Origin of the sequence: Mesorhizobium sp. Root102 (genome assembly GCF_001425625.1) — a bacterium.
Classification (GTDB): domain Bacteria; phylum Pseudomonadota; class Alphaproteobacteria; order Rhizobiales; family Rhizobiaceae; genus Mesorhizobium.
The window spans coordinates 1-56358 of record NZ_LMCP01000022.1 but is presented as its reverse complement, the minus strand read 5'-3'; the positions used below and the strand labels follow the sequence as shown (position 1 = coordinate 56358).

Annotated in this window: 57 protein-coding genes and 1 pseudogene (1 of these 58 only partly in view); 26 read left to right on the top strand and 32 right to left on the bottom strand. The window is 59.8% G+C overall.

What is annotated here, in order from left to right:
• From ASD12_RS18560 to mnhG, 7 genes are all read left to right on the top strand, one after another.
• Window positions 1–147, top strand: the 3' portion of a protein-coding gene (locus ASD12_RS18560; protein WP_056589099.1) for a hypothetical protein. Its footprint begins 60 nt before the window's first position; only the last 147 of its 207 coding nucleotides appear in the window; its start codon lies off the left edge, out of view; its stop codon occupies window positions 145–147.
• 307 nt (window positions 148–454) lie between these two features.
• On the top strand, window positions 455–3373 hold the full coding sequence (locus tag ASD12_RS18555) for a monovalent cation/H+ antiporter subunit A (protein ID WP_056589096.1): 2919 nt from the start codon (window positions 455–457) through the stop codon (window positions 3371–3373).
• The gene (locus ASD12_RS18550; RefSeq protein ID WP_056589093.1) at window positions 3373–3714 is read left to right on the top strand and encodes a Na+/H+ antiporter subunit C; all 342 of its coding nucleotides are present in this window, start codon (window positions 3373–3375) and stop codon (window positions 3712–3714) included. Before ASD12_RS18555 ends, ASD12_RS18550 begins: the two co-directional genes overlap by 1 nt.
• The gene (locus ASD12_RS18545) at window positions 3714–5357 is read left to right on the top strand and encodes a monovalent cation/H+ antiporter subunit D (RefSeq protein ID WP_056589090.1); all 1644 of its coding nucleotides are present in this window, start codon (window positions 3714–3716) and stop codon (window positions 5355–5357) included. The genes ASD12_RS18550 and ASD12_RS18545 overlap by 1 nt, the downstream gene beginning before the upstream one ends.
• A complete protein-coding gene (locus ASD12_RS18540) occupies window positions 5354–5839 on the top strand; it encodes a Na+/H+ antiporter subunit E (protein ID WP_056589087.1) in 486 nt (161 codons plus the stop codon). The genes ASD12_RS18545 and ASD12_RS18540 overlap by 4 nt, the downstream gene beginning before the upstream one ends.
• Complete coding sequence (locus tag ASD12_RS18535) at window positions 5836–6117, top strand: K+/H+ antiporter subunit F (RefSeq protein ID WP_056589084.1); 282 nt, start codon at window positions 5836–5838, stop codon at window positions 6115–6117. Before ASD12_RS18540 ends, ASD12_RS18535 begins: the two co-directional genes overlap by 4 nt.
• Window positions 6114–6503, top strand: a complete 390-nt coding sequence (gene mnhG / locus ASD12_RS18530) for a monovalent cation/H(+) antiporter subunit G (RefSeq protein WP_056589082.1) — start codon at window positions 6114–6116, stop codon at window positions 6501–6503. The genes ASD12_RS18535 and mnhG overlap by 4 nt, the downstream gene beginning before the upstream one ends.
• A 7-nt stretch (window positions 6504–6510) precedes the next feature.
• On the opposite strand, the gene ASD12_RS18525 is transcribed toward mnhG, so the two are convergent.
• On the bottom strand, window positions 6511–7368 hold the full coding sequence (locus ASD12_RS18525; protein ID WP_056589081.1) for a universal stress protein: 858 nt from the start codon (window positions 7366–7368) through the stop codon (window positions 6511–6513).
• A 494-nt stretch (window positions 7369–7862) separates the two neighbouring features.
• Here ASD12_RS18525 and rnk point away from each other — a divergent pair, with 494 nt between their 5' ends.
• The 3 genes from rnk (at window position 7863) to ASD12_RS35770 (ending at window position 9274) form a co-directional block, all read left to right on the top strand.
• Window positions 7863–8327: a nucleoside diphosphate kinase regulator gene (gene rnk / locus ASD12_RS18520; protein WP_056589080.1), complete on the top strand. Its 465-nt coding sequence runs from the start codon at window positions 7863–7865 to the stop codon at window positions 8325–8327.
• 162 nt (window positions 8328–8489) lie between these two features.
• Window positions 8490–9053 carry a hypothetical protein gene (locus tag ASD12_RS18515; protein ID WP_056589079.1) on the top strand — a complete coding sequence of 188 codons (564 nt, stop codon included), beginning with the start codon at window positions 8490–8492 and terminating at the stop codon, window positions 9051–9053.
• Window positions 9054–9145: 92 nt separating this feature from the next.
• A complete protein-coding gene (locus ASD12_RS35770) occupies window positions 9146–9274 on the top strand; it encodes a hypothetical protein (RefSeq protein ID WP_280139568.1) in 129 nt (42 codons plus the stop codon).
• Between the two features lie 391 nt (window positions 9275–9665).
• Here ASD12_RS35770 and ASD12_RS18510 read toward each other — a convergent pair whose 3' ends face one another.
• A complete protein-coding gene (locus ASD12_RS18510; RefSeq protein WP_056589078.1) occupies window positions 9666–10511 on the bottom strand; it encodes a LysR family transcriptional regulator in 846 nt (281 codons plus the stop codon).
• 129 nt (window positions 10512–10640) lie between these two features.
• On the opposite strand from ASD12_RS18510, the gene ASD12_RS18505 reads away from it, so the two are divergent.
• The 3 genes from ASD12_RS18505 (at window position 10641) to ASD12_RS18495 (ending at window position 13675) form a co-directional block, all read left to right on the top strand.
• Window positions 10641–11303 carry a 5-formyltetrahydrofolate cyclo-ligase gene (locus ASD12_RS18505; RefSeq protein ID WP_082525522.1) on the top strand — a complete coding sequence of 221 codons (663 nt, stop codon included), beginning with the start codon at window positions 10641–10643 and terminating at the stop codon, window positions 11301–11303.
• A 98-nt stretch (window positions 11304–11401) separates the two neighbouring features.
• The gene (gene ctaD, locus ASD12_RS18500) at window positions 11402–12997 is read left to right on the top strand and encodes a cytochrome c oxidase subunit I (RefSeq protein WP_056589073.1); all 1596 of its coding nucleotides are present in this window, start codon (window positions 11402–11404) and stop codon (window positions 12995–12997) included.
• Window positions 12998–13054: 57 nt separating this feature from the next.
• Window positions 13055–13675: a Tim44/TimA family putative adaptor protein gene (locus ASD12_RS18495; RefSeq protein WP_056589070.1), complete on the top strand. Its 621-nt coding sequence runs from the start codon at window positions 13055–13057 to the stop codon at window positions 13673–13675.
• A gap of 128 nt (window positions 13676–13803) precedes the next feature.
• Here the strand turns inward: ASD12_RS18495 and ASD12_RS18490 are convergent, their stop codons facing one another.
• The 8 genes from ASD12_RS18490 to ASD12_RS18450 all read right to left on the bottom strand — a co-directional run bounded on the left by ASD12_RS18490 (window position 13804) and on the right by ASD12_RS18450 (window position 21387).
• Entirely contained in the window at window positions 13804–14625 is an 822-nt protein-coding gene (locus tag ASD12_RS18490; protein ID WP_056589068.1) for a universal stress protein, read from the bottom strand.
• Between the two features lie 181 nt (window positions 14626–14806).
• Window positions 14807–15100, bottom strand: a complete 294-nt coding sequence (locus tag ASD12_RS18485; protein WP_156398615.1) for a hypothetical protein — start codon at window positions 15098–15100, stop codon at window positions 14807–14809.
• A gap of 87 nt (window positions 15101–15187) precedes the next feature.
• Window positions 15188–16723: an FAD-dependent oxidoreductase gene (locus ASD12_RS18480; RefSeq protein ID WP_056589062.1), complete on the bottom strand. Its 1536-nt coding sequence runs from the start codon at window positions 16721–16723 to the stop codon at window positions 15188–15190.
• Window positions 16724–16978: 255 nt separating this feature from the next.
• Window positions 16979–17635, bottom strand: coding sequence for a fructose-6-phosphate aldolase (fsa, locus tag ASD12_RS18475; RefSeq protein ID WP_056589058.1), 657 nt, complete (start codon window positions 17633–17635; stop codon window positions 16979–16981).
• Between the two features lie 136 nt (window positions 17636–17771).
• Entirely contained in the window at window positions 17772–18143 is a 372-nt protein-coding gene (locus tag ASD12_RS18470) for a DUF488 domain-containing protein (protein WP_056589056.1), read from the bottom strand.
• Between the two features lie 240 nt (window positions 18144–18383).
• Window positions 18384–18836 (bottom strand): cytochrome c family protein, encoded by a 453-nt coding sequence (locus tag ASD12_RS35765; RefSeq protein WP_156398614.1) that lies wholly within the window; start codon window positions 18834–18836, stop codon window positions 18384–18386.
• Window positions 18829–20598, bottom strand: a complete 1770-nt coding sequence (locus ASD12_RS18455) for a GMC family oxidoreductase (RefSeq protein ID WP_056589048.1) — start codon at window positions 20596–20598, stop codon at window positions 18829–18831. Before ASD12_RS18455 ends, ASD12_RS35765 begins: the two co-directional genes overlap by 8 nt.
• A gap of 27 nt (window positions 20599–20625) precedes the next feature.
• Window positions 20626–21387 carry a gluconate 2-dehydrogenase subunit 3 family protein gene (locus tag ASD12_RS18450; protein WP_056589045.1) on the bottom strand — a complete coding sequence of 254 codons (762 nt, stop codon included), beginning with the start codon at window positions 21385–21387 and terminating at the stop codon, window positions 20626–20628.
• A 151-nt stretch (window positions 21388–21538) separates the two neighbouring features.
• Here ASD12_RS18450 and ASD12_RS18445 point away from each other — a divergent pair, with 151 nt between their 5' ends.
• On the top strand, window positions 21539–22426 hold the full coding sequence (locus ASD12_RS18445) for a LysR family transcriptional regulator (RefSeq protein WP_244482890.1): 888 nt from the start codon (window positions 21539–21541) through the stop codon (window positions 22424–22426).
• 17 nt (window positions 22427–22443) lie between these two features.
• On the opposite strand, the gene ASD12_RS18440 is transcribed toward ASD12_RS18445, so the two are convergent.
• The 3 genes from ASD12_RS18440 to ASD12_RS18430 all read right to left on the bottom strand — a co-directional run bounded on the left by ASD12_RS18440 (window position 22444) and on the right by ASD12_RS18430 (window position 24311).
• Window positions 22444–23265, bottom strand: a complete 822-nt coding sequence (locus ASD12_RS18440) for an ATP-binding protein (RefSeq protein ID WP_056589043.1) — start codon at window positions 23263–23265, stop codon at window positions 22444–22446.
• Window positions 23266–23376: 111 nt separating this feature from the next.
• Window positions 23377–23901 (bottom strand): plastocyanin/azurin family copper-binding protein, encoded by a 525-nt coding sequence (locus ASD12_RS18435; RefSeq protein ID WP_056589040.1) that lies wholly within the window; start codon window positions 23899–23901, stop codon window positions 23377–23379.
• Window positions 23898–24311, bottom strand: coding sequence for a DUF5602 domain-containing protein (locus ASD12_RS18430; protein WP_056589037.1), 414 nt, complete (start codon window positions 24309–24311; stop codon window positions 23898–23900). Before ASD12_RS18430 ends, ASD12_RS18435 begins: the two co-directional genes overlap by 4 nt.
• Before the next feature lie 620 nt (window positions 24312–24931).
• On the opposite strand from ASD12_RS18430, the gene ASD12_RS18425 reads away from it, so the two are divergent.
• The 3 genes from ASD12_RS18425 (at window position 24932) to ASD12_RS18415 (ending at window position 26746) form a co-directional block, all read left to right on the top strand.
• Entirely contained in the window at window positions 24932–25447 is a 516-nt protein-coding gene (locus tag ASD12_RS18425; protein ID WP_082525519.1) for a PTS sugar transporter subunit IIA, read from the top strand.
• A 312-nt stretch (window positions 25448–25759) separates the two neighbouring features.
• Entirely contained in the window at window positions 25760–26224 is a 465-nt protein-coding gene (locus ASD12_RS18420; RefSeq protein WP_056568133.1) for a group III truncated hemoglobin, read from the top strand.
• Window positions 26225–26284: 60 nt separating this feature from the next.
• Complete coding sequence (locus ASD12_RS18415; protein WP_056568130.1) at window positions 26285–26746, top strand: Rrf2 family transcriptional regulator; 462 nt, start codon at window positions 26285–26287, stop codon at window positions 26744–26746.
• A 46-nt stretch (window positions 26747–26792) separates the two neighbouring features.
• Here ASD12_RS18415 and ASD12_RS34905 read toward each other — a convergent pair whose 3' ends face one another.
• From ASD12_RS34905 to ASD12_RS18400, 5 genes are all read right to left on the bottom strand, one after another.
• On the bottom strand, window positions 26793–27638 hold the full coding sequence (locus tag ASD12_RS34905) for a cytosine permease (protein WP_244482894.1): 846 nt from the start codon (window positions 27636–27638) through the stop codon (window positions 26793–26795).
• Window positions 27607–27804, bottom strand: coding sequence for a hypothetical protein (locus ASD12_RS34900; RefSeq protein WP_200953705.1), 198 nt, complete (start codon window positions 27802–27804; stop codon window positions 27607–27609). Before ASD12_RS34900 ends, ASD12_RS34905 begins: the two co-directional genes overlap by 32 nt.
• Window positions 27801–28172, bottom strand: coding sequence for a cytosine permease (locus tag ASD12_RS34895; protein ID WP_200953704.1), 372 nt, complete (start codon window positions 28170–28172; stop codon window positions 27801–27803). Before ASD12_RS34895 ends, ASD12_RS34900 begins: the two co-directional genes overlap by 4 nt.
• Window positions 28173–28177: 5 nt before the next feature.
• Window positions 28178–28822: a carbonic anhydrase gene (locus ASD12_RS18405; protein WP_056568232.1), complete on the bottom strand. Its 645-nt coding sequence runs from the start codon at window positions 28820–28822 to the stop codon at window positions 28178–28180.
• A 498-nt stretch (window positions 28823–29320) separates the two neighbouring features.
• A complete protein-coding gene (locus ASD12_RS18400) occupies window positions 29321–30205 on the bottom strand; it encodes a helix-turn-helix transcriptional regulator (RefSeq protein WP_056568126.1) in 885 nt (294 codons plus the stop codon).
• An 85-nt stretch (window positions 30206–30290) separates the two neighbouring features.
• Between ASD12_RS18400 and ASD12_RS18395 the strand changes: the two genes are divergently transcribed.
• The 5 genes from ASD12_RS18395 (at window position 30291) to ASD12_RS18375 (ending at window position 35759) form a co-directional block, all read left to right on the top strand.
• Complete coding sequence (locus tag ASD12_RS18395; RefSeq protein WP_056568123.1) at window positions 30291–30983, top strand: ABC transporter permease; 693 nt, start codon at window positions 30291–30293, stop codon at window positions 30981–30983.
• Window positions 30984–30985: 2 nt separating this feature from the next.
• A complete protein-coding gene (locus tag ASD12_RS18390; RefSeq protein WP_056568120.1) occupies window positions 30986–31708 on the top strand; it encodes an ATP-binding cassette domain-containing protein in 723 nt (240 codons plus the stop codon).
• 20 nt (window positions 31709–31728) lie between these two features.
• Window positions 31729–32565 carry a substrate-binding domain-containing protein gene (locus ASD12_RS18385; protein ID WP_056568116.1) on the top strand — a complete coding sequence of 279 codons (837 nt, stop codon included), beginning with the start codon at window positions 31729–31731 and terminating at the stop codon, window positions 32563–32565.
• A gap of 95 nt (window positions 32566–32660) precedes the next feature.
• Window positions 32661–33785, top strand: a complete 1125-nt coding sequence (locus tag ASD12_RS18380; protein ID WP_056568113.1) for a molybdopterin-binding protein — start codon at window positions 32661–32663, stop codon at window positions 33783–33785.
• Window positions 33786–33800: 15 nt separating this feature from the next.
• Entirely contained in the window at window positions 33801–35759 is a 1959-nt protein-coding gene (locus tag ASD12_RS18375) for a molybdopterin biosynthesis protein (protein WP_056568110.1), read from the top strand.
• A gap of 1 nt (window position 35760) precedes the next feature.
• On the opposite strand, the gene mobA is transcribed toward ASD12_RS18375, so the two are convergent.
• Together mobA and fdhD are read right to left on the bottom strand one after the other, a co-directional pair.
• Entirely contained in the window at window positions 35761–36390 is a 630-nt protein-coding gene (gene mobA / locus ASD12_RS18370) for a molybdenum cofactor guanylyltransferase MobA (RefSeq protein ID WP_056568107.1), read from the bottom strand.
• On the bottom strand, window positions 36380–37273 hold the full coding sequence (gene fdhD / locus ASD12_RS18365) for a formate dehydrogenase accessory sulfurtransferase FdhD (RefSeq protein ID WP_056589034.1): 894 nt from the start codon (window positions 37271–37273) through the stop codon (window positions 36380–36382). The genes mobA and fdhD overlap by 11 nt, the downstream gene beginning before the upstream one ends.
• Before the next feature lie 149 nt (window positions 37274–37422).
• Between fdhD and glp the strand changes: the two genes are divergently transcribed.
• The 4 genes from glp (at window position 37423) to fdhF (ending at window position 43649) form a co-directional block, all read left to right on the top strand.
• Window positions 37423–38679: a gephyrin-like molybdotransferase Glp gene (glp, locus tag ASD12_RS18360; protein ID WP_056589031.1), complete on the top strand. Its 1257-nt coding sequence runs from the start codon at window positions 37423–37425 to the stop codon at window positions 38677–38679.
• Between the two features lie 88 nt (window positions 38680–38767).
• Window positions 38768–39001 carry a sulfurtransferase TusA family protein gene (locus tag ASD12_RS18355; protein WP_056568099.1) on the top strand — a complete coding sequence of 78 codons (234 nt, stop codon included), beginning with the start codon at window positions 38768–38770 and terminating at the stop codon, window positions 38999–39001.
• Window positions 39002–39181: 180 nt separating this feature from the next.
• Entirely contained in the window at window positions 39182–40855 is a 1674-nt protein-coding gene (locus ASD12_RS18350) for an NAD(P)H-dependent oxidoreductase subunit E (RefSeq protein ID WP_056568096.1), read from the top strand.
• Window position 40856: 1 nt separating this feature from the next.
• On the top strand, window positions 40857–43649 hold the full coding sequence (fdhF, locus tag ASD12_RS18345) for a formate dehydrogenase subunit alpha (RefSeq protein ID WP_056568093.1): 2793 nt from the start codon (window positions 40857–40859) through the stop codon (window positions 43647–43649).
• Between the two features lie 666 nt (window positions 43650–44315).
• Here fdhF and ASD12_RS18340 read toward each other — a convergent pair.
• The 12 genes and pseudogenes from ASD12_RS18340 to ASD12_RS18280 all read right to left on the bottom strand — a co-directional run.
• Window positions 44316–45211: pseudogene (locus ASD12_RS18340) on the bottom strand (IS110 family transposase); the annotation flags it as partial.
• Between the two features lie 349 nt (window positions 45212–45560).
• Window positions 45561–46163 carry a HupE/UreJ family protein gene (locus ASD12_RS18335; RefSeq protein WP_056568228.1) on the bottom strand — a complete coding sequence of 201 codons (603 nt, stop codon included), beginning with the start codon at window positions 46161–46163 and terminating at the stop codon, window positions 45561–45563.
• A 1348-nt stretch (window positions 46164–47511) separates the two neighbouring features.
• Window positions 47512–48072, bottom strand: a 561-nt coding sequence (locus tag ASD12_RS35060; protein ID WP_244482889.1) for an ABC transporter substrate-binding protein, incomplete at its 3' end; no start/stop codon positions are given.
• Window positions 48072–48692 (bottom strand): ANTAR domain-containing protein, encoded by a 621-nt coding sequence (locus ASD12_RS18320; protein ID WP_056589022.1) that lies wholly within the window; start codon window positions 48690–48692, stop codon window positions 48072–48074. The genes ASD12_RS35060 and ASD12_RS18320, both read right to left, overlap by 1 nt.
• Window positions 48682–49860, bottom strand: a complete 1179-nt coding sequence (locus tag ASD12_RS18315; RefSeq protein ID WP_056589019.1) for a transporter substrate-binding domain-containing protein — start codon at window positions 49858–49860, stop codon at window positions 48682–48684. The genes ASD12_RS18320 and ASD12_RS18315 overlap by 11 nt, the downstream gene beginning before the upstream one ends.
• A 14-nt stretch (window positions 49861–49874) precedes the next feature.
• Window positions 49875–50582, bottom strand: coding sequence for an urease accessory UreF family protein (locus ASD12_RS18310; protein ID WP_082525516.1), 708 nt, complete (start codon window positions 50580–50582; stop codon window positions 49875–49877).
• Window positions 50575–51069, bottom strand: coding sequence for a hypothetical protein (locus tag ASD12_RS18305; RefSeq protein ID WP_056568219.1), 495 nt, complete (start codon window positions 51067–51069; stop codon window positions 50575–50577). Before ASD12_RS18305 ends, ASD12_RS18310 begins: the two co-directional genes overlap by 8 nt.
• Window positions 51070–51074: 5 nt before the next feature.
• Window positions 51075–51908 carry an urease accessory protein UreD gene (locus ASD12_RS18300; RefSeq protein ID WP_082525515.1) on the bottom strand — a complete coding sequence of 278 codons (834 nt, stop codon included), beginning with the start codon at window positions 51906–51908 and terminating at the stop codon, window positions 51075–51077.
• Entirely contained in the window at window positions 51905–52534 is a 630-nt protein-coding gene (gene ureG, locus ASD12_RS18295) for an urease accessory protein UreG (protein ID WP_056589011.1), read from the bottom strand. Before ureG ends, ASD12_RS18300 begins: the two co-directional genes overlap by 4 nt.
• 9 nt (window positions 52535–52543) lie before the next feature.
• On the bottom strand, window positions 52544–54259 hold the full coding sequence (ureC, locus tag ASD12_RS18290; RefSeq protein WP_056589008.1) for an urease subunit alpha: 1716 nt from the start codon (window positions 54257–54259) through the stop codon (window positions 52544–52546).
• Entirely contained in the window at window positions 54252–54953 is a 702-nt protein-coding gene (gene ureB, locus ASD12_RS18285; RefSeq protein WP_056589003.1) for an urease subunit beta, read from the bottom strand. Before ureB ends, ureC begins: the two co-directional genes overlap by 8 nt.
• Before the next feature lie 511 nt (window positions 54954–55464).
• On the bottom strand, window positions 55465–56358 hold an 894-nt coding region (locus ASD12_RS18280), incomplete at its 5' end, for an ABC transporter substrate-binding protein (RefSeq protein ID WP_244482888.1).

Genomic DNA, 56358 nt, shown 5'->3' with positions numbered 1-56358 from the left:
CGCGGACCTTACCCATCTCTATCGAAAGCCTTGGCCGAACGCCTTGTCTTTCTCGGACTGGCGGAGGAAAGACCGGGCGGGACCGGGATAAACAGGGCTGGAAGAGAACTGGTGATAGCCACCTTGCTTGGCGTCCGCCGCCACTAGGCCTGCGACAAACGGACTGAATGGCAGTTGGCGACAGATGCCGCTGACGGCATGCCGGGAGCAGCCGAACGCCACCTTTCTCGGAGAGTCCCCGGCGGGACTCCCACCACGGTACAGTGCTTGACGCGCGAATCCCTGATCGTTGTCCGCGAGTTCCCCAAGCTGCTCCTGCCTCCAGTTGACTGGCCTCGCGCGGCGCGCGGTTGTTAAGGGAGAACGCACCAATCAATGCCTTGCCCAATGTCATCGGAGAACCATAATGGGCGAGCCAAGCATGGTTGTCTCCAATGACATTGGGCAGCAATAGATGACAGACGACACAGCGCTGATACTGATGATCGTCCTGCCTTTCGCAGGCAGCCTAGCAGCTATCATACTCCCGACAAACGCGCGCAACGCCGCGGCGATTCTCGCCGGCGCAGTGGCGTTTATCTGTCTGGTTCTGGCGGTTATGTTTTATCCGTCCGTCCTCGATCGAGGTGTGGTGCGCAGCGATATCGAATGGCTTCCCACGCTCGGCCTGGATTTCACTTTGCGAATGGACGGATTTGCCTGGCTGTTCGCCATGCTCATAAGCGGCATCGGCTTGCTCGTCGTCATTTATGCGCGCTACTACATGGCGCCGGAAGATCCGGTCCCAAGGTTCTTCGCGTTCTTTCTCGCCTTCATGGGATCGATACTCGGGGTCGTCATTTCCGGAAACTTGATCCTGCTGGTTGTCTTCTGGGAATTGACCAGCATCTTTTCCTTCCTGCTGATCGGCTATTGGCACCACAACGCCAGCGCCCGCGACGGCGCCCGCATGGCGCTGACGATTACCGGCATCGGCGGCCTCGGTCTGTTGGCTGGCTTCCTCTTGATCGGCCATGTCATTGGAAGCTACGACCTCGATCGTGTTTTGGCCTCGGGCGACCTTATCCGCTCTCACGATCTTTATGTGCCTATCCTGGTTCTTGTGCTCCTCGGGGCGCTCACGAAGAGCGCGCAGTTTCCGTTCCATTTCTGGCTGCCCAACGCCATGGCCGCGCCGACCCCAGTCTCGGCCTACCTGCACTCAGCGACCATGGTGAAGGCCGGCGTGTTCCTGTTGGCGCGGCTGTGGCCGGTGCTTGCGGGGACATATGAGTGGTTCTGGATCGTCGGCTTCGCCGGCATGATGTCTTTCGTTTTGGGAGCCTATAATGCAATCTTCCAGCGGGACATAAAGGGATTGCTGGCCTGCTCGACCATCAGCCATCTCGGTCTGATTACACTTCTGCTCAGTCTCGGCAGCCCCCTGGGCGCGGTCGCCGCCATCTTCCACATGATGAACCACGCCACGTTCAAAGCCTCGTTGTTCATGGCCGCCGGCATCATCGACCATGAGACCGGAACGCGCGACATGCAGCGGCTGGGGGGACTTTTCCGTTTCATGCCCTACACCGCGACACTCGCCATGGTCGCAAGCGCGGCCATGGCTGGCATCCCCCTGCTCAACGGATTTCTCTCCAAGGAAATGTTCTTCGCTGAGGCGATCGAAACGCACGCCGATTCCATTCTCGACACCGCCGCGCCATATGCAGCCGTCCTCGGCAGCGCTTTCGCAGTTGCCTACTCCGTACGGTTCATCCACAGCGTGTTTTTCGGATCGCTGCCGGCTGATTTGCCTCGCGAACCCCACGAACCGCCGTTTTTCATGCGGTTTCCGATCCAACTTCTTGTCCTCGCCTGCCTCCTGGTTGGGATCGTTCCCGGCCTGACCATCGGCCCGTTCCTCCACACCGCCGTCACCTCCCTCCTGGGACCCGCGACGCCACAGTACAGCCTGGCGGTCTGGCATGGGTTCACGATTCCACTGTTCATGAGCGTGTTGGCACTCGCCGGTGGCGCAATCCTTTATCTGCTGCTGAAGGATTATCTGGCGCGCTGCGAGGACGGGCCACCCTACTTTCGTCGTCTCAGGAGCCAGCGCGTCTTCGAGCGCGTGGTGGTGGCGGTCTCGTGGAGAGGTGCCCGCTTCATGGAAAGCCGTCTTGGAACGCGTCGGCTCCAGCCGCAACTTCGCTTGCTGGTCGTCGTTGCCTTCATCGCCGCCGCATGGCCACTTTACAGGCTAGGTTTCGATCCCGGTCGGCTGACGGTCCAAGGCGTCGACGTCACCTTCGCCGGCATCTGGGCGATCGGCGTCGTATGTGCCCTCGGCGCCGCATGGCAAGCCAAGTTCCACCGACTGTTCGCCCTTATCCTGCTCGGCGGAGCCGGACTTGTCACCTGCATCACCTTCGACTGGTTTTCAGCGCCAGATCTCGCGCTCACTCAACTGCTCGTGGAGGTGGTGACCACGGTTCTCATCCTTCTCGGCCTGCGCTGGTTACCCAAGCGGTCGGCAGACGTCACCTCCGGCCTGGCCACGACTGGGGCAAGACTTCGCCGCTACCGCGATCTGGCCATGGCTGTGGCGTGCGGAACCGGCATGACGATTATCGCCTATGGGGTGATGACTCGGACCCCGCCCGAAACTATCGCCGACTTCTTCCTGAAAAAGGCCTATTCAGAAGGAGGCGGCAAGAACGTCGTCAACGTCATCCTGGTGGATTTCCGGGGTTTCGACACGTTCGGCGAGATCACGGTTCTCGGCATCGTCGCCTTGACGGTGTTCGCCCTGTTGCGTCGGTTCCGGCCGGCGCCCGACAATGTGGAATCCCCTGAACAGCAACGCGTCCAGGGGGCATTTGACGAAGCCCGGCCCGACCGCGAAGCGGGCGATACGGTGAGCGACTATTTGCTGATCCCCGCGGTGATCATGCAATGGCTGTTCCCGGTGATCATCGTGTTCGCCGCCTATCTGTTCATGCGCGGCCACGACCTCCCCGGCGGCGGCTTCGTCGCCGGCATCGCATTGGCCGCCGCCTTCATTTTGCAATATCTGGCGGCGGGGACACGCTGGGTTGAAGACAGGTTGCGGGTGCTGCCGGTGAACTGGATAGGCTTCGGCCTCCTCCTGGCGGCCCTCGTCGGCGCGGGCTCCTGGCTGTTCGGATACCCTTTCCTGACCTCGTATTCCCGCTATGTCGAACTGCCGCTGATCGGTTCCGTGCCGGCGGCTACCGCGACCCTTTTCGATCTCGGCGTCTTCTCGCTCGTCCTCGGTGCGACCGTCCTGATGCTGGTCGCTCTCGCCCACCAGTCCATCCGCCGACTGCGCGCATCAAGGATCGCCGCGCAGGGCAACGAGGAAATCGCATAGTGGAGCTTGTCCTCGCCATCGGGATCGGCGTGCTGACGGGGTCCGGCGTTTGGCTGTTGCTGCGGCCGCGGACCTTTCAGGTCATCATCGGCCTTTCGCTGATCGGCTATGGCGTCAACCTGTTCATCTTCTCGATGGGCAGACTTAGGGTGAATACGCCGCCCGTTCTCCAATCCGGCGCGCTGGTCAACCCGGCGGACTACGCCGACCCGATACCGCAGGCGCTCGTTTTGACCGCGATCGTGATCGGCTTCGCGACAACGGCCCTGTTCCTCGTGGTGCTGCTCGTATCGCGCGGCCTGACGGGCAGCGACCATGTCGACGGCAGGGAGCCCAATTGATGGAGACGGCAGGTCATCTCATGATCATGCCGATCGTCCTGCCGCTGGCGGCAGGGGCCTTTCTGCTGCTGCTGGACGAGCGTCGCCATGTCATCAAGGCCGTGATCAGTATCGTCTCGGCACTTGCCCTGATGGTCATCGCCATCGCTCTGCTTCGCTCCGCCGACAATGCCACTGCCTCGTTGGGCGCGGCAACCAGCAGCGTTTACCTGCTGGGCAATTGGCCGGCGCCGTTCGGCATCGTGCTCGTGCTCGACAGACTTTCTGCCCTCATGCTGGTCCTGACCGGTGTACTGGCGCTTGCTTCCCTGGCCTTCTCGCTGGCGCGCTGGCACAAGGGAGGTCCGCATTTCCATACGCTTTTCCAGCTTCTTCTGATGGGGCTGAACGGGGCGTTCCTTACCGGCGACCTGTTCAACCTGTTCGTCTTCTTCGAGGTGCTTCTAGCTGCATCCTATGGTCTTGTTCTGCATGGCTCGGGACCGCTTCGCGTCAAGGCGGGCCTGCACTATATCGCAGTCAATCTCGCGGCTTCGTCGCTGTTTCTGATCGGAGTCAGTCTGATCTACGGCGTGACCGGTACGCTGAACATGGCAGATCTGGCGCAGCGAATCCCAGCGGTGCCGGCGCAGGATCGAATGCTGCTCGAAGCAGGCGCCGCCGTCCTCGGTATGGCCTTCCTGGTCAAGGCCGGCATGTGGCCGCTGAGCTTCTGGCTGCCGGGCGCTTATTCAGCGGCAGCGGCCCCGGTCGCCGCGATCTTCGTGATCCTGACCAAGGTCGGCGTCTATGTCCTGCTTCGGCTCTCCCTGCTGCTTTTCGGCGTGGACGCCGGCGCCACAGCGGGCTTTGGCGACTCGTGGCTGCTGTTCGGCGGCATGGCCACCATCGCCTTCGGCGCTATCGGCGTGCTGGCGTCGCAGGCGGTGAGCCGGCTCGCCGGCTTCAGCATCCTGGTCTCATCCGGCACGCTGCTGGCCGCGATCGGCATGGCCGATGCGAGGGTCACTGCCGGAGCCCTCTTCTACATGGTCAGCTCAACCCTGACGATCGGCGCGTTCTTTCTCCTGATCGAACTCGTCGAGCGGGTGCAGGACCCAGCCGCGCATGTTCTATCGGTGACCATGGAAGCCTATGGCGACGAGATGGAGGAGGACGTGGTAGAGCAGGAGGAAGTCGGCGTTGCCATTCCCGGCACGTTGGCCGTCCTTGGCATCTGTTTCGCGGCATGCGGCCTCTTGCTCGCGGGCCTGCCACCGCTTTCGGGATTTGTCGGAAAGTTCGCGCTGCTGACCGCGATGGTGCGCCCCGATCCAGCGGGGGGCGACGTAATCGCGGGCTCGACATGGATCCTGGTCGCGTTGCTGATCCTGTCTGGCCTCAGCGCCCTGATCGCCACGATGCGCGCCGGCATCCAGATTTTCTGGGCGCCGATCGAAGGCACCGTACCCCGGGTGCAGATCCTGGAGATCGCGCCAGTAGCCTTCCTGCTGACGCTTTGCCTGTTGATGACGGTCCAGGGTGGACAGGTGCTGCGCTACATGGAGGCGACCGCCCAGTACCTGCATTCGCCAGCGGACTATTTGCGGGATGTTCTGTCCACCCAGCCGATACCACGCCCCAACGCGCCGAGGGACAAATGAGCGCCCTTCTGCCCTATCCGCTGCTGACAGCGTCGCTGCTCGTCATGTGGATTCTGCTCAATGGGCTGTCCGTCGGCCAAGTGGTTCTGGGCGGGATAGTCGCTCTTGCAGCGTCTTTGGCTATGGCAGCGCTTCAACCCGCCAAACCAAGAATACGAAGCTGGGATATGATACCGCAACTCCTCCTGATCGTTCTGGTAGACATTCTTCGCTCCAACATCGCCGTGGCGGGGATCATCCTGCAAGGTAGGCGGCTTACGCGGACATCCGGCTTCGTGATGATCCCGCTCGAACTGCGCGACCGGACTGGATTGGCCGTACTCGCCTGCATCATCACCAGCACGCCCGGCACCGCCTGGGTCGAATATCATGCCGGCAGCGGCAGGCTTCGGATCCATGTTCTCGACCTGATCGACCAGCAGGCGTGGATCGACCTGATCAAGCAGCGTTATGAACGGCGGTTGATGGAGATTTTCGAATGAGCGGCATCATAATCGTATGGTCCGTCACCATCGCTCAATTGGTTCTGGTCGCCGCCATGGCATGCGCTCTGCTGCGCCTCGTTCGGGGGCCGCGCGCGCAGGACCGGATCCTCAGCTTCGATGCGCTCTATGTCGGCGCCATGCTTCTGTTGCTGACCTTCGGCATGCGTGCCGGCAGCACGGTCTATTTCGAGGCCGCCGTCGTGGTCGCACTTCTCGGCTTTGTCTCAACCGTGGCGCTGGCGAAATTCCTCATGCGGGGCGAGGTAATGGAATGACCCCTCTCGCCGACCTGCCGGTCTGGGCGGCTCTGCTTACGGGGTTCTTCCTGCTCCTGGGTTCGGTGCTGACCCTGCTCGGGTCCATCGGGCTGCTGCGGTTCAGAAGCTTCTACGAACGAATACATGCGCCGACGCTGGGGACCACCTGGGGCACGGGCGGTGTTCTGATCGCCTCGATCATCTTTCATTCAGTGCTTCAGTCGAAACCTGTCCTGCACGAGATACTGATCGCACTGTTCGTGACTGTCACGACACCAGTCTCGCTTATGCTCCTGGCCCGCGCGGCGCTTTACCGGGACCGCAGCGAGGGCAACGATGGCGTCCCACCATTCGAAACGGTCGCGGAACCCCGGGACGAACAACGACGATCATCCAACACGTAGGCCTTGATCAAGTCCGGATCGGCGGCACCGCGAAAACATCCACGTCGACCGATCGCAGAATGCTTTCCGTCACGCTTCCCAGAAGTACCTTGATGAGGCCCGAACGGCCATGCGTTCCGATCACCAGGAGATCGGGCGCAACCTCCTTGATCGCCTCCGTTATCGCTTCGACGGGGCCTCCTTCCTTGATACGCAGCGACCAGTTGTCGACGCCAAAGTCGTTCGCTTCCAGAAATGCGACCAGTTCCCTGCCCACCTGCAAACGCTCTGTCGCCACGTAGCGCGCGATCTCGTCCTTGCCTATTCCAGCATTTGACATTTTTCCCTTGGCGAACGCATCGAAACCATGGACCAGCGAAAGACTGGCGTCGCCTATCAGCCCGGCTTCCCTCGCCGTCCTGATAGCGCGCGCCGACGGATTGGACATGTCCACGGCGGCCATCACCTTTTTGTATGAATGTTCTACTTCTGCATTCACCATGAGCACCGGGCATGGCCCTGTACGGATCACACGTTCGATGGTCGTTCCGACAAAAATATCGCGTAGCAACTGCTTGCGGTGCGCGCCCATGACGATGAGATCGATCGAACGTGCCTCGGCCGCCTTCAGAATGCCGTCGAACGGATCGCCGGCGACAACCACGGAATCACACTGAAGTCCCTGCAGTTCGGGGATCGAGGCCATTTGTTCTTCAATATATCTCTGTGCCTCCCGTCTTTCGAGTTTGAGCATGTCTACGGGTTGGTCATCGTCGACGACATGGACGAGTGTGAGTTCCGCGCTGACGTCGCGAGCCAAAAGACCGGCCCGCCGCAATGCCCGCTGTGAACGGGTGGAAAAATCTGTCGCCGCAAGGATTTTCATTGTCAGCTCCGTGTTCTTTGTTCGCGAGGTTGTTACTCCATCGGCAGATTGTCAGGGCAGTTGGCGATCTGAGTTGACGAGACCGCGCCTATCCTGTGTGCCATCCTAGGCGGCTGCTCCCTCGCGCCGCAAGCGCTGCTGCCCAGTGCTAATATCGCGCCGGAAGTGATCGATCCGCCGGTATCAGGCTTCAGGCTAACGTCGGTCGCCTTGACTTCGCGGATAACGTCACCAACTATAGCCTTATGAGCACCGTCGCCAAAATCCGTCGTGATTTTCTTTTCCGGGTTTGCCCCATAGCGGGATCGTAACCCCCGGCTCGGCTGCCATGCGCGCCCCGGGCCGAGGGGTGAACATGTAAAATCGACATGTGACATTGGCGCAGGGCCGCATCGGTCCCTGCAGATCGGCGCATTCAACTAAATTTCCGTCGCACTGACAATGTCGGCGATCCCTTGGCGGGTCCCGGGCGAGGCAGAAACATGAGTATTCAAATGCAAGCCACCAAGAAAACCCGGCGCAAGCCGAACATCCGAATCTCGCAGTCGGATCACACACGTTTATCGGCCCTCGCGAACACCGTTGCCGCACGAAATCCGGAGGCGTCCGATGAGTTGCTTGCGGAACTTGAGCGCGCGCGCATCGTCGCCGATGGTTGGGTCTCAGCCGGCACCGTCCGGATGGGCTCGACTGTGACGTTCAAGCCCGACACCGGCGATCGGAAAACGGTGACGCTGGTTTTCCCTGGCGATGCCGACATCTCCGAAGGCAAGGTTTCGATCCTTACGCCGATTGGCACGGCCCTGATCGGCCTGGCGGCCGGGCAGTCGATCATGTGGACCGCCCGGGATGGGCGTCGGCACGAATTGTTAGTGCTTGACGTGAGCCAGCCCGCTCCGGACGGCGATACAGCCGATCGGCGCGTGCCACCGTACTCGACAATTGCGGCGGGCGTCTAGACATGGGCGTTTCCATCCGTCTCCTCAATCGCGCGGGCAGCCTCATCGCGGGAGTGTGACCCCTGCGCCGGCCTATCCTGGCCCGGCACAGGGGTAGCTTTCCACACCCGATCAATTTGCTTGACGCCGGATCCCTTGCACAGGGCCGGCCGGAGACGCGCCATGTCCACTATCGATAGCTGCCAACTGACCACCAAGGACTACACGATACTTGAAGTGATGCAGGAGCGCCGCCCTGCCCGCGGCGATGCCCTCTCGGCTATACTTCAACGGAAGATTTCGAGCGCGGTTGTAATGTTTCGGGAAGACATCCCGGCAACCGTCGTGACACTCAGCACCCGCGTGGCTTATCGGGTGAACGACGGCCCTGCCGAAACCCGCATCGTCGCACATGACGAGATGCGCGGTCTGGTTGGCATGCTCTTGCCAATCACCAATCCGCGCGGCCTGGCGCTGCTTGGTCTGGCCGAAGGTCAGTCCATGTCCATTCCGACAGCGGACGGCGGCCTTGAAACGCTGACTGTGCATGAAGTGGTCTATCAGCCAGAAGCCGCAAGGCGCGAGAGACTGAAGCTGGCGGGGGGTGCTGCGCCGGGCTCGTGGCGACCGGACGGACCAGTTCTGCGCGTCGTCCATCGTTCCGATGAGCCGCGAGACAAAGCGGCAAACCAAGTCACGGCGGCTTTCGACACCGGGTTCGACGACCCGGGTCCGTCAGCCGCCTGAAAGCTCGACTATGCCGAAGGCTGCGCGGCGGATAGACAAGCGTTCCGTCAGCCCTTGCCTGTACCAAGTGAGGCCGACAAACGGATCTGATTATGGACGATTATGACAACCAGAAAGGCGCGAAGCCTGAAGATGTTCGAGCCGCGTTGAGAGGCTGGGCATACTTCGCCGTTCTCATGACCGGAATCTTTGGCCTGGCCTACGCTTTTATCGAGATGTAAATGACCGACGATGCCAACAGCTAGACGGCTTGCCTGATCGGCAACGCCGTTGGCGCGGTGGTTGTCATTGCAGTCTTTGCGATGCTGGCTTGGACTGTTCTCCCACAGGAACCAAGCGGCCCATAGGTGCATTCGAGTATGCGGAATCCCCCGGCGCGTCGAAAGGCTTTGTCGTTAGTCGGATAGCCTTAAATCGCGGGTTCGCCCGCGAAGGCCGGAGGGTTCTTGTGTCGACCCCCAAGGCGATTTCTCCAATCCGCAGCAGGCAACGAATTCGGCAATCGACGGGTCGAGTGGCCGACGGTGTGGAACGGATAAGACATGTTCGCTCAATGCATGGCAACCCATCCTTCCGGTCACGCGGACCGTGGCTTCGCTCCTGGAGGGACGATCATTTCGCAACTTGCTTCAACCCGCGTAGCGCCTCCTGCACGTCGGCTCGCGCCTCGCTTGCTTCCGGATATACTGCATAGGCCGGATAGGTGAATTCCGGCGCGCCTTCCACTACCTCGAGCTGCCCCGCCTCGATATGGGGAGCTGCGGCGCCCCTGCGGAAATAACCCATTCCGCCAGCGCGCAGGATGTAGCTCAGCCCAAGCGGACCGAGGCCTACCATTAGACCCGGCTCGCCAAAGGCAGAGGAACTGGAACCATGCTGGGCGGCAAACAGCGGCCCCCAATCGACGTAGACATAGTCCTTGGAGCCGACCGGTTCCCCCTCTCTGTCCGTGGTCCGAACCAGGACGAGCTGCTCCTCGACGAGAAGCTCTACCCTGAAACCCGGCAGCAGCTTCGGCGCATAGAGCACCGCGATGTCCAGAACGCCGGTCCTGAGCTGCTCGAGGAGCTGGTCCGGCACGCCGACTTGGGCTTGGATGGCGATTTCCGGCCTGGCCTTCTTCATCCAGATCAGCCAGTCGAGCAGCAGTGGGTTCCATAGGCTGAGCTCTCCGCCCAGGGCAACGACGCTTGTCCGTCCCGATGGGATGGCGAGCTGGTGGCGTGCCCGCTCCCAGATTTGCACGAATGACTGGGCAAACCGCTCGAACTCCCGGCCCGCCGGCGTCAACTGCGCGCCATTGCGATTGCGGATAAAGAGCTGACGTCCGAGCTCTTCCTCCAGCGTGCGTATCCGAGCGCTTACCGTGGTCTGGGTGACGTGGAGCCGGTCGGCGGCTTTCAGAAAGCTGCCGGAATGAACGATTTCTAAAAACGTGCGAGCGCGGTCGATGTCCATTCCGGTTTCCGGTTAAGTGCAATAATTTTGCATCAATACAGCATTTAATTCCGTTTGCCTTCCGTTTTTTGCAGTGCAACGTTGATAGGAGCGAAATGGTTTCTGCTGCAACGGTCAATGGAGCGCGCAATGTCTGATCAGGAGGATTTTCCCTTGGAAACGCGAGAGTACGCCTCTCCGCCCTGCTTCATGCACGAACTTGTTCCAGGATATGGCGGCGACTCCACTATGCAGGAAGCCTGGCCGGATGTCTGTCGATGGCGCAAGGCGGAACGCAAGCGCCTGATCGACGAGCGTCTCGCTGTCGACGCCGAGGAACGCCTTGCGAGGTCTTTTCGCATCGCTTCCGCTCTCGACCTGGCTGTCGGCCGGGTGAGCGGCCGCATCATCAGCGGTTACTGGCCTTTTCGAGGCGAACCGGACCTTCGCAACTGGGCGATCCGGGTGATCGAGCGCGGCGGGCGCATCGCGCTGCCGGTCGTCATCAAGAAAGGCTGGCCGCTGGAGTTTCGTATCTGGGGGCCGGGAGACCCGCTCGAACGCGGAGTCTGGAATATTCTTGTCCCCTCTCATGGACCTGCCGTCCAACCGGATGTGGTCATCGCGCCCGTTGTCGGTTTCGACCAGGCAAACTATCGCCTGGGTTATGGCGGCGGCTTCTTCGACCGAACGCTGGCCGCCGCGCCGAGGCGGCCTCTCATCGTCGGCGTCGGTTACGCCGGCAGCAGGATCCAGACCATCTATCCGCAGCCACACGACATTCCGATGGATGTGATCGTCACGGATGAATGAATGAGTGCAGGCAAGACCTGGTCCCCTTGCGACGGCGAACCGCAGATCCATCGTTGAGTCTGCCCTGCCTGCTAGCAGCAAAGAGCAGGAAGCACATCATGTCCAATCAAACCACGACCTTGGATGACCACAAGCCCCGGTTTCTCGTCCGGTGGCTGTTCTCGACCAACCACAAGGATATTGGGACGCTTTATCTGCTGTTCTCGATCATGGCGGGGGTCTTCGGCACCGCGCTGTCCGTGTTGATCCGCATGGAGTTGCAGGAACCGGGTTTGCAAATTTTTGGCGATCCGGGTGTCTACAACGTCGTCGTCAGCGCACATGGGTTGGTCATGATCTTTTTCGTCCTGATGCCGGCGCTGATCGGTGGCTTCGGCAATTGGATGGTGCCGATCATGATCGGGGCGCCTGATATGGCATTCCCGCGCCTGAACAATATCTCGTTCTGGCTTCTGGTGATGTCGTTTATCCTGTTCCTCACCTCAATGTTCGTTCCAGGAGCGCCCGGCACGCTCGGTCATGGTGGCGGCTGGACGCTCTATCCGCCCTATTCGACGGACGGCCAGCCGGGTCCCGCCGTGGACCTCGTCATCCTGTCGATCCATCTTTCGGGCGCTTCCTCGATCCTCGGTGCGATCAACTTCATCACCACCATCTTCAACATGCGCGCACCCGGCATGACGATGCACAAGATGCCTCTGTTCGCCTGGTCGATGCTGGTCACCGCGTTCATGCTTCTCATGTCGCTGCCGGTGCTCGCCGGCGCAGTGACCATGCTTTTAACCGATCGCAATTTCGGGACGACGTTCTTTTCGCCATCCGGCGGCGGCGATCCTATTCTTTACCAGCATCTGTTCTGGTTCTTCGGCCATCCCGAAGTTTACATCATGATTCTGCCTGGCTTCGGCATCATCAGCCACGTCATCTCGACGTTCGCCAAGAAGCCGATCTTCGGCTATCTCGGCATGGCCTATGCAATGGTGGCAATCGGCGCGATCGGCTTTGTTGTCTGGGCACATCATATGTATACGACCGGCCTGTCGGTGGACACGCAGCGCTACTTCGCCTTCGCGTCGATGGTCATTGCCGTCCCAACCGGCGTGAAGGTGTTTTCGTGGCTGGCGACCATGTGGGGAGGATCGATAGAGTTCAAGACACCCATGATGTGGGCTCTCGGTTTCGTCCTGCTTTTCACCATTGGTGGCGTCACCGGCATCATGGTTGCGAACCCTGGTATCGACCGCGTGTATCACGACACTTACTTTGTGATCGCCCACTTCCACTATGTGCTGTCATTGGGCGCGGTCTTCGCCATCTTCGCCGGCTTCTACTACTGGTTCCCGAAGATGACCGGCTACATGTACAACGAAACGCTGGGCAAGCTGCATTTCTGGCTGATGTTCATCGGCGTCAACCTCGTCTTCTTCCCCCAGCATTTTCTGGGCATGGCCGGCATGCCGCGACGCTATGCAGACTACCCCGACGCTTTCGCTGGCTGGAATTTCGTGTCGTCCATCGGGTCTTACATTTCAACGGCCGGACTTGTCGTCTTCTTTGTCACGGTTGCTGAAGCTTTCAGCCGCAGACGCCAGGCCGGCGCCAATCCATGGGGCGAAGGGGCGACCACGCTGGAATGGCAGCTGCCGTCGCCGCCGCCCTTCCATCAATGGGAACGCCTGCCGCGCATTGTCTAAAAATTCAGCTCCGGTTCCGAACCGGCGCCTGCTTCGACATTCTGTCGGGAGAACGTCATGAACGAAACCACAGATCCAAACAACCAGATTCTGCTCGTGGCGATCATAGCGTTCTATTGGGCATTGCTGGGCAGTTGGAGCCAAACTCTGCCGCGCTCAGGCAACGACAAGGCCAAGCGGGACGATGCGCCGACAGAGCAACGAACCGGCAGTATCGACGACACATCCTGCGCGGACACGCGCTTGGATGCGATCCGAGAGATCGACCCAAATTTCGACCTTGCCGCGTTTCTGACCGGCGCCAAGATGGCTTATGAAGCTATCCTGCGCGCGTATGCGGACAGCGACATCCCAACGTTGAAGCGCCTCGTCGGGCCGGAAGTGCTCGATATCTTCGAACGAGCGATTGCCGGCCGCCGGGATCGGGAGGAGATGCTGCAACTCACCTTCATCGGCACGAACGAAGCAAAGGTCGTCGACGCTCTTGCGGAGAATAGTACCGCTGAGATTGCCGTTCGCTTCGTTTCCGACGTGGTCAGCGTTACACGCTCGGCCAACGATGTGATCGTCGCCGGCGATCCCCAGCAGATCGTTGAGGTGATCGATACGTGGACGTTCGGCTGTGACACCCCGTCAACAAAGCCCAATTGGATGTTGATCGCCACGGAAGGCGAGTAACGAGTGAATGCTCATCTGATGCCTGCCTGACAGCCTTGTCACTATAGATGGGCGGTCAACCCGGAGCGCTTGAGCCGCGCGGAATTTGCAGGTTTTGACAATGCGCATCCACGACTTGCGTATCACGATCAATTCGACATGACCCGGTTCAGTCGATCATTTTCAAGCAGCGAGCGGGTAGCACCGCCAAAGATCCACTCCCTGAACCTGCTGTGGCCGTAGGCGCCGGATATGATCAGATCCGCATGCATCGCGTGGGCCACATCGGCGATCGTTCCGCCATCGGATTTTTCCGGAAAAACTTCCGCCGTCGCCTTTACGCCGTGAAAGGAAAGCAAGGCAACAACATCGTCCAGACTGTTCCAGGTTTCATCGGTCGCGTCATCTTCGATCGTGATTACACGAACCTCCTGAGCCATTTGCAAAAAGGGCATGGCATCAGTAACCGCACGCCTGGCTTCACGCGTATCCTTCCATCCGACAAGAACCTTGTTGATGCGGAAATCTTCCTGGTTGGTCGCGGCGACCAATACAGGTCGTCCTGACTGAAGGATCAGATTGCCGAGATCGGTGGAACGATGAACGTTGCCAGAAGAGGCGCCCTCGGGCGACGCTGTGACGATAAGATCGGCCAGGCGCGCGGAGTCGATAAGCAAGCGGGTCGGATTGCCCACAGCCCCGCGCCATTCCGTATCAACCGAAGCGCCAGCAAGACTTTCGAATTCCGCGCGGAGGTCCTCAATTCGTCGCTCGATGCTCTCGCGCTGGCGCATCATGCTCTCTCCTTCGAATGCCACCCCTCCTTCCATCACAACGGGCGGCGGAACGTCGGCAGCCGAAAGACCTATCAGGCGCGCGTCGAAGCGCTGGGCCAGATCGACACCGAGCTTGATCACGGGTGCGACCATACCGTCGATGTCGAGATTGAGAACGATAGACTTGTAGCTCATTGGGTTTTCCTTCCATGGGTTGGAATGCCGGGGCGCTAAGGGAAGCGCCAACAAGACCTCCTGCCGCGAGACGCGGCTTCGCAATGCGGCGACCCTCAGGTCTGCCCGCAACGTTTCAAAAATTCGATGACGAACGATCAAGTAGTGAGTGCGTCGGCCGGCGTGATCGTGAGATCCTCGCTTACTCGAACATGATCCGTTCGGTACCTCTTTTTGCGATCAACAGTCTCCGAGCCTCCTGGATCCGCTCAGCCTGTTGTTTGGTGTAGGGACCCATCGGCCGAGTCTTTTCATCGCCGCGACGAACCCGGCAGTACCAGCGGCCGCTATCCGAGAAGATTTCAACTGAGGTCGGAGTATCGTTGGCCACGTCATTGGCGACCTCGCCCGTGAATGTCACGATCTTTGAATGCTGGGCGGGCGCAACCGTGCGCAAACCACTGGTGACGCCAAGTTCCCGCTGCTCGGTGGACATAGTCGAACTCCTTTCGGTCACAACGACATTCCGCTCTGCCATTTCTGATTGCGCTCTTCTCGGATCAGAGCGCTGGAATAGCGCTTCCTAGGTCGCTATTTGGCGCTCCATCTCCACCTCTGATTTTAGACTTTCGATGTCGCGGAAGATCGAAGCGACAGCCAAGGTGCGACCTTCGCGCTTGAAGCGCAGCAGGCAATCCTTGGCGGCGATATCTCCATCGACTGCGATCTCGTCCCATTGCTCGGCATGGCCGACATAGTTGATGGGAACATCGTAATGCTGGCTCCAAAAGAACGGCACGGCGACGAACTTCTCGCGATGGCCGAGCATGTTGAGCGCCGCTGTCTGTCCCTGCCTCTCGGCAACTATCCAATGCTCGACCCGAATGTTGTCGCCACTGTGCGGATCTGGCCAGCGCGCAATGTCGCCGGCCGCGAATATGTCTGGTGCGCTCGTCTCCAGAAAGGCATTTACGACGACACCACGGTCAAGGATGAGCCCCGCCTTTTCGGCAAGCCCGGTCCGCGGGTTCACGCCGATACCGGCGACAACAAGGTCCGCCGGCAATCTTTTGCCGCTGTTGAGTTTCACCGTGCTGCCGTCGATGTTACTCGCGGTATCCTCGAGATGGAAAACGACACCATTCTCCTCATGGAGGGCACGAATGAAGTCGCCCATTTGCGGACCCAGGATCCGCTCCATGGGCCGTTTACCCGGCGCCACGACATGAACCTCGATGTCGCGCGAGCGCAGGGCCGCGGCAACTTCAAGGCCAATGAAACTGGCGCCAAGCACGATGGCGCGGCGTGCAGTCGTGGCTTGTGTGATGATCGCCTTGCAATCTGCGAACGAGCGCAGCGTATGGACGTGTGGCAGATCGGCGCCGGGAATGGTCAGGCGGACCGGTTCGGCTCCGGTCGCAAGCAGCAGCTTGTCGTAGGGAGTCCGCCCCCCATCGGCGAGCACAACTTGGCCAGAGCGTTCATCGATGCTGGCGACATTCGCATTGAGGCGCAGATCGATATCGTTCTTTGAGTAAAAGCTTTCTCCACGAAGTGGAACCCAGTCCTCCGGTGCTTTGCCGGCGAGGTAGTCCTTGGAAAGATTGGGCCGATCAACCGGCGGCGCTGCGTCATTGCTGAACATGACGATGCTGCCTCGATAGTGTTCGCGCCGCAGTCTTTCAGCCGCTCCGAACCCGGCCGCGCCGCCGCCGACAATGACGATCTTCTCGGTAACCTCGCCGGTGTTCCCACCGCGCTGCTTCGGTGCCGTCCGCTTGCGCTTCTCGCCCACGAATATCCTGTTATCGCGCAGTTCCACCGACCAGCAGGCGAGTGGATTGAAGGCAGGGGCGCGCAAGGCCTCGCCTGTGCGCAAATCGAAACATGCGTGATGCCAGGGACACCGAACGGTATCCTCCACCACAAGACCGTCGACGAGCGGGCCGCCATAATGGGTGCAGGTCGCGCCAATGGCGAAGACCTCGGTCCCACGGCGCACCAGCAGCACCTGTTCATCGCCGCAATGGCCTACCAGCTTTCCGCCATCGGGAAGATCGGAGAAGGGGATACCCTGAACCAGATCCGGCCCGCTTGGTTTGGTATGACCTTCAGCCATTTCCTTCTCCTTGGCGAACCTGGGTCAAAAATCACTCTACGGCCGAGACGCGGGAAATCTTCCTGCCTACCAAGGCTCGGAACTGCGCGCCTGGTTGGGATGCCGTCAGGTTCTTGGCACCGGCATAAACATCACTGGACGCTGCTTGAGCAGCTCACACGACAGTCTCCCGCCATCTTCGGTATCATGCAAACGAATTTAATCGGCAATTGCATGCAATTTTTATGATAGCCGCCTGCGACCCCTGTGCGACGATTACAGGATCGCTTGCCCCGTCTTGCCCCAGTCGGCAAGAAAGGACTCTAGGCCCTTGTCGGTGAGTGGATGTTTGGCGAGGTTTCTGAGTACTGCGGGTGGCACGGTAGCGATATGGGCGCCTGCCATCGCCGCCTGTTTGACATGGAGAGGGGTGCGAATTGAAGACGCGAGGATTTCCGTCATGAAGGATTTGTCGTTGTCGTAGATCGCCCGGATTTCTCGGATCACCTCCATGCCATCCAGGCCGAGATCATCGAGTCTGCCAACGAACGGCGAAATGAAGGTCGCGCCTGCCTTGGCGGCAAGTAGAGCTTGGTTGGCTGAAAAGCAGAGCGTGACATTGACCTTCCGTCCGAGCTGATTGAGCTCCCGGCAAGCCCTGAACCCATCCCAGGTGGATGGCACCTTGACGGCCACATTGGCGGCAATGTCGGCCAAACGCTCTCCCTCGGCGATCATGCCGTCAAAGTCGATCGCGGTGACTTCCGCTGAAACCGGACCTTCGATCGTCTGGCAAATCTCCTTGATCACATCCCTGATCGGTCGACCGGTCTTTGAGATAAGGGACGGGTTTGTGGTCACCCCGTCGAGAACGCCAGCAGCAGCAAGCTCGCGAATTTCAGATATATCGGCGGTATCGACAAAGAATTTCATTGCTTTTCTCCTCAATGAACGCGCCCAACGACGATTGGATGAATTTTCTTTGGTTTGGTTTCCGGAGTTGTCGCTGTCGTGATCGCACGCCCTATGTCTTTGAAGGCAATGGCAGTGCAGGAGCGACGTGACGTCTCTATCGATGTCTCAGCAAAATCTCTCTAAGGACGACCGCATCGTTGTGGGCCTCGTCATGAGCCGAGTAGACGAGTGTGACAGCGTACTCCCGTATCAGGTCGCGCAGTCGGTCAAGTTCATCGCGATGCTCATGGATTTCCGCCGCATATCGCCGGCGGAATTCCTCCCAGCGGGCTGGATCGTGTCCGAACCATTTCCGAAGCTCGGTGCTTGGCGCGAGTTCCTTCATCCAATGGTCGATGGCGGCTTCGGTCTTCTTGACCCCGCGCGGCCAAAGCCGGTCAACCAAGACTCGCTTGCCATCGTCGGCAGCCGGGCTCTCATATGCCCGTTTCAACTTTACTCTCTCGGTGAAGATTTTTTCGCTCATCGACGTCGTGTCCTGTCCGTCTTCGTGTCGTTGACAGCATCGAGAAGGCCGGAGGAGTCGTTTCTAAGGATTACCTCGTCGGCTTGATCTGATACGAACACTAATATGTCGCCGCGATATCGCTCGATCCAGTGATGGCCCGCACCATGGCTGCGTAGGTAGTCACCGATCTGATGGACCGTGGAATACCCCAGACCCTGGTGCAGCAGGAGTGCTTTGCACCGGGACAGGTCGCCCGACTCAGGGGTCAACCTTCTGTCCTTGAGCGTTGAACTGTTTCAGATAGGCGATTACGTCGGCGATCTCCTGGTCCTTGTTGAGACCGGCGAATGTCATCTTTGTGCCAGGCACCAGTTTGCGCGGCGCGCGCAGATACGTCGTCAGCGTCGGCTCATCCCAGGTCAAACCCGAATTCTTGTTCGCCGCAGAATAACTGTAATCCGGATATGCACCTGCCGCTCGGCCGACGACGCCATTCAAGACCGGACCTACTCCGTTCATTGCGTCAGGGCCCACCTTGTGGCAGGCCATGCACCTCCTGAAGACGACGGCGCCGGCTTCGGCGTTGCCTCGAGATGTATCCTGCGCATGGGCCGAACCGACTACAGTTAGAATTGCGGTCGTCAATCCAACCGACCAAGTCTGCCGGAGCCGAACTACGTATCCGGCTCCGGCAGACGCGGCATTAGGCATGAACCAGCGGACCGGGATTCTTCAGATACTGATTCTTGATCGCGTCCACCGCCCAGTAGGCAAGAGCGCCTACCGGTCCGGTCGGGTTCTTCCCCGCGTTCTGGGGAAACACACAGGCGCCGGTGACGAATACGTTCGGGACATCCCAAACCTGAAGATATTTGTTCAGAACGCTGGTGCTCGGGTCGGCTCCGAAGACTGCCCCGCCTGTATTGTGCGTGCTCTGATAAGGCACGATCGAATAGGGGACGGGGGGAATGCTCCGATCGACCTTGGTCGCACCCATCTCCTTGGCGATCTTCACACAGATGTCGGCCTGACCGTTCATTTGCTTTACCTCGTTGTCCTGGAAATCGAACGTCATCCTCATCAGCGGACGTCCAAAGACATCGGTGTAGGTCGGATCGAGGCTTAGATAGTTCTGTCGGTAGGCCATGACCGCGCCTTGATTGCCAACGCTTGCCGCGTGGTCATAATTGTCGACCACTGCCTTTTTCCAGTCGGAGCCCCAACGCGGCGTGCCGTGGGGTGTTGGATGCGACTGGATCGGCCGGGCACCCGAGTTGCTGCAGCTGATACCACCGCCGCCGATGTAGCCGGCTTTCGCGAAATCGTAGTTGTCGCCGTTGAAATCATCCATGCAGGTGCCGAGCGCGCCGGCGCCCATGAAACGATTCAGGATGGTTTTCTTGTCGAAGAAGGCGGTAGCTCCGCCACCGCACTGATAGGCATAGTTGCGGCCGACCACGCCCTTCCCTTTTGCCGGGTCATAGGGCACGCCAATCCCCGAATGCAGCAGCAGGTTGACGTTGCCGAGCGCATAAGCCGACAGGATGATGAGGTCGGCAGGCTGTTCGAATTCGCGCCCGCGTGCGTCGAGATAGGTGACGCTGACCGCCTTCTTGCGGGTGGAGTCGAGATTGACCTTCAGCACGATCGAGTTGGTGCGCAGCTCGAAATTCGGGTTCTTCACCGCCAGCGGGATGACGGTAAAATGCGGACTCGCCTTGGCATTCGCCTCGCAGCCGAAACGTTCGCAGAAGCCACAGTAGTGACACTGGCCGAAGGCCACGCCATCCGGATTGATGTAGTCCCGCGACGCGTTTGACGATGGGTTGGGGAAAGGGTGGTAGCCGAGATTGCGGGCCGCCTTCTCGAACATCACCATGCTCTGCGCAGCAATCATCGGCGGATTGGGGTACTCGTCCTTTCGCGATCCCTCGAAAATATTGCCACCATCGATCTTCCGACCGTTAATATTGCCGGCCTTGCCGGAGGTGCCGCAGGTTTTTTCGAACTTGTCGTAATAGGGCTCGAGATCGTCATAGGTGATCGGCCAATCCTGCAGGTGCATATCCGAAGGGACGATCTTTTCGCCGTATTTGTCGATCGTCCGGGTGCGCGCCTGATGATCCCATTCGAGCCAGCGCCAGGTGACACCGTTCCAGTGCACGCCGGCGCCGCCGACGCCCTGGCCGGGCAGGAATGAGCCGAGTTGACGCATCGGCAGCGCCGTTTGCGATTCACTGTTGCGGAATGTGATGGTTTCCCGCCGCACGTTCTGCATGAGGTCGTGGCGAGCGGCGTAGCGCAGTTCGTCATGGATCTGCGGGTCGATAAAGTCCGGATTGGTGTCGCGTGGCCCTCCCCGCTCAAGGGCGACGATTTTCAGCTTGGTCGATGCAAGCTCCTTGGCAATGATGCCGCCTGTCCACCCAAGACCGACAATCAGGACATCGACCGCGTTGAGTTTGGTGGCCATGTTATAGTCTCCTTCTTCTTTCGTCGATTAAATGAGATCCTGTATGCCCTTCGGATCAGCCGTATAGGCCTTGTTCCGAAACGGTTCGATCTTGTCCATGTACATGGCGTCGGCGCCGGGGAACCCGATCATCTTCCAGGCTGCCCTATCCTTGTTTCCGCCATACATCGGGTCGGCGAAATAACCCTCGATCGTGAGCTGCAGCAGAAGCCCGAAGAAGGTTGCGGTCGGCACTGTTGGAAGCTCCACCTTCTTGCCGTCGAGTTCGGTCATGATCGCGGCGCGATCTTTTTCCGATAGGCCGTCGAAGGTGCTGTTGTGGTTCTTCTGCACATAGGCACTGAAGTCGGCGATGCCGGCCCGGATCAATTCCGATGGCGTCGTCGGCAATTGATAGCCTTGTTCTGGCGTGCCCTCGCCGAACGGCCCTTCCAGATACAGCCGGTCGCCCTTGCCGTATCCGCCGGCCATTTGCCGATCGATGTAGATCGCAACGCCGAGTTCCTTGGCGCCGGGGCCGGTTGAATCGCTGGGAATGAGCGTATCGACCGCCGCCTCGACGAAGGCGGATTCGTTGACATTGAAGAATTCGTAGCCCGAGTCCCCGGCATAGGATTTCGTGACGTCGGTTACGTGATGGAGCGGTTTGCCGGCCGTCGCGGCCACCATTTCGTCCGCCGATGCGGATCCTCCAAGCGGCAGTGTACTCGCGGCCGCGCCAGCCGCGCCGAACAGCTTCAGAAAGTCGCGACGCCTCACATCGCCTTGGCTCTTTTCTCTCGTCGACATGATTTCTCCTGTGACGCTGCAGGCAAAACGATGTGTGAGGATGGAGAGAGCTTGCGCCCGCTCCAACCGGCGCTGCGCAGCATCCAGCGCTAGGCTTGGTGGAATTCTGCGAGCCTAGTGCTGGAGCTAAGTATCTAGCAAACGAAATTGATTGACATTTAAACGCAATTTTTATGCTATGTCGGTCATGGACATCGAGCTCGCCCGCACCTTTATCGAGATCGTATCGACCGGGAGTTTCATTCGGGCCTCGGAGCGCCTGAATGTCGCCCAGACGACCGTAAGCGCACGAATCCGCAACCTCGAGCAGCAATTGGGCCGGGCGCTTTTTATTCGCCACAAAGGCGGAGCTTCGCTCACCCCGGCCGGTGAGCAATTTCTGCGCCACGCCCCGATGTTCGTCCAACTATGGCAACGCACCCTTCACCAGGTAGCCGTGCCCCCGGGACGCCGAGCTGTTCTGACGGCCGGCAGCGAAGTCAGCCTTGCGCAACCTCTTCTGCTCGATTGGGTCCGGTGGATGCGCAGCTCGCTTCAGGATATTGCACTTCGAGTACACGTCGATGTGCCGCAGGATTTGATCAATCAGGTCGCGTCGGGAATGGTCGACTTAGCTATCATGTACGCCCCCCCGCACAGACCGGGTTTGAAGATCGATCTGCTTCTGGAGGAAAAACTCGTCCTTGTGACTACCAATTCCGAAGCGCGCCTGCTGGACGAATCGGATTATGTTTATATGGATTGGGGGCCGGATTTTGGACTTCACCACGGGATGAATTTCCCGAGTGCCGCGCCGGATCTTTCTTTCGATCTCGGTCCCCTCGCACTGAGCTATGTTCTTGCGACTGGCGGCTCCGGATATTTCAGGATGAGTTCTGTGCAGCCTCACCTAGAGGCCGGCCGGCTGCACCTTGTGCCTGAAATGCCGCAGTTCTCCTATCCGGTTTATGCGGTGCAATCCGCAAGTGCGGACGAGAGCGTGGTAGGTCCTGCCCTGGCAGGATTGCATTCCGTCGCACGCGGCGAGACCAAATTGTAGGAACTCTTGTTGGACGTTTAAGTGCCCGCTTGGATTGATGGGAATAGAAGGTCGACTGTCGTTCCGACCCCTCGTTCACTCGTAATGCGGATCTGGCCGCCAACCATCTGCGCTAGTGCCTGCACTTGCGACATCCCTATCCCGGTGCCCTTTTCGCCCTTTGTCGTGAAGAAAGGATCGAACACCTTTCGCAAGACTTCCGGAGACATGCCGCAACCGTGGTCTTTGACGCCAACGCACGCGTAGGTTCCCGGCCCGGGCGGGTCAGGTGTCGCCGTCGTTTGCACCAAACGCTCGGTGATGACGCGGATCTCGCCGCCATTTGGCATGGCATCGCGCGCGTTCATGACGAGATTAAGTACAGCAGCATCGAATAGCGCGGGATCGATCAGGCAGTCTGGGATATCGGAGCCAAGTTCGAGCTTGACGCGGACGTCGGGTCCCGCGCCATACCTCAGGAATGGCTCAAAAGACCTGAGGAACTTATTCAAGTCTCCAGCGTGGGCATCGAGTTCCTGGTGCTTTGCAAAGCCGAGCAACAGCGACGTCAATTCGACCCCTCGATCGATCGCTTCCCGCGCTGCGGCAATATAAGCACGCACGCTTTCGGGCTCGTGGGCTCTTCTCTCGGCGAGCCCGAGCCCAGCTTCGATTACTGCCAGGAGATTTTGGGCAAGACCGCCTGTCATCTCGCCCAGCGCAGCAAGCCGGTGCGTTGCACGCTCGCGTTGCTCTGCAGCTGTTCGGACATCGAGAGGCGTGTACGGCACCTGGGTGCGCGCGTCGGGTTCCGCCTGAGATGACGTTTGAGTTTCACACGGAAACACGCAGCCTGTCATGAAAGTCGCCCCCTATAGGTCACGGACGACACCCAAGAAACTCGCGCTCCAATTGGTACCGCCGTATTAGATTCCACTTGTTGCCGAGGCCGTGCCTTTCATGCGCATGATCTAAGCGCGCCGGACGACCCTTTTCGTCATGATGTCTTCGACAGTCGGGAATGCCTTGAGGGCCTCCTCCGGCAGGTCGCCATTTGCTCCGATCATTTCAGCCCAGCCATGTGCCTCTGGTTCGCCGACGATAATACGGCCGACCATTCCGGCATGCTCATGCGGGATACAATAATAATCGTAGACCCCCTGCTCGGTGAAGGTAACCGAAAAGCTCTCGTTGGGCAGGAGATAGTCCGAATCCCAAGATTTTGCCGCCTTGGGCATGCGGAGCGGCCGCTCGAAGTTTGTGGGATTGTACGCCGTCGTCGTGTGCGAATTGCCGGGATTGAGATTACTCCAGCGGATCGTCTGTCCTGGTTTGATCAGAATGCCTATCGGGTCGAACCAAACGTGTGAACCGTCGTCGCGCCCTTGCATCTTGATTTCCACCATCTCGCCGCCCCACACGGCCAGAGAAGGGAGGGAAAGAGCGGCGGCGAGTCCGCCGCCAGCGCCCAGTATCTCACGACGCGTCAGTGTCATTTGGCGACCCGTGCCTCGTCAGCCGCCGAAACATGCCACAGCACGACATGGACATGCGGCTCTTCTACCCCCGGATGGCCGGCATTATAGTAGACGTCGACATGGTCGACATTGCCGCCGGGAGAAGCGAGGTCGTCAAAACGCTTGTCCGGATTGAGGTCCTTAATCGGCAGCATATAAATCGTGCTAACAAGCTTGCCATCGTGGTCATAGGCAAGGAATGGTCCGGCAGGCAATGTCGTCGGATCAACGAAAAGTTGGCCCATGCCCGGCAGGAAGTCCGGCAGCTTCACAAGCTTGCTCACCTGTTCGTAAGGAGCGGCTGGCGGAGCTTTGATGACCTCATCCGCCGCCATGGCGCAAAGCGAACTGCCCATTGTCAGGGCAACTGCGAGGACGAGTTTTTTCATCACGTGTCTCCTTGTTGAACTAAAAAAACGCGATGGCCGAAGATCTGAAGAGGTCAAAAAATCCGATTTTCACTTGCTGGCGCGGCCTGTTCGCGTCCAGCCAGCAAGCAGGAGACTGTTCTGATCGTCAAACGAAATTAACTGGCATTTCAGTGCATTATTTCTGCACGCCTGTGTTTTCTGTTTGGTATTTTTTGGATCCGGTTTGCGATCGATGAATTCTCTTCACGCATTCGATTGCCAAGAATCCGGAATGCGCATTGCCAAGACACCAAGCTCATGTGGATGGCTCGCGAACCAAGGCCGGGGATGCGCTAGTGGTCGAGCCGGCGTTGTCCTTCAGTATGGAAAAATTCTGAAGCGACCGCTGCTTTGGGTGCCGCTTGATTTCGAAAAGCCTTTCACTACATTTGAATTGCTATGAATATTGTCATGCTAACTTCCCGGCGAGAGCCGCAGCGCCTCAAAGCAGGCCTTTAGCCCGGACGCCAACACCACCCTAGCTTTGCGTCCGGGACAGCCAGACCCCAACTCAGTCCAAAGTGAACATTGCCTTGCGCAGGCAATGCGGCAGAACGCTCGTTCGCAATCGCGTTTGGTTCAGCTTAGAGGCGACTGTGATGATCCCCCACATCTTGTCAAAAGAAGACATTTCGCTTGACCTCGCCACAAAGGGAAAGCATTCGGCCTTGTCGAGGATCGCAGTCAGGATTGCACGGCGATCCGGGCTGGGCGAGCAGATGGTTCTCTGTAGTCTTTTGCACCGTGAGTTCCTCGGCTCGACGGGTATCGGCCATGGCGTTGCTATCCCACAAGCTTTGTTCGACACGATCTCTTCGCCTGTCGCGTCTTTCACACGACTGGCTCCGCCTATCGATTGCGACGGACCAGACGACGATCCCGTCGAGATCGTTTACACGTTGCTGTGGCCGTGCTCCGCCGTTTCCGCCTTCCTTCCCGCTCTTTCACAGGTGTGCCGGGTGCTTCGAGCGCCTCGGACCCGAGGGGGACTGCGACAGGCACAGTCAGCCGGTGAGGTGACGGCGATACTCGATGACCCGCGTCCGACCATTTCCACCAATTCGCACACTTGCTTGCTTGGTATGGTCATGCCTAGGCAGTTGAGCAATGCCTAGACCCCGTTGGTCGCGGACGTACGCCGCTGGCATCGTGTGGACAGTGACCTCGGCTGCGGTTCAAGCTTTCCTGCTCATCGCATTGCGGTCTGCCTTCACGGTGGTGCCATCCGGAATGCCCAACCTGACGCTTTGGCTATGAGGCATGCAGAAAGCCTGCCAATACATCGCGTCCCCGCCACGTCGTTCCTAAACATATATTGACAATCTATGTTTTAGTTGGGATGCTTACCCGAGTCCAAGCCAAGCTTGGATTGTCCCTGGCGACGATGCCAAAAGCCTCCGGGACCTTGAGGAGATGGAAGCGCGCACATGAGCGGGAAAGGTCGGAGCAAGAGAACGATCATCGTCGACGGCGTCCCGTTGCCGGATGTGGTTGACGAAACCATGATCCGTGGCGTGGTTCATGGCTTCTATGACGAAATTCGCCGCGATGAGCTTCTTGGACCCATCTTCCACCAGAGGATACAAGCTGACGAGTGGCCGCGTCATCTGGCGAAGATGTGTGACTTCTGGTCCGCGACACTGCTGCGAACGGCCCGATACGAAGGGCGACCCCTGCCGCCACATCTGGCGATAGCCGGCCTTGGCGAGGTGCATTTCCGGCGTTGGTTGAAGTTGTTTCGCGCCACGGTGCGCCGCATCTGCCCGCCCGAGGTGGCGGCGCTCTTCATGAATCGCGCGCTGCGCATCGCTCACAGCTTCCGTCTTGCGATCGCCTTCAATCGTGGCGAGACCACGATTGGCCTCGAACCGATTGCCGAAAAAGATCTGTGATGCCGGGTTGGCTTGTGACTGGTTTCCATGCAACGCGCCGAGCCAAGAGAGGAACCGCCCGTGAGGCTGACCAACTTCTCGGACTATGCTTTGAGGATGCTGATGTACGCGGCCTCCGCTGGCGACCGCCTGATTACGATCGAGGAGACTGCACGCACCTTTAAGGTGTCGAAGACACACCTCAACAAGGTCGCCAACACCCTGACGCGTAGCGGCTACCTGAAAGCAGTCCGGGGCCGTTCCGGCGGTCTTGTTCTGGGGCTCCGGCCCGAGATGATCCGGATCGGCGATGTCATACGGCTGACCGAGCCGGATTTCGCGGTTGTAGAGTGCTTTGCCACCGGAAACCAATGCGTGCTCACCGACACCTGCAAGCTTTCGAGGATGTTTGGCGAAGCGATTGCCTCCTTCCAGAGCACCCTTGACCGCTACACGTTGGCCGACGTCGCACTGATGCCTCAACATTTCCTCGGCAGGCCGTTACCACCCCAAGCTTCCGGCGCGGCGCGAGGCGATGGGTAAGGTCGACGTCTCTTCGATCGGAGCCAAAATGTTTCGCCGCGACGGATCAAGAGCCGCACCATCTCGTCGCCGGACCAATTTGAGGACGAAGCAGACAGCCTTCAGAGTCACCTACGCAGGCGTTACCTCTACCGGATGTTTGCCGATTTTTCTCGCACGGAGACGAGCCATGGCTGAACCCAAGAAGAGCGTTAAGACGATAACAAAGCAGTTTGAGTCTGGCGTCGACCCGGACAACAGTCTGTTGCCGATGCTGATCGGCGGCCTTGTCCTGATCGTAATCGGTGCGATCGTCGTCATGATGTTCGTTTAGTTCGCAATGAGCGCGTGTGGCGCGAGCGCTAGCTGGTATTGACGATTCATCGGTAGAGGTCTTCGCGACCTGCACTGGCAGTGCCAATTCGGAAACGCTCATACGCTGGAATGCGCCCTGGCCGAGATGGACGCAACTCTTGCCGACGGACGTTGCCAGAAACCGATCGGCAAACCCACTTTCGATTTCCTGCTGCGGATTGGTTGGCAAAACCAGCGTTTTCATCAGCACATAATACAGCACCACACCGAGCGGGAAGCCGATGACGAAGGCATAATCCGAATAGTATGCCGCGATACCGCCCGCGACCACCCAGCCGATCATCCCGGCCCAGTTGACGCCACCCGTATACCGAAATTGGCCGGTCATGCTGTAGAGATCGGGCACGTTCAACCGACGCCGCCGGATCAGGTAATAGTCAGCCGTCATAATGCCGCCGATCGCCGACAGGAAGGCGCCGTAGTAGCCGAGGAAGACGAAGAGATTGTTGAGGATCAGCCACGGGAAGCACAGCGTGCCGATGATGCCGGCGAACGCGACGCCGAGCTTATAGTTGATGAAGCGCGGCGAAAGATTCACCAATAGATGGGATCAAGTTCGCTGCAGTATTCGTTGACCATTGTGCCAAGACCACCAGCACCAATAGCATGATCAGGGCGAAGCCTTGGCTCTCGGCCTGGATGACCTCGATGGGATTCCAGTTGCCGGTGGCGATAAACGATATGCCGCCGATGCCGGCGATCATCGCCTGGGTGAGCGGAAGAGCAGCAGTTGCGCTACGAAAATGCTCTTGTTGCGCTTTAGAAAGGTTCTTGCACCAGGTTCGGTCTTCACGAAACGCGTGAGGTTCGGAATGTCTATCGCCATCGTCGACCAGAAGCCGAGATTGGCAACGAAAAGCACGATGAGCGACATATGGCCTTCCGCGTGGAAGTTCCAGATGTTCAGTCCTTTGGTCTGGGCAAGGCCGTCGAGAGTGAAATACATCCATACGGAGATCGCAATGATGCATGGCGCAGCCAGTGCCGCCAGCCTTTCGATCGCCTTGATTCCGTAAGCCGTGTTGACGACCTGGATTATGCCAAACGGCCGATGACAAGCGAGGAGTAGCACGGACCTCACCCCATCTCCGGCCGCTCGAAGTCGCCGGTATCGTTGTTCATGACCCAGAGCTCACCGGCCGAGATGTCGAACCAGCAGCCATGCAGCGCCAGCCGCCCCTTGCCTTCGAGGATCGAGACCCGCGGGAAGGTCCGGAGATTGGCGATCGAATAGCGGATCGAAATCCGCTCCAGCGCGGTCTGGCGTTCGGTCGCGGTCATGAAGGTGCTGGAAGAGACGGTTTCGGCGGCTGGCGCGATCAGGCTCATCCATTTGCCGATGAAGTCGCCCGGCGACAGGGGTGCCGCGGTGGTGTCGAGCGCGGCGCGGATACCGCCGCAGCGGCCATGGCCCATGACGACGATGTTCTTGACCTTGAGGCTTTGAACGGCGAATTCGAGCGCGGCCGAGGTCGAGTCAAACTCGCCCTCGGGATCGTAGGGTGGCAGCAGATTGCCGATATTGCGCAACACAAAGAGTTCGCCGGGGCCGGCGCCGAAGATCGTCTCGGGCGCCGCGCGGGAGTCGCAGCAGGCAACGATCATCGTTTCCGGCGCCTGGCCTTGGCGGGCCAGCGCGCGATAGCGTCCGCTTTCGGCAAGATAGCGTCCGCTCGTGAAATTGCGGTAGCCGGCGAGAAGGTGGTCGGGGAGCTGGGGCATCGGCGTCATGTGCTTTTCCGGGTTGGCGGCGGCAGCTCGGTTCAGTTTCAAATGGCTCTATCTTTAAAAGCGCGACGCGAGCGCCAAATCGCCGGGGTTCCAAACGTACTCGGATCGCAGACTGAGACAAAGGGGCGTGTTGCACCGCTTGACTACCTGCGCTGTGGCACACCTACGGAACCCTATTCGGATCTGCGGAGATTCTGAATTATCGCATCGAGCAGGGCCTTCGCCGCGTCGAGCGCCGTATCTGACCGACGCTCGACCCAAAACTCAGTAGGATCGGCCGCGATCACTCCGCTCGCATCGAAATGGTTCATAACGACAGACGAGGTCCATTTGGCAGACGCGGCAGCGGTGTTACGTATTTCGTCAACTGGTTTATCAACCTGTTCTCGACGCGATGCTTTGCCAGTTTGTCGTAGGCTGTTCACTCCGCACGAGATATTCTATTTTCCGCGACAGCGAATCTGAGCCTAATGCCTGCCGGTGGCCCCGTCAGGTGGACAAGCGGATGGTCCCTGCCAGCGTCACGTCATAGCCGGTGAGTTCCGCCGCGCGGATTGCCAAGTCGCCGTTCGCGAGGAAGCGGAGCAACGCCTGCAGCGGTGACTGAAAATAGACGCGCTGGCGCATAAGCAAGTCAAAATCCTCCCATAGCAAAGGCACAAAGTCGAGGCCGGAGGCGCGCGCCGCCGCCCGCGTTGCGACGCCGCAATCCGCCTCGCCTACACGTATGGCGGATGCGAGGTCGGGGCCGGTCAGGCAGGGCGGATCGAGCCGGTTCAGATCCGATCGGGCTGCGCCTGACCGAGCTAATAGAACGTCAAGCAGCATTTGCGCTCCGGCACCGTTCTGCCTGACAGCAATTTTCGCATTCGTGGCCAGGACGTCGCCAAGGCTCTGCAACCCTTTCGGATTGCCCGGCGCCAGTACAAGCCCCTGCTCTCGGCGCGTCAGAGCGACAAGCACCGCGTCATGCAGACGCGGCATGGCCCGTACGGCCGCGACGTTGGCCGACTCTTCGCCATCGCCTGCGCCATGAAAATGAATGGCGGCAGCGGCGATTTCGCCGCGCAGCAGTCGGGCGACGCCACCCTCGGTGCCCTCGTTCAGCGAGGCCAGACCCGAACCGGACCGACGTAGGCACCATTCGAGCAAATCGTCCTGGCTGCCGCCGACGATCGGCGGGGCTTCGGCAGGGATCATTCCTTCCGGCCGTCCGAGGCCTGACAACACCCAGCGGTCAAGCTCGTGACGAGGAAACAGCCATTTGCCCGTCATCTTGCTGCAGGGGATCGCGTTGCCGGCGACGAGTTCATAGAGCTTGCGTTCGCCGAGGCGCAGATAGTCGGCGGCTTCGGCCGTGGTCAAGAGATCCATGCCTGCATCTATATGCATAATTTGGGTTTGCTTCAAATGTTTGACAGAATGGGAATCTTCGCAGACAAAGCCCGCGGAGGCGAGAATGCCGGACAGTCTCGACGCTTGGCAGCTGATTATCACCGGTGACGCCGCGCTTTACACGATCGTGCGGCTTTCACTAGCCGTCAGCCTGTCGGCGGTGGCGATCGCGGTTGTGGTCGGGCTGCCGCTCGGGGCCATGCTCGCGCTGACGCGCTTTCGCGGCCGCACCGCGCTGATCGTGCTGCTGAACTGTTTCATGGGCCTGCCCCCGGTCGTGGTCGGCCTGACTGTGTTTCTTCTCCTGTCGCGTTCGGGGCCGCTTGGCGTACTTGGCATTCTGTTCACGCCGTTGGCCATGATCATCGCCCAGGCGCTGCTGGTGGTACCGATCATCGCCGCGCTCACGCGCCAGACGGTCGAGGATCTATGGCGCGAATATCGCGACGAACTGACCGCGTTGAATGTCGGGCCGGCGGGCCGCATGGCGACGCTGTTGTGGGACAGCCGCTTCAGTCTCATCACCGCACTCTTGGCGGGGTTTGGTCGTGCCGCCGCCGAAGTCGGCACCGTGATGATCGTCGGCGGCAACATTGACGGCTTCACCCGCACCATGACTACGGCGATCGCGCTTGAGACTTCGAAGGGAAATCTGCCGCTGGCCATGGGATTGGGGCTTCTCCTCATCGCGTTGATCCTTGTGATCAACGGCGCCGCCTGGGCCGTCCGTGCATGGTCCGAGGAAAAGGCGGGTTGACGATGCGAGACCTGTCAAGCGATCTCCCTGTCACGTTCCAAAGCGTAGCGCTGTGCGCCGGCGCCACGAAAATTCTCGATCGCTTGAGCCTTACGATCACGCCCGGCGCGCCGACGTTCATTGTCGGGCCGAACGGATCGGGCAAGACCTCGCTGCTCCGACTGTGCATGGGCCTCGTTGGTCCTACAGAAGGTAGCGTTAGCTGGGGCGGGCGCGACGCGGTAGGTCCCGGCCGCCTAGCCATGCTGTTCCAGCGTCCGGTCATGCTGCGCCGCTCGGTCGCAGCCAACGTCACCTATGGCCTGAAGCAGGCGGGTCTACCGCGAAGCCTTCGCAAGGCGCGCATGGAAGAAGCGCTCGCCCGCGTCGGGCTCTTGGAACTTGCCGCCCGCCCGGCCAGACGACTTTCAGGCGGCGAACAGCAGCGTGTGGCGCTGGCTCGCGCCCTGGCGCGCGAGCCAGAGTTGCTGCTGCTCGACGAACCTACCGCCAATCTGGATCCGGCAGCGGCCCGCAGCGTCGAGGAGATTGTGCTGATGGCGGCGCAATCCGGCATCAAGGTAGTCATGGCCTCGCATGATCTCGGCCAGGTGCGAAGGCTGGCCGGCGAGGTGATGTTTCTTGTTCGTGGCCGCCTTTGCGAGCGCGCCGGCGCAGCCGATTTCTTCGACCGTCCTTCGACCCCCGAGGCTGCCGCGTTTATTCGCGGCGATCTCGTCATCTGACCGGTACACAAGGAGTTATCATGTTGAACCGCCGTCTCTTTTCCGCCCTAGCCGCAGTCGCTTTGCTCTCTTTCGGCAGCGTCGCCGCAATTGCGCAGGACAGATCCATCGTCGTCGCCTCGACCACCTCGACGCAAGATTCAGGCTTGTTCGACTATCTTCTACCAATCTTCAAAGCCAAAACCGGCATCGACGTGAAGGTCATCGCGCAGGGCACCGGGCAAGCGCTCGACATGGCGCGCCGTGGCGATGCTGACCTCGTGTTCGTGCACGCCAAGGAGCAGGAGCTGAAATTCCTCGAAGAGGGTTTTGGCGTGAAGCGCTTCGACGTGATGTATAATGATTTCGTGTTGATAGGCCCCAAGCGCGATCCGGCCGGCGTCAAGGGAACCACGGATATCACCGCCGCCTTCGACACAATCCGCATCAAAAAAGCGCCGTTCGTTTCTCGCGGCGACAAGTCCGGCACGAATAGCGCCGAGCTGAAGCTCTGGAAGGAATCGGGCGTCGACATCGATATGGCCAAGGGCGCGTGGTATCGCGATATCGGCCAAGGCATGGGCGCGGCGCTGAACACCGCCGGCGCCATGAACGCCTATGTTCTTTCCGACCGTGGGACGTGGCTCTCGTTCAAGAATCGCGGCGATCTCGAAATCGTGGTCGAGGGCGACAAGCGACTCTTCAACCAATATGGCGTCATGTTGGTCAATCCGGAGAAATTTCCGACAGTGAAGGCCGACCTCGGCCAGAGCTTCATCGACTATCTGGTTTCTGCCGAAGGGCAGAAAGCGATCGCCAACTATCAGATCGACGGACAGCAATTGTTCTTTCCCAACGCCAGCCGCGACCCGTCTTGATCGGTCCACCGTGCGAACCAAGCATTGAGGCGGGCGGACTACTACTCGCATCAATGACAGTTGCAATCTGGATCGCAGCGGGCCCATCATTGGGCATGAGCAGAACGCAGCCTTCGAACCGCACGCTGACCAGCCTCGAATCGGCGCTCGCCGAACTGCTCGACGGCTTGGTTCCAGTCGCCCTCACCTCCGTGCCGCTTGCGCAGGCGAGGGGTCGTATTGCTGCTGAAATGACAGCGCTTGCAAGGCCGCTGCCTGAGTGTAACAGGGCCGTGATCGACGGCTGGGCGCTGCGTTCGCTCGATCTAACCGGCGCATCGCCCTATTCGCCGGTTCCTTTGATGAACGCCCCGGTGTGGGCCGAGGCAGGCGACGCGCTTCCCGATGGCTGCGACTGCGTGCTGGAAGCCGATCTGGTCGAGTGCGCAGGCCCAGTAGCACAGGCCGTCGCGGATGCGATTCCCGGCGAGGGCACCCGTCGTTCCGGAGAGGACATTGCCGCTGGCCGGCCCGCCACAATCGCCGGCCGGCCCCTATCCGCCACCGATCTTCTGGCCGCTCGCGCCGCCGGATTTGAGAGGGTTGCGGTGCGTTCGCCGAATGTCCGCCTGATCGATGTGGCGGCAATCGATGGCAATTTGCTGACGGTGGAGTTCATCGCCGAATTGCTGCAGGCAACGGGAGCACGCGTTTCGGTTGAAACTGCCGCGCGCGATGCACGATCGATCACCGATACGCTCGATGCCCACCCATGCGACCTGATTGTTACCGTCGGCGGCACCGGTTTTGGTCGCTCCGACGCCACCGCCGAGGCGCTGACGATGCGCGGCGCATTGATTGCGCACGGCATTGCGCTTCGGCCCGGCCGCACTGCGGCGATCGGCAAACTGGGCGCCCTTCCGATCATAGCGCTGCCCGGCGCGCCAGATCAGGCTTTAGCGGCCTATAATGCGCTGCTGCAGCCAGTACTTGACCGTCTGATCGGCCGCACGGGCAGGTCCGGCACCGTGCTGCCGCTGGCGCGCAAGATATCCTCGGCAGTCGGCATGACCGAGATCGCGCTGCTCAGACAGGAGAAGTCCGCCTGGATCCCACTTGGTGTTGGTGATCTGTCGCTGGACCATCTTCGCATGGCCGATGCATGGCTTGCCATTGCTGGCAACTGCGAGGGATATGCCGCGGGCATGCCCGTCGAGGCCTTTCCACTGCGGGTGGCCTGAGATAAGGACGCCGACATGACCGAATCTTCTGAGTCACCAACTTCCCGCCAGCGGCAAGGTGTTGGCCAAGACCAGTTCCTGACCATCCTGTCGCGTGAGGAAGCGATGGCCCGCTTTGAGGCGGCGCTCTTTCCACGCGACGTGCTCCAAGAAGAGCGCCCGCTGGCCGATGCGCTCGGCCTGGCGTTGGCCCGCGATATCGTTGCGCCAGTCGACGCGCCGCCTTTCGACCGTTCGAATGTCGATGGCTTTGCCGTGCGATCCGCGGATATCGCATCCGCGTCGGAAGCAGCCTCCGTGCGTCTTTCGTTGAATGAAGAAATCATCTCCTGCGGCGTGGCGCCCGCCGAGACCGTGCAGGTCGGCACCGCAACCGCAATCGCGACAGGTGGGCCGCTACCGCGCGGCGCCGATGCAGTCGTCATGGTGGAACATACCCAGCCTGCGGGAGATGACGCCATCGAGATCCGGCGCAGCGCAGCGCCTGGCCAATTCGTATCCTATGCCGGATCCGACATTGCCCGCGGCGAGGTTTTGCTTCGCGCGGGGACGCAGATTGGCTCGCGGGAAATCGGCATGTTGGCCACCTGTGGCATTTCGCGCGTCGCTGTTGCACGCAGGCCTCGCGTTGCAGTGCTGTCGACCGGTGACGAGCTCGTCCAGCCAGGCGAATTCTTGCGCCCCGCTGCCGTCTACGACACCAACGGCTCGGTTGTCAGCGCGGCAATCGCCGAAAATGGCGGGGAGGCGGTCTTTTTCGGCGCTATTGTGGACGACGAAGCTCTGCTCGAAAGCGCCATGCGCGAGGCACTTAAGGCTTCAGATATGCTGATCCTGTCCGGCGGGTCTTCGAAGGGCGCCGGCGATGTCAGCCACCGCATCATCTCCCGCCTCGGCAAACCCGGCATCATCGCGCACGGTGTGGCGCTGAAGCCCGGCAAGCCGCTGTGCCTTGCTGTCTGCGATGACAAGCCCGTCGTCATCCTGCCGGGCTTCCCGACCTCGGCGATGTTCACCTTCCACGACATGATCGTGCCAGTGCTGCGCCGCATGGCCGGCCTACCGCCTAGGGCCGAGACGCAGGTGATGGCAAAAATTCCGCTGCGCATCGGTTCAGAACTTGGCCGAACCGAATTCGTCATGGTGTCGCTGGTCGAAGGCGAAAACGGGCTGGTTGCCTATCCGACAGGCAAGGGCTCCGGCGCGGTTACCTCGTTTGCGCAGGCTGACGGATTCGTGCGCATCGACGCGCTTGCCGACCACATGCCTGCTGGCGCCCTAGTCCAGGTAACGCTGTTTACGCCGCATGTGAGGGTGCCGGATCTCGTCATCATTGGCAGTCATTGTACCGGGCTCGATTTGGTGTTGGCGCCGCTTGCGCGCGCCGGCCTGTCTACCCGATCGCTTGCCGTCGGGAGCCTTGGTGGGCTGGCGGCGGCCCGGCGCGGCGAATGCGACCTGGCACCGATCCACCTCTTCGACGACAGGACCCAGACCTACAACGCACCGTTCCTGAGCGACGGGCTCGAACTCGTGCCCGGTTGGCGGCGCATGCAGGGCATCGTCTTTCGGCCGGGCGATACTCGCTTCGAGGGCAAGTCTTCTGACGACGCGCTTGCTGCGGCCCTTGGCGATCCGGCCTGCATGATGGTCAACCGCAATCAGGGTGCGGGAACCCGCATCCTCATCGACAGATTGCTCGGGCAGGCCCGACCGGACGGCTACTGGAACCAGCCACGCTCGCACAATGCCGTCGCGGCAGCGGTGGTGCAAAGGCGCGCCGATTGGGGTGTCACCATTGCGCCCGTCGCCCACGCCACCGGCCTCGTCTTCACCGCGCTGACCGAAGAACAATACGATTTCGCGTTGGTCTCGATGCGTAAGTCGCGGCCGGCGGTGCAGGCATTCCTGGCCGCTTTACAATCACCCGCAAGCCGTACTGCGATGGAAGAATCCGGTTTTCATCCGGCTTGAATCAACCTGCGGCCAGTTTTGCCAGTCGTTCGGCCTCGGAAAGATCCTCGACTGTATTAGCGTTGAAGAACGGATCGACCGGCTCCATAGGCCATGACACGGTAGCGAGCCGATAGCGCGCCGTCCAGCGGTCGATCTTGCGCAGGTTCTCTTCGACCAGCGCATCGCGCAATTCGTGACGCAGCGCCACACTCCACAGGCCGATCACCGGATGCGACCGCCCGCCCGACGACGCGACAGCAAGTTCGGCGCTCTCATCCTGTTGTGCCCGTCGGAAGCGCTCGACCAGATCGTCGGGCAGGAATGGGCAATCCCCGGCGACGCTGACCACCCAAAGGGTTTGGGGCCTGTTCTCCGCCGCCCAGTTGAGCGCGGCAAGCACACCGGCGAGGGGCCCCGGGTAGTTCGCGACAGTGTCGGCCAGCACGGGCAGGCCGAACGATGCGAAGCGGGCCGGGTCGCCATTGGCGTTCAGCACCAGCTCGTCGCATTGCGGCGAAAGCCTTTCGATGACGTGATCGAGAATTGTGCGCCCGCCGATCTCGCGCATCGGCTTGTCGCCGCCACCCATGCGGCGCGCTAGTCCCCCCGCCAGAACCACGCCGAGTATCTGCGGCAGCTTATTCGTCATTTTCGGCGCCCTTGCGTGCGTGCCGTGCCTGTTCCTCGTCGACGGCGGAAATATCCTGATCGAAGACGATCCGCTCCTGCCCGGAAAGCGCCGTAAACCGCTTGCCGCGCGCGCGGCCGACAAGCGTCAATCCGACCTGCCGCGCCAATGTCACTCCCCAAGCGGTGAAACCTGAGCGCGAAATCAGAATCGGAATGCCCATTCGCACCGTCTTGATGGTCATTTCGGAGGTGAGCCGGCCCGTCGTGTACAAGATCTTGTCAGCAGGGTCGACACCATGGCGATACATCCAGCCGGCGATCTTGTCGACGGCATTATGGCGTCCGACATCCTCCATATAGCAGATCGGCTTGCCTTGCCTGCACAGCACGCAGCCATGGATCGCGCCGGCCTCGAGATAAAGCGAGGGTGTGGTGTTGATGGTACGGGTCATCTGATAGAGCCAGGAGGTCCGCAATTCAGCGCTCGGCAGTTCAATATCCTCCACAGCCTCCATCAGATCGCCGAAGGCGGTGCCCTGCGCGCAGCCCGAAGTCAGGGTCCGCTTCTTCAGTTTCTGCTCGTAATTCGTGTTGCGATCGGTACGCACGACCACGACCTGGAGGTCATCGTCATATTCGACCTCCGTGACGACATCGTCGGGCTTGAGCATGTTCTGGTTGAGTAAATAGCCGAGAGCCAGATAGTCCGGATAGTCGTTGATCGTCATCATGGTAACAATCTCCTGCGCATTGAGATAAAGCGTCAACGCGCGTTCGACCGGCACCGTGACTTCAACTGCCGCGCCCGTCTGGTCGATCCCGCTCACTCGCTCAGTGAGCCGCGAATCCCCCGGATTGGGCATGATGGCCGCGATGTCGGAGCGCTCTTTAACATATTTCATGGCGTTCTCGTTTATGTGCCGGCCGACGAGATTGCAGTCGGAAACTGTTTGTGACGTTTACACGAAATGGCTCGCGCGTCAGCCTTATGTGGTGATAGGTCACGAATGCCCAATGGTTCAAGAGATGGTGAAAAGGTGGAGTTTGGACGATGGCGCAACTTTCGGATGACTGCTTTGCCTTCGGCGGGCCGCTGTTGCCGGTGGACGACGCCATGGCTCTGCTCGCCGCTCGCCTGGGTGCGGTGGAAGGGACCGAAGCTCTTTCGCTCGTCTTGTCCGACGGACGCGTCCTCGCGCAGGATATTGTCGCGCCGCTGCCATTGCCGCCTTTCACCAATTCCGCCGTCGACGGCTATGCCCTGCGAGGCACCGACCTTCCGTCCGGTGCGCATAAGGCGTTTGCCGTGGCGGGTCACGTTCATGCAGGCGCTGCCGCAACTGTCGCAGCCGCGCCCGGCGAGGCTGTCCGCGTCTTCACAGGCGCACCCATGCCAGCCGGCGCAGACACCGTCTTCATGCAGGAAGATGTGGACCTCGACTGTGAGGGCCGCGTTATTCTGCCGCCTGGCCTAAAGCGCGGCGCCAATGTCCGCCCGGTAGGCGAAGACGTCACTGCCGGACAGATCGTGCTACAGGCAGGGCGCCGTATGCGGCCGCAGGACGTGGCGCTCGCAGCTGCCCTTGGCCTGACCCAAATCGAGGTTCGCCGGCGCATCCGGGTCGCCGTCTTTTCAACCGGCAACGAGATCGTTGCGCCCGGCGCCCAGCGCGGCCCGACGCAGCTTTTTGATTCCAATCGATTCATGCTGATTTCCATGCTGGCTCGCCTGGGGTGCGAAATCGCAGATCTCGGTATTCTCGGCGACGATCCCGGCTCAACCGCTTCTGTGCTCAAAAGCGCTGCTGCAACGCATGATCTGGTCCTTACGTCCGGCGGCGTGTCGACCGGCGACGCGGATCATGTCAAGGCGGCGGTGCAAAGCGTCGGCACATTGGTTTTCTGGCGCATGGCCATCAAGCCCGGCCGCCCCGTCGCTATGGGGGTGATTGGCGGGACCCCATTTGTCGGGTTGCCTGGAAACCCGGTGGCGAGCTACGTCACTTTTGTCCATGTTGCCCGTCCGGCCATATTGGCGCTCTCCGGCACGCCGCCACAGACGCCTGTCGCTGTCCCGTTGCGCGCCGCCTTTTCCTACAGGAAGAAGGCCGGCCGCCGCGAATATGTGCGCGTCAGTCTGCGCAAGGCCGCAGACGGCGCTATCGAGGCGGTAAAATTCCCGCGCGAGGGAGCTGGGCTTCTGTCCTCGCTTGTGGAAACGGATGGCCTTGTCGAGCTTCGCGAGGAGACGACAAGCGTTGACCGCGGCCAGACGGTTACATTTCTGCCCTATTCTAGCCTGGTCTGAAAGCCACCATTCGAATCCGGCTTAGCGTGCTCTATTAGCTACATGTTTTGTGCTTGGCCTCGACTGAGGAAGATTATACTTTCCGCCCATGACAACGATAAAGCTTGATCTCACTGGGCTGAAATGTCCCCTGCCGGCCTTGAAGACCCGCAAGGCTCTTAGCGCGATCAGACCGGGCGATAGGCTCGAAGTCCATTGCACGGACCCTTTGTCGGCTATTGACATTCCCCATCTAATTAGCGAAACCCGGGATCGCATTGAGAATACCGCGCAGGACGGCGACCGGATAATATTCTTGATCGAAAGGCAAATGGACCCGTGAGGTCGTCTGCCTCAATATTGGATATGCTTTCGTGCCCTGCGGTGGGCTTGCATATCTAGGCACCGCGTTCGGAATCACTGAAAATTGGTGTGGCGTGAGGAACATTGCGCCTTCTAGTGAAATCACGATGGTCTCTCGTTGAGCCCGCCGCGAAGTAAATGACGTAAAGGGAGAGAGAGCATGACAGTTCAACCTCGCCGCCGCCGCGATCGTGGGCCCAAGGGCCGCGGGCTCGATGATCGCGCGCTCGCGGATGTCAGGGCGCTTTTGGAGGCCAAGCCGCTGCGGCGCGATCTGCTGATCGAGTTTCTGCATCTCATCCAGGATAAGTATGGTTGCCTTTCGGCTGCCCATTTGCGGGCCCTTGCCGAAGACATGCGGCTTTCGCAGGCCGAAGTGTACGAAGTTGCCTCGTTCTACGATCATTTCGATGTCGTCAAGGAAGGCAAGGCGCCACCTGCGCCGCTGACGATTAGGATCTGCGATTCCATCAGCTGCATGCTGGCGGGTGCCGAAAATCTGGTTGCCGAGCTCGCGACCGGCATCGACCCGAGCGCAGTTCGTGTCCTTCGCGCCCCTTGCATGGGTCGCTGCGCTGGCGCACCGGCCGCGCGCATCGGCGACCACGAAGTCGATCACGCCACAGTTGAGAGCTTGCTGGGAATGGCGAAGTCCGGCGACACAAAGGTCGTGGTGCCCGGCTACACGACGCTTGAGGCTTATCGGACGGCTGGCGGCTACAAGCTTCTCCAGAAGGTGCGAGATGGCGGCCTTGCCACCGAGGCGATCATCGCCACCATGCAAAGCGCGGGGCTCCGCGGCCTTGGTGGCGCAGGCTTTCCTGCCGGCAAGAAATGGGAGTTCGTCCGCTCTTATCCCGGCCCGCGGCTGATGTCGATCAATGGCGACGAGGGCGAACCCGGCACTTTCAAGGACCGCGTATACCTCGAACGCGACCCGCATCGCACATTGGAAGGTGCGCTGATTGCGGCACATGCGGTCGAAGCCGAACGCATCTATTTCTACATGCGCGACGAATATCCGGCGGTGTTGCATATTCTACGCACCGAGATCGAAGCGTTGGAAATGGCCGGCATCGCCAAGCCGGGCTTTATCGAGCTGCGGCGCGGCGCCGGCGCCTATATTTGCGGCGAGGAAAGCGCCATGCTGGAAAGCATCGAGGGCAAGCGCGGCCTGCCGCGCCACCGCCCGCCATACATCGCCGAGGTCGGTCTGTTTGGTCGTCCCACGCTCAACCACAATGTCGAGACGCTGTGGTGGATCCGCGACATCATCGAGAAGGGCGCGGAATGGTTTGCAGCGCTCGGGAAGCCCGGCCATCCCGGGATTAGGTCGTGGTCGGTATCGGGCCGCGTCAAGAACCCCGGCGTCAAGCTGGCCCCGGCCGGCGTCACCGTGCGCGAACTGATTGAGGATCATTGCGGCGGCATGCAGGACGGCCATGTCTTCAAGGCCTATCTGCCGGGCGGCGCTTCAGGCGGCATGCTACCGGCGTCGATGGGCGATATCCCGCTCGATTTCGGCGGCGAGCTGGCCAAGCAGGGCGCCTTTGTCGGTTCGCATGCCGTGGTGGTGTTCTCGGACAAGGACAACGCCAAGGCGGCGACGGTCAATCTGCTGAAATTCTTCAAGCATGAGAGCTGCGGTCAGTGCACGCCGTGCCGTGAGGGAACCGGCAAGATGGTTTCGTTGTTGCAGAAGGACGGAGCGCTCAACGAGGTTGGGCTGCGCGACCTGGAAACGGTTATGCGCGATTCTTCCATCTGCGGCCTAGGTCAGGCCGCGCCCAATCCGGTCAACCACTTGCTGACGCATTTCCGTGAGGACATCTGAGATGACGGGTAAGGTCGAATTCACCCTTGACGGCAAGGCGGTCGCCGCAGCCGAAGGCGAGACCATCTGGGACGTGGCAAAGCGCGAGGGCACCAGTATCCCCCATCTGTGCCATGTCGATCTGCCCGGTTACCGCACCGACGGCAATTGCCGCGCCTGCATGGTCGACATCGAGGGCGAACGGGTGCTTGCAGCCTCCTGTATTCGCAAGCCGACTGCCGGCATGGTGGTAAAGACTGATACTGAGCGCGCCGAGAAGTCGCGCGAAATGGTGTTCGAACTTCTGGCCAGCAACATGCGGCCCGCCAATGACGGCCCCGATAACCAGTCGGCTTTCTGGCAGTGGGCTTCGTCGATGGGGATTTCCGGCAGCGACCGGTTCGAGTCCAAGTTCGATGCCGCCGATGTCGCCGAGTTCGACATTTCCAATCCGGCCATCGCCGTCAATCTCGATGCCTGCATCGCCTGTGGCGCCTGCGTGCGCGCGTGCCGCGAGGTCCAGGTCAACGACGTCATCGCCATGGCCGACCGCGGCGGCCATACAATCCCGGTCTTCGACATGCACGACCCGATGGGTCTGTCGACCTGCGTAACCTGCGGTGAATGCGTGCAGGCCTGCCCGACCGGCGCGCTCTACGAAAAGACGCTTATGGACAAGCTCGGCAAGACCCGCGTCATCCAGGGATTCGACAAGGTCGTCGATACACTCTGCCCGTTCTGCGGCGTCGGCTGTCAGACCAGCGTCGCCGTCAAGGACAACAGGATCGTCCAGATCGACGGCCGCGATGGGCCGGCCAACGAGAACCGTCTGTGCGTCAAGGGCCGGTTCGGCTTCGACTACGCGATGTCGCCGGAGCGACTGACCAAGCCGCTGATCCGCCGCGACGATGCGCCGAAATCCGGCGATGCCGATATGCGCAATGTCGATCCGCTGACGGTTTTTCGAGAAGCAACGTGGGAAGAGGCGCTGGATCGCGCCGCTGGCGGTCTGAAGACCATCCGCGACGAGCATGGCGGGCAGGCGCTGGCCGGCTTCGGCTCTGCCAAGGGCTCCAATGAAGAAGCCTACTTATTTCAGAAGTTCGTTCGCCAGGCGTTCGGCACCAACAATGTCGATCACTGTACCCGGCTTTGCCACGCCTCCTCGGTCGCGGCCCTTATGGAGGGTGTCGGCTCGGGTGCAGTGTCGGCGCCATTCATGGATGCGCTGAAGGCCGAATGCGTCATCATCATCGGCGCACGTCCCACAACCAACCACCCTGTCGCCGCCACCTATTTCAAACAGGCGGTCAAGCGCGGCACCAAGCTGATCATTATGGACCCGCGCGGCCAGGATTTGATGCGCCACGCCACCCATTCGCTGCGCTTCAGGCCGGGCAGCGACGTCGCCATGCTGAATTCGCTGCTGCATGTCATCATCGATGAGAGGCTCTATGACGAGCAATATATCCAGGCCAACGTCAGCGGTTTCGAAGCGCTGAAGGCTAAGGTCAAGGATTTCTCGCCCGAGGCTATGTCCGAGGTCTGCGGCGTCCAGGCAAGCGTGCTGCGCGATGTCGCGCGCACCTATGCCAAATCCGAGCGCTCGATGATCTTCTGGGGCATGGGCATTTCCCAGCACACCCACGGCACTGACAATTCGCGCTGCCTGATCGCGCTTGCGCTGATTACTGGCCATGTCGGGCGGCCGGGCACCGGCCTCCACCCGCTGCGCGGCCAGAACAACGTCCAGGGCGCTTCCGACGCCGGCCTGATCCCGATGTATTACCCGGACTACAAGTCGGTCGAAAATATCGACATTCGCGGCCAGTACGAGAATTTTTGGGGACAGACGCTCGATCCCAAGCGCGGCCTGACTGTGGTTGAGATCATTGACGCCATCCATGCCGACGAGATCAAGGGCATGTACATTATGGGCGAGAACCCGGCGATGTCGGACCCCGATCAGACCCATGCCCGCGCCGCCCTTGCCAAGCTCGACCATCTGGTGGTGCAGGACATCTTCCTGACCGAAACCGCGTGGCACGCCGATGTCGTGCTGCCGGCTTCCGCGCATGCCGAAAAACTTGGCACCTTTACCAACACGAACCGGCAGGTGCAGATCGGCCGGCCGGCGCTCGACCTGCCGGGCGAGGCGCGTCAGGACCTGGACCTGATCATCGACCTTGCCAGGCGCATGGGCGTCGACTGGACCTACAACCACGTTTCCGAGGTCTACACCGAGATGGCGAGGGTTATGCCGTCGCTAAAGCATATCTCCTGGAATCGTATCGAGCGTGAGGGGTCGGTGATCTATCCGGCCGATGGCGAGGACGTGCCGGGCAACGAGATCGTCTTCTCGTCGGGTTTCCCGACCGCTGATGGGCGTGGCCGCATTGTGCCGACCGATCTTCTGCCGCCCGACGAAGTACCGGACGAGGAGTATCCGCTGGTATTGACCACCGGCCGCATGCTCGAACATTGGCATACCGGCGCCATGACTAGACGCGCGGGCGTGCTCAACGCCATCGAGCCCTACGGCATTGCCGCCATGAACCCCTATGAGATTGAGCGGCTCAGCCTGTCGATAGGCGACGTTGTCCAGGTCGAGACTAGGCGCGGCACGGTCGAGGCAATTCTGCGCGCCGACCGCGAGGTCGCTGATGGCATGGTGTTCATGCCGTTCTGCTTCAATGAAAGCCCGGCCAACAAGCTGACGAATCCGATGCTTGACCCTTACGGCAAGATTCCAGAGTTCAAATACTGCGCGGCGCGCGTCGCGCCGCTTACGCGGCACGCTGAGGCTGCCGAGTAGCTGGGCTCATATCTGGATAGTGGATTAAGCCGAGGGGGGAGCTTTGCTGGGGGCCGTCTCTAAGGTTGCCGTTAGCCGCCCCGCAAGAGGATTGTTGTGTTGCCATGATGTCGGGACACAAAGCGACAGGCAACGGATCTCCAAGCCTTACTCCATGAGGGACGCACGGCGCAGTCTGCAGCGGATCGAGTCCAATGGCATCGAAAGCTCAAGGGCACCTCGGCGGATTGCCGCGGAAAATCGTCCCGCTGAAGGGGCGATTGCCGATTTCGTAGTAAAGAATTTGTTGGGCGAAACTATTGGATAGGGTTCAGCACAGGACGCCCCTACACTTGGCTAATCGAGAAGCGGGTATGCCGCAATCGTCTGCAACAATGTATTTATCCCACGGCCCGCCAAAGTCCTTACGTCAGACCGCTGCCGAACTTTATGTTTGCCATCGGCGCGTCATATATTTCTATCCGCGACCCACAATGCGCCGGTGAAAAACGATGCCTCGGGCGAAAGAGGCCTCGCTCTCTTGAGCCCATATGTGGACGGCACCCTTCTCGCAAGATTGTTGAGCAATGATTTGAACGATCGATCCGAGACCCAAGTTCCCAACATCATGGCGGTCTACAATGACCAATGGGGTCAACGGCGTGTCTCGCGTTTCGGATCGATCGATCACACCAGTAGAAATGTTCCCCGTGTCTGGCCGATCTCTATGCGGCGCGCGCTAAGGCTGGCGGTATAGGCTTTGCTTTGTAGACAATCCCCGCTTACCATTAGCCTCCAGGCAATGCGCGCGATCTTGTTCGCTAGCGCCACGGCGGCGAGTTTTGGCGGCCAGCGCTTGAGAAGGCCGACGAGCCAGGGGTGAGACGACGCCTCGGCCGCGTTTTGGATATGCCAATAGCCCCGGCCACCAGCACGCTGCGCAAGGCGTCGTCGCCGGCGCGTGTGATCACGCCGAACCTGACCCTGCCGGCAGTTGAATGATCCTTCGGCGTTAGGCCGAGCCAGGCGGCAAAGTGACCGGCCGATCGAAAGATCTCAGGTGCCGGCGTCTTCACATCAGTAGCGACGCACCGATCGGGCCGATACCGGGGATTTGCGCCAGGCGCTGGCTGCACTCCGCAGCCCGATGCCAAGCCATCAATTTGGCGTCGACGTCTTTCAGATGTGTTTGCAGCTGCAAATGTTCCTTGGCATGGAGCGCGAAGAGTTCCCGCGCTAAATCCGGTAGTTCTTATCTGCCGCGATACGCTCGAGCAGCGGTTCGATCTTGCGCACCCCCCTAGCAGCGATCAGCCCGTATTCTGCCGCATAGCCGCGGATCGCATTGGCGAGCTCCGTGCGATTGCGGATCAGCCGGTCGCGCAGGCCAACCAGCATCAATGTTGTTTGGCGGTCTTGACCGGCACAAACCGCATTGTCGGCCGGCTCAGCGCCTCGTACAGGGCTTCGGCATCGGCCGCATCGTTCTTACCGCGCTTGACGTACGGTTTGATATATTGAGGAGGGATTAGCTTCACCTCATGCCCAAACGACTGCAGCGGGCCTGCCCAGTGGTGCGAGCCCCTCACGTCACGCAGCATGTCGTCGCTACACGATGGTAATACATTCGACTCAATCAGATGCTTCACGCTCTCGCCATGGGCAGCAACCTGCTACGAAGAACCCCTCACCCGTGAGTTTCCAACCGGACTATAAGCGAACCTATCGTCGTCTTCACGAAGACGGCATCGGCAAACTTCGGCATATCGTCGAGAGCGCAGGGCTGCCGGTCACGCACCGCCGAAACCCACCGCAGAAAAACCGTCGCCCGAAATCATAGCTACCGCGGCCCCGGCCGAATGGTTACTCTGCTTCCATGGCGGCGACGAAGCAGACTTCGTCGCCCGCAAACGGACTTTCTTCCACAGCCTGCTAGATAACGCCGGTGACCAGGGAGACGCCTGCAACCGCAACAAGGGCCCCTGTGGCACGGACCAGAGTTTCGCCACGCGCGCCGGCCTTGCTGGCCATCAGCAGCCCGAGGGCAAGGCCCCAGGCATGCAGTAGCGCGGTCGCAATAACGAAACCAGTACCGTAGGCAAGGCCATTGACGGTTTCCGGCATCTCGGCGCCATGGGCGTAGCCGTGGAAGAAGGCGAAGAAGCCAACCAGCGCCATGGCAACGGCAATTGCGGTTCTAAAGCCAAGCGCGACCGCGGTTCCGAGCACGACGATCGACAGGCCGATGCCAAGCTCGACAAAGGGTACCAGCATGCCAGCGAAACCGACGGCGCCGCCAATGGCCATGACCGAAACGAAGGCAGCCGGCACCAGATACAGCGCCCGCCCGCCCAACTGCGCGGCGAACAGACCGACCATGACCATGGCGAGCACATGATCGACGCCGCTGATCGGATGCCAGAAGCCATTGGCAAAGCCACCTCTATCGCCAACCCCCACATGGGCGGTGGCAATCGTCGAGCTTGCGGCTAGCATGGCCATAGCGGCCAATGCGGTAATCGGAGTTCTTTTCATCTTCAGTCTCCTTCCATTCGGGTTGTTGTCGGTAATCATGACTGCCTCCCACTTTCGGCGTGGTGTCGACAGCACGCCGAAGGCCGCCTCCATGGAGAGCGCACAAGGCTCGCGCTATTCTGCTTCAAACTGGTTCGATCAAATGTCTGAATCCGTCCATACATTCTTGAACGAATGCCAATTCTGCCTTGGATTGCGAAAACCCTTGACTCGGGGGTGATAGCAGACGGAGCCACGTTGCAAAGTCAGCATTGGCAGCGCTGGCAGATCGTCCATGATCAGTGCGTGGGCCTCTCGATACAACTTGCTTCGTTGATCGTCGCTCTGGACTTGCCGAGCTTTGTCTAGCAAGCGATCCGCGGCGGGACTGGAGTAATATCCTGCATTGAACCCGAACGGCGAGATGTTCCGGGAATGCAGCACTTGCTCCAGCCAAACATCGCAGGACATGCCCCAACTCATCTGCGAGAGGCCTGCGCCAGCCGGCAAGCCGGATCGCCATTCGTTGCAATACGAAACCCAGTCTTCTGTCCGCACAATCTCTGCGCCGAATCCGATCGCCTCAAGATTCCTCGCCAGATACTCGCAAATTCGGGTGGGCACGAGCTGGCCAGAGCCGGCGCTCGCCGTCATGATGCGCAATCGCCAACCCGGCGGGACGTCTGCTTCCTTTAAAAGCTGCCGCGCACGCTCGGGATTGAATTCATAAGGAAATTTATACCCTTCATCGAAGGACGGCGAAGCAGGCGGTAGCATGCCGGATGCGACGGTGGTGTGTCCACGGAAGATGCTATTGCTCAATCCTTCCCGATCAACTGCGTGTGCAATGGCGTGACGCACTCGAACGTCCCTCAGGACCGGATCGTTCATGTTGAAAATGAAGTACCAGACATAGGGCACCTGGCTTTCAATGACCACAAATCCGCGCCGTTCTAATTCGTCGAGATCGCTTCCCTCTAGGCCATAGGCCAGATCGACATCGCCACTGAGCAATGCGTTGTACCGATCTTCAAGGCTTGGATATGGCTTNACAAATCCGCGCCGTTCTAATTCGTCGAGATCGCTTCCCTCTAGGCCATAGGCCAGATCGACATCGCCACTGAGCAATGCGTTGTACCGATCTTCAAGGCTTGGATATGGCTTGAACTCAATACCTTTGAGCTTGGGCGTACCACCCCAGTAATCCTCATTCCGCCGTAGCCGAACGCCACTGCCGAAAGCTGTTGAAAAGCGATTGTCGATACGAAATGGGCCGGTGCCCGGCGCATGGTCGGCAATGCCTGAATTGCCGTGTTTTTTCAGGGCCGTTGGACTGATGAAGACATGCGCACCTGGTGCGTCCTCCTGNTGGGCCGGTGCCCGGCGCATGGTCGGCAATGCCTGAATTGCCGTGTTTTTTCAGGGCCGTTGGACTGATGAAGACATGCGCACCTGGTGCGTCCTCCTGTGTCATATAACGGAGGAACTCTGGAAAGGGCTCCTTTAGCGTGAGTAGGATCGTAAATGGCGCCAAGACTTCCACGGACTTCAATGCTTCAAGTCCAATTCGGTTGTAATCTGCCGCCACAGGGGAATATTGAGGCGCCTCACGATTCCACATACGGTCTATATTGAACCGAACGGCATCAGCATCGAACCGGGTTCCATCGTGGAACCGCACGTCCTCCCGCAGGCGAAACAAATACTGAAGCCCGTCGCCCGAGATCTCGACCGAAGTGGCAAGCGCAGGGACAAGCCGCGTCGGACAGGCTACTTCATCCTCCAGATCGTCCTCATATAGGCTCTCGAACATCTGCTGGACAACTCTGCCAGTATTCCAACCGCCAAACGAGGCGGGGGGATCGATCGCGTCCACCTCCCAGTCAAGGGCGACGCGAAGAACAGAGTCAGGGGTGCTTGGAGATGCCATCATAATGCTTCCTTCGGCTTAAATCGAAAATTTGGATCGCTCAACTCCGACCCGCAGGCCAGAACCTGGTCGGCGACCTTGGTCATCGATGCGCGTCCTTCCAGGGACCACCGCCGGATGCATTGATACGCATGCTCCTCGCTGATCGATCGCTCCGCAGCGAGGAGGCGGACCGCGTTGTTCACGACGCGACGCGACCGCAGGGTTTCGTCCAGCTTCGCGATCTTACTGTTCTGCCGGCATTCGAACCGGTAACGTGAACTTGCCACCGTCAACGTCGACATTATGCCGAAGGGGTGGATGGGCTTGCCGATGACGGCATGCACGTCCGCTTCAAGCAGTTCGCGGACGATTGTGGGGCTCTCATATTCGACGATGCCGATGAGGGTGCCGTCGCGGCTTCTCTTCAGGGTCCTCCCATCGAGTGAAGGGTGGCCTGCGAAAAGGCAAAAGACGACATCGGCATGAGCCGGCCAACGATCGGGTACCGGCCACAGGGTGTCGACCTGGCATCCGATCCGCTTCAAGTGGCGGACAAGTTCATCACAGTCCGAATCCCGTGGATGGATCACACATGCTCGAAGTTTACGCAATTCACGGATCAGCGCCTCACCGGACATTGTCGATCTCCTCGATGCGGCCAAGGCCCACATAGTTCACAAGGTACGGGTCCGGTTTCATCGCCCTCTTGGACTCCGCGACGACCCCGAATTTTCGCCCCGACTCCGTCATCCCGATTCGAGGCCAGAGGTAGGTATGGGCGTTGTCCGGATCGACCATGACCACGCCCTGGGGAGCCGAGATCTCGAGGCCGAGCACCTCTGCGCGAAGCCGTTCCGGATCAAGCGTTCCCGAGCGTTCCAGCGCTCGCGCAAAGAGCAACACGGTAAAATAGGCAGCCTCCGCACAGGCGTCGGCCGGGCGCTTGGCTCCGAAACGTTGGTGATAATTGGCAACGAAAGAGCTATTTCGCGGCGACTGCACCGTTTCAAAATAGGGCGCGGAGACAATGTGGCCCGGCCGGGGCTCGAACCACATTTCTTGGAGGTGTGCCTCGTTGGTCGTAAGGGAGGCGATCGGCATTTCGACCGGATCTAGTTTCTCGGTCGCGTATGCATCGTAAAGTGCTGCGATTCCCGGCCCCACCACCGTTGAGAAGATGACATCGGCGCCGAGCGATCGCGCTTCCCTGATCACATCCAGAAATGCATCCCTCTGAGCGTCGAACGGCAAATAGTATTCGCCGACGACACTACCCCCGATTTCGGACAGGAGGTCGCGCATGATCCTGTTGGATTCTCGCGGGAAGAGATAGTCCGTGCCGACGCACATCAGCTTTCGTCCGAAGCGCGGAAACAGATATTCGGCGAGCGGCAGGTGCAACTGGTTGGGGGCAGGCCCGGTGTAGATGACGTTGGACGAATACTCAAATCCCTCGTAGCCGATCGAATACCAGAGCAAGCCCCCGCGACGCTCGACTACCGGAACCACAGCCTTTCGGCTGTAAGACGCCGAGCAGCCGAATATGTTGGTCACGCCGCGGTCCATGAGGAGCGAACTGGCGAGTTGGGTATAGCGCTGCGGATCGGAAGCCGGATCCAGGATCAATGGAGAAATCGGCTTTCCAAGTACACCGCCTGCGACGTTTATCTCCGAAATGGCGAGTAACGTTCCCTGCAACTGTGAAGTCTCAGCAATCGCTGTGATCCCGCTTCTTGAGTATAGTACACCAACCGGCCATGTACCTTCCGAACGATAGGACTCCTCGAGCTCGCCAATGCCGGACATCTCGTGCCTCCCTGCTAGGTTGCAAACAGACGCAGTGGATTACGCTGAAGCTGCAGCATCGCAATATCCAATTCGAGCGTGGTCGAACTCATATCGTCCAAATCCAAGAGCAGGGCCCTTTCTGCAGCCCGAACAATGGTCGGGACACATTGACAGAGATGAACCTGCGCTTCGGCCGATCCCATCCGGCCGAGTCGCACGGCTGCCGAAAGGAGGCCGCTTGCCGTGCCACGCAACTCCGCTAGGAGCGTGTTCTCAATGCCTATTCCCCTAGAAGCCGAAACGGCTGCTGCGACGACGGCGAGGTTGCCGGTCTCACGCAGCTGCACTTCGCGGCAGAACGGATCGAGCATTTCGTGCGGCCAGACCTGAAGGGCGAGTTTCGCCAGCTGGCGACCGCACGAGGTCGATGCTTTCCGAGCCGGAACCGACAGCTTTGTGGCTAGAAGACGCTCGTCGACTTCATGCAATTGGTCGAGATCTGCCACCGAAAACATGCGATGAGCATGAGCGGCTGCAACAGCGTCGCAGCAGCCCGATCCGTGGAGCAGCACCGCTTTGACGACTTCCGCGATTTGAGCCGAGTTCTTTGGAAGCTCCCCCAGAATTCCCTCCAATCCGCTGGAATGGACATAACGCCCGATCGGCAGCGAGCTGTCGGACAACTGAAGGGCCATCAGGAAACTCGTGTCTATCGCGGTTCCTGCCCACATTTCATTCATGGGCGTGCCCTGTCATCAAAAGGGGGCAAGAGGCACCTAGCCGAACGTAGTCAAAACGCAGCGACAACTCGCCGAGATGGAGGTCTCGAACCGTCTTCGTCATGAGGTCCTCACTCGACAGCATCGGCACGAGGATGGAGCAACCGTCCACCTCAACCGGTACGTGCTGGTTGCCGAATGCGTGGCCGATAAGGGCGGCCTGCCGAACAATATCCGGAACCGAGCTAGTCTGGCTGAGGTCAACGATGAGGGCGAGCTCCTCGGGCCTGCACACGACCACCGTGTTATCCTCGTTGTCAAATAGGACGGCGCCGTGAAAAAGGTACTGGCTGTGATGCATAGATATCGCGAAATCGAGTCCGCCCTTCGTGCGCCGCCGAAGCCGCCGCTTGCCGGCCTCCGCCCAAGGCACGTCAAGGAAATCCAATGTACCGGCGCGGCGTTGCGCTGCATCCCAGGCGCCAACTATTCCGTTCGAGATAAGCATGGGACCTATTTCCTCTTAGATGGCGCTGGCGCCCCAATCATCTGCATTCGAATCCGTGACCAAGCGTCTTCCATGAGACGTGTGATCGTTGAGGACGACCGGGCGAGGATACGGACGACGATGCCTACCGCTCCGGGGAGAGCGCCCACGCCCAATCGAAAATCCTCCCCGGTCATGTCCAGAGACGAAGCGGCATCGTAAATGCCCTTTGCGTTGCCTCCTGGGGTGAGCGCCAGCAGGTTTCCCGAGTAGAGAAAGGAGCCAAGGACGCCTCGTATATTGATAGGCATCGTCGTCGGTTCCATGAGTATGCGGTCCATGAAAAGCGTGGTTCCGCCGACCTTAATTCGCGTTTCCAGTTTGAGGCGGGTGAACGCGAAAATTTCGCCGCGGGCCAAACGTCCCGGCGCAATGATCTCGCTCGCAATGAGCATGGATCCGTGATCGAGATCGATCGTAGTCTCCTGATCGTAGGAGGATTGGGCTTGCGGGATGAGCTGGTCCGGCAGGTACTCAATGTATGACCCCTGTTTTGCCTCCAGCAGCACCCTCTGAACCGCTGATCCGTCGAGCATGCGATGGAGCTTGGTCGCGGACGTGCTGGTGACATGAAGCTTTCCACCGCCGCGCGCAGCAATCCGAAGTTCCAGCTGGTCGCCGCTAAACACCGCGCCCGAGGGATTCTGGACATAAACGAAAGCCATGCCAGGCTGCCTCTCGTCCAGAAAAAGGGGTGTGGTGAAATGCAAGGGAAAGCTCTGGATCCGCCGCATTAAGTGTGTTTTCCCCCGGCAGTCGGCTGCAAATTCCAGGTCGAGTAGGCCGGACGAGCGTGTCATGCCCGATCAATGAACCGCACGCCAAACAAGGCATCCCTTTTTAGGGTGGCAAAGACCTCCGAGGCACCCTCCGGCGACCGCAAATTCGTATAGATAGTCGTCTTTTGAGGGCGGTTGACCTGAACGTCGTGGCGGATGCGGTTCAAATCAGCGCCCACATGCGGAGCGAGGTCAATTTTGTTGACGACAAGGAGATCGGCCTGGAGCATTCCAAGCCCCCGCTTGCGCGGTATGTCGTCGCCTGCGGCGCAGTCGATCACGAAGATCCAATAGTCGACGAGTTCGGAGGAGAATGTCGCCGCCAAATTGTCCCCGCCGCTCTCGATAAGGATCAGATCAAGCGGGTTGTCGCGTTCCAACGCGTCAGCGGCCTGAATGTTGACAGAAGGATCCTCGCGGATCGCGGTATGAGGGCACGCGCCGGTTTCAACGCCGACGACCAGAGTCTCTTCAATGAGACCGCTCGCCTTGACCCGCATAGCGTCCTCCAGAGTCACAAGATCGTTGGTGATGACCGCGGGCTTCAGTCCTGCCTCGTGGATGAGGGGGAGGAGACGCTCGATTAGCCTCGTCTTCCCGGAGCCTACGGGACCACCGATGCCGATGCGAACGGCCTTTGCGGACATAAAACTCTCCTATTTCAACGTATAAAGGGAGCCAAGCGGCACCTTACTGGCCGGAAGCGACGTGCAGTGCTCACCGTTAACTTCCACTCTGTAAGTATCCGGATCTACCGTTATCTCCGGAACTTTGTCGTTCCAGAGCATGTCTCGCTTGGAAAGCTTTCGTGTTCCTGACACAGGCACGCAACGTGCTCGCAGATCCAGCTTTCCGGCAATATTACGGTCGATCGCGTGCTGGGACATGAAGCGCACCGAAAGCGACTGAGCAGCGCGTCCGAACCAGCCCCACTGAGGCCGGTAACGCAGCGGCTCGCAGCAATTGAGAGAGGCGTTTGCCTCACCCATCACCGCCATAACGGGAAAGCCCGACTTGAAGACAGCCTCCGGCTTGATCCCGAACAGCCCTGGCTTCCAGAACACGAGGTCGGCTAGTTTGCCAGTTTCGAGCGAGCCAACATATTTGTCCACGCCGAACATGCGCGCCGGATTGATGGTGTATTTAGCGATGAATCGCTTGATCCGGGTGTTGTCGTTGCTGCTGCCGACGTCTTCTGGGAGGGCTCCGCGCTGGGCCTTCATGCCTGATGCGGTCTGCCAGGTGCGGGCGATGGTTTCGGCAATGCGTCCCATCCCTTGCGAGTCCGACCCTATGGCGCTAATGGCGCCAATATCGTGGAGCACACCTTCGGCGGCGATGGTTTCGTGCCGGATCCGGGATTCGGCGAAGGCAATATCCTCCGGCAATCTTGGATTGAGGTGATGGCTGACCATCGCCATGTCGAAATGCTCGTCGAATGTATTGACGGTGTATGGATTAGTCGGATTAGTCGACGAAGGCAGGACGTTTTCGAAGCCGCACACTTTGATGATGTCGGGGGCATGCCCCCCGCCGGCACCTTCGACGTGGTATGCGTGAATGGTGCGGCCGTCGATTGCTTTCAAGGTCCGCTCGAGGAACCCAAACTCGTTCAGCGTATCCGTGTGCAATTGAATCTGCACGTCAGCCTCTTCAGCAGCCACCAGTGCTGAATGGATCACGGCGGTTGTGGCGCCCCAATCCTCATGAATTTTCAGCCCTGCGGCGCCTGCCTCAAGTTGCTCTATCAGGGGCTTATGACTGTCCGAGGCCGCCTTTCCGAAGAAGCCGAAATTAAGCGGGAACGCCTCGGCAGCCTGGAGCATATGTCCGAGGTTTACAGTGCCGGTAGAGGCGATCGGAACGGTGGTGGCCCCAAGCCCACCCCCGAACAGGGTGGTGATGCCACTGGCCAGTGCCTCTTCGCACTGGCCCGGATCTATGAAGTGGACGTGGCAATCAATGCCGCCGGCCGTAACTATCAGACCCTCCGCTGCGCGAACGTCCGTGTTGGTACCGACGATCAGCTTCGGGTCCACCCCGTCCATGATGCGGGGGTCGCCGGCCTTGCCGATCCCGGCGATCAGGCCGTCCTTGATTCCTATGTCGGCCTTGATGATGCCGAGGACCGGATCGATGATCGTGGCATTCGTTATCACCAGATCGAGTGCACCGTCTGCCGCAGTGATGTGGCCATGACAGCCGGAGCCCACTCTCAGGGTTTTTCCCGCCCCGAAGACGAGTTCGTCCCCCGGAACCAGGAGATCCCGCTCGACTTCCGCCCAGAGATCCGTGTCCCCGAGACGGATCCGGTCTCCCGTCGTGGGCCCGTACAGTTCGACATACTGACGGCGCGACAGCATCTTAGCCATGGTGAGCTCCCCTGAACCCTTCGGCTGCTGCGCGTGCAACCGCCCTGCGCTTCACCTCCGGGTTGTCCAGGTCTCCATCGGTCAGGTTGTTAAGTCCTTCGACGCGCCGCTCGCCGCCAATCGCGACAAGGTCGACTGTCTTCTCGTCCCCCGGCTCGAACCGCACCGTTGTTCCCGCCGGAATGTCGAGACGAAAGCCAAAGGCTACGGCCCGGTCAAATTCCAGCTCGGGGTTTATTTCGAAGAAGTGGAAATGGGAGCCGATCTGAATGGAGCGGTCGCCAAAATTGCGAACGACTACACGCGTAGTCGCACGGCCGACATTAATCTCTATCCCTTCTTTCGCGAGGCGATAGCCGCCTGGTTTGTCCTCCTCCTCGCTATCCTGCGGCAGGCCGAGGGGGTCGTGGACACACACGAGCTTTTGACCGTCCGGAAACATCGGCTCGACCATTAGCATTTCCAGAAGCGGCACGACGCCCGGCTGAACGTCCTTGGGTTGCAATACGGTACGACCCAACGCCATCAATTCCGAGACCGAACTCCCTCTTCTGGCCCCTTCGTGGATGGCATCGGCTATTACAGCTCTGGCCTCCGGCAAGTTTAGCCGTATGCCGTCGGCCAAGCGGCGCCGAGCCATCTCCGCCGCCGCGAAAATCAGCAGTCGGTCGCTTTCCCTGTTGGTCAGATACACGAGATGCCTCGCCTTTTCGAAGTCGTTTTTCGGATGATCAGAGGCTTATATGGGCCGCGATCTTTTCGTGCTATCCGGGACCCTTGTGTTTCCGGATCCCGATATTTCGCCCTTATCCAGGAGGACCTGTAAATTTCATTGCCTTGCCCTTATAACTTTCACGCCCTTCGAGACTGCCGCCCACATGCAAGACAGCAGTCATCCCCGATGGTGAAAATGTTTCGGTTTTGAGAATATCGCGTGCCGTCTAGGTGTGCTGGCAGGAGTTATCCTGAGCGTGGCACGAGATTGAGGGTGGCTATCCCGCCACCGCAAGAATGCTCGCATACATGCAAAATGGCGTCAATATTTAATAACAGTTTCTTTGTCATTAATTTGGAGACAATCACCAGGATTCTGGCTGGTTGCCGGCAATCGACTACGCTTCTTATTTCAACGTGGTGTCGGCAGCACCGAAGCCGCCTCCATGGAAAGCTCAAATAGGGGTTCGGCAAAGACCTCGTTTGTGGCATCACAGTGGGAGCTCAAATGAATCCGTCCATACATTCTTGAAAGAATGCCAATTCTGCCTTGGATTGCGAAAACCCTTGACCCGGGGGTGATAACAAACGTTGCCACGCTGCAAATTTAGTATTGGCAGTACCGGCAGATTGTCCATGATCTGTGCGTGGGCCTCTCGATACAGCTGGCCACGTTGATCATCGTTCTGGGTTCGTCGGGCTTTGTCCAGCAAATCATCTACGGCGGGACTGGAGTAATATCCTGCGTTGAATCCGAACGGCGAACTATTTCGGGAATGCAGCACCTGCTCAAGCCAAACATCACAGGACATACCCCAACTCATCTGTGAGACACCAGCGCCATCCGGCAAACCGGATCGCCATTCGTTGCAATACGAAATCCAGTTTTCTGTCCACACAATCTCTGCACCCCACCCAATCGCCGCAAGACTCTTCGCCAGATACTCGCAAATCCGAACGGAATGCCCAGACCCAGCTTTTGCCGCCATGATGCGCAATCGCCAACCCGGCGGGACGTCTGCTTCCTTTAAAAGCTGCCGCGCACGCTCGGGATTGAATTCATAAGGAAATTTATACTCTTCATCGAAGGACGGTGAAGCAGGCGGCAGCATGCCGGATGCGACGTTCGTGTGTCCGCGAAAGATTTCGTTGCTCAGCGTATCCCGGTCGACCGCATGCGCGATCGCGCGACGGACTCGGACGTCACGAAGGACCGGATCGCGCATGTTAAAAATGAAGTACCAGACATAGGGCACCTGGCTTTCAGTGACTACAAATCCGCGCCGTTCTAATTCGTCGAGATCGCTTCCCTCTAGGCCATAGGCCAGATCGACATCGCCACTGAGCAATGCGTTGTACCGATCTTCAAGGCTTGGATATGGCTT

Coding starts and splice junctions, on each gene's coding strand:
- ASD12_RS18555 (WP_056589096.1), top strand. CDS start 455: ATGACAGACGACACAGCGCTGATACTGATGATCGTCCTGCCTTTCGCA.
- ASD12_RS18545 (WP_056589090.1), top strand. CDS start 3,714: ATGGAGACGGCAGGTCATCTCATGATCATGCCGATCGTCCTGCCGCTG.
- ASD12_RS18540 (WP_056589087.1), top strand. CDS start 5,354: ATGAGCGCCCTTCTGCCCTATCCGCTGCTGACAGCGTCGCTGCTCGTC.
- ASD12_RS18535 (WP_056589084.1), top strand. CDS start 5,836: ATGAGCGGCATCATAATCGTATGGTCCGTCACCATCGCTCAATTGGTT.
- mnhG (WP_056589082.1), top strand. CDS start 6,114: ATGACCCCTCTCGCCGACCTGCCGGTCTGGGCGGCTCTGCTTACGGGG.
- ASD12_RS18525 (WP_056589081.1), bottom strand. CDS start 7,368: ATGAAAATCCTTGCGGCGACAGATTTTTCCACCCGTTCACAGCGGGCA.
- rnk (WP_056589080.1), top strand. CDS start 7,863: ATGCAAGCCACCAAGAAAACCCGGCGCAAGCCGAACATCCGAATCTCG.
- ASD12_RS18515 (WP_056589079.1), top strand. CDS start 8,490: ATGTCCACTATCGATAGCTGCCAACTGACCACCAAGGACTACACGATA.
- ASD12_RS35770 (WP_280139568.1), top strand. CDS start 9,146: ATGGACGATTATGACAACCAGAAAGGCGCGAAGCCTGAAGATGTTCGA.
- ASD12_RS18510 (WP_056589078.1), bottom strand. CDS start 10,511: ATGGACATCGACCGCGCTCGCACGTTTTTAGAAATCGTTCATTCCGGC.
- ASD12_RS18505 (WP_082525522.1), top strand. CDS start 10,641: ATGTCTGATCAGGAGGATTTTCCCTTGGAAACGCGAGAGTACGCCTCT.
- ctaD (WP_056589073.1), top strand. CDS start 11,402: ATGTCCAATCAAACCACGACCTTGGATGACCACAAGCCCCGGTTTCTC.
- ASD12_RS18495 (WP_056589070.1), top strand. CDS start 13,055: ATGAACGAAACCACAGATCCAAACAACCAGATTCTGCTCGTGGCGATC.
- ASD12_RS18490 (WP_056589068.1), bottom strand. CDS start 14,625: ATGAGCTACAAGTCTATCGTTCTCAATCTCGACATCGACGGTATGGTC.
- ASD12_RS18485 (WP_156398615.1), bottom strand. CDS start 15,100: ATGTCCACCGAGCAGCGGGAACTTGGCGTCACCAGTGGTTTGCGCACG.
- ASD12_RS18480 (WP_056589062.1), bottom strand. CDS start 16,723: ATGGCTGAAGGTCATACCAAACCAAGCGGGCCGGATCTGGTTCAGGGT.
- fsa (WP_056589058.1), bottom strand. CDS start 17,635: ATGAAATTCTTTGTCGATACCGCCGATATATCTGAAATTCGCGAGCTT.
- ASD12_RS18470 (WP_056589056.1), bottom strand. CDS start 18,143: ATGAGCGAAAAAATCTTCACCGAGAGAGTAAAGTTGAAACGGGCATAT.
- ASD12_RS35765 (WP_156398614.1), bottom strand. CDS start 18,836: ATGCCTAATGCCGCGTCTGCCGGAGCCGGATACGTAGTTCGGCTCCGG.
- ASD12_RS18455 (WP_056589048.1), bottom strand. CDS start 20,598: ATGGCCACCAAACTCAACGCGGTCGATGTCCTGATTGTCGGTCTTGGG.
- ASD12_RS18450 (WP_056589045.1), bottom strand. CDS start 21,387: ATGTCGACGAGAGAAAAGAGCCAAGGCGATGTGAGGCGTCGCGACTTT.
- ASD12_RS18440 (WP_056589043.1), bottom strand. CDS start 23,265: ATGACAGGCTGCGTGTTTCCGTGTGAAACTCAAACGTCATCTCAGGCG.
- ASD12_RS18435 (WP_056589040.1), bottom strand. CDS start 23,901: ATGACACTGACGCGTCGTGAGATACTGGGCGCTGGCGGCGGACTCGCC.
- ASD12_RS18430 (WP_056589037.1), bottom strand. CDS start 24,311: ATGAAAAAACTCGTCCTCGCAGTTGCCCTGACAATGGGCAGTTCGCTT.
- ASD12_RS18425 (WP_082525519.1), top strand. CDS start 24,932: ATGATCCCCCACATCTTGTCAAAAGAAGACATTTCGCTTGACCTCGCC.
- ASD12_RS18420 (WP_056568133.1), top strand. CDS start 25,760: ATGAGCGGGAAAGGTCGGAGCAAGAGAACGATCATCGTCGACGGCGTC.
- ASD12_RS34900 (WP_200953705.1), bottom strand. CDS start 27,804: ATGATCGCCGGCATCGGCGGCATATCGTTTATCGCCACCGGCAACTGG.
- ASD12_RS18405 (WP_056568232.1), bottom strand. CDS start 28,822: ATGCCCCAGCTCCCCGACCACCTTCTCGCCGGCTACCGCAATTTCACG.
- ASD12_RS18400 (WP_056568126.1), bottom strand. CDS start 30,205: ATGGATCTCTTGACCACGGCCGAAGCCGCCGACTATCTGCGCCTCGGC.
- ASD12_RS18395 (WP_056568123.1), top strand. CDS start 30,291: ATGCCGGACAGTCTCGACGCTTGGCAGCTGATTATCACCGGTGACGCC.
- ASD12_RS18390 (WP_056568120.1), top strand. CDS start 30,986: ATGCGAGACCTGTCAAGCGATCTCCCTGTCACGTTCCAAAGCGTAGCG.
- ASD12_RS18385 (WP_056568116.1), top strand. CDS start 31,729: ATGTTGAACCGCCGTCTCTTTTCCGCCCTAGCCGCAGTCGCTTTGCTC.
- ASD12_RS18380 (WP_056568113.1), top strand. CDS start 32,661: ATGAGCAGAACGCAGCCTTCGAACCGCACGCTGACCAGCCTCGAATCG.
- ASD12_RS18375 (WP_056568110.1), top strand. CDS start 33,801: ATGACCGAATCTTCTGAGTCACCAACTTCCCGCCAGCGGCAAGGTGTT.
- mobA (WP_056568107.1), bottom strand. CDS start 36,390: ATGACGAATAAGCTGCCGCAGATACTCGGCGTGGTTCTGGCGGGGGGA.
- fdhD (WP_056589034.1), bottom strand. CDS start 37,273: ATGAAATATGTTAAAGAGCGCTCCGACATCGCGGCCATCATGCCCAAT.
- glp (WP_056589031.1), top strand. CDS start 37,423: ATGGCGCAACTTTCGGATGACTGCTTTGCCTTCGGCGGGCCGCTGTTG.
- ASD12_RS18355 (WP_056568099.1), top strand. CDS start 38,768: ATGACAACGATAAAGCTTGATCTCACTGGGCTGAAATGTCCCCTGCCG.
- ASD12_RS18350 (WP_056568096.1), top strand. CDS start 39,182: ATGACAGTTCAACCTCGCCGCCGCCGCGATCGTGGGCCCAAGGGCCGC.
- fdhF (WP_056568093.1), top strand. CDS start 40,857: ATGACGGGTAAGGTCGAATTCACCCTTGACGGCAAGGCGGTCGCCGCA.
- ASD12_RS18335 (WP_056568228.1), bottom strand. CDS start 46,163: ATGAAAAGAACTCCGATTACCGCATTGGCCGCTATGGCCATGCTAGCC.
- ASD12_RS18320 (WP_056589022.1), bottom strand. CDS start 48,692: ATGTCCGGTGAGGCGCTGATCCGTGAATTGCGTAAACTTCGAGCATGT.
- ASD12_RS18315 (WP_056589019.1), bottom strand. CDS start 49,860: ATGTCCGGCATTGGCGAGCTCGAGGAGTCCTATCGTTCGGAAGGTACA.
- ASD12_RS18310 (WP_082525516.1), bottom strand. CDS start 50,582: ATGAATGAAATGTGGGCAGGAACCGCGATAGACACGAGTTTCCTGATG.
- ASD12_RS18305 (WP_056568219.1), bottom strand. CDS start 51,069: ATGCTTATCTCGAACGGAATAGTTGGCGCCTGGGATGCAGCGCAACGC.
- ASD12_RS18300 (WP_082525515.1), bottom strand. CDS start 51,908: ATGACACGCTCGTCCGGCCTACTCGACCTGGAATTTGCAGCCGACTGC.
- ureG (WP_056589011.1), bottom strand. CDS start 52,534: ATGTCCGCAAAGGCCGTTCGCATCGGCATCGGTGGTCCCGTAGGCTCC.
- ureC (WP_056589008.1), bottom strand. CDS start 54,259: ATGGCTAAGATGCTGTCGCGCCGTCAGTATGTCGAACTGTACGGGCCC.